This is a genomic window from Pseudomonas sp. RV120224-01b (assembly GCF_003208145.1).
In the GTDB taxonomy this organism is placed as follows: domain Bacteria; phylum Pseudomonadota; class Gammaproteobacteria; order Pseudomonadales; family Pseudomonadaceae; genus Aquipseudomonas; species Aquipseudomonas monteilii.
Map to the genome: position 1 here is coordinate 1 of NZ_QKMQ01000022.1, position 55,137 is coordinate 55,137.

At 62.7% G+C, this 55,137-nt stretch carries 55 protein-coding genes and 1 pseudogene (1 of these 56 only partly in view); 23 read left to right on the top strand and 33 right to left on the bottom strand.

The window, feature by feature from the left end; all coding sequences use genetic code 11:
* A pseudogene (locus tag N436_RS28830) lies at positions 1–288 on the top strand (AAA family ATPase); the annotation flags it as partial.
* 45 nt (positions 289–333) lie between these two features.
* Here N436_RS28830 and ttdB read toward each other — a convergent pair.
* From ttdB to N436_RS25505, 3 genes are read right to left on the bottom strand one after another with little or no spacing between them, the layout of a single operon-like run.
* Entirely contained in the window at positions 334–942 is a 609-nt protein-coding gene (gene ttdB, locus N436_RS25495) for a L(+)-tartrate dehydratase subunit beta (RefSeq protein ID WP_003259286.1), read from the bottom strand.
* Complete coding sequence (gene ttdA / locus N436_RS25500; RefSeq protein ID WP_105948311.1) at positions 939–1,838, bottom strand: L(+)-tartrate dehydratase subunit alpha; 900 nt, start codon at positions 1,836–1,838, stop codon at positions 939–941. The genes ttdB and ttdA overlap by 4 nt, the downstream gene beginning before the upstream one ends.
* Before the next feature lie 10 nt (positions 1,839–1,848).
* Positions 1,849–3,186 (bottom strand): dicarboxylate/amino acid:cation symporter, encoded by a 1,338-nt coding sequence (locus N436_RS25505; RefSeq protein WP_110742252.1) that lies wholly within the window; start codon positions 3,184–3,186, stop codon positions 1,849–1,851.
* Positions 3,187–3,380: 194 nt separating this feature from the next.
* Between N436_RS25505 and N436_RS25510 the strand changes: the two genes are divergently transcribed.
* Positions 3,381–4,292: a LysR substrate-binding domain-containing protein gene (locus N436_RS25510; RefSeq protein WP_110742253.1), complete on the top strand. Its 912-nt coding sequence runs from the start codon at positions 3,381–3,383 to the stop codon at positions 4,290–4,292.
* A 194-nt stretch (positions 4,293–4,486) separates the two neighbouring features.
* On the opposite strand, the gene N436_RS25520 is transcribed toward N436_RS25510, so the two are convergent.
* From N436_RS25520 to N436_RS25530, 3 genes are all read right to left on the bottom strand, one after another.
* Positions 4,487–6,877 (bottom strand): TonB-dependent siderophore receptor, encoded by a 2,391-nt coding sequence (locus tag N436_RS25520; RefSeq protein ID WP_110742254.1) that lies wholly within the window; start codon positions 6,875–6,877, stop codon positions 4,487–4,489.
* Positions 6,878–6,976: 99 nt separating this feature from the next.
* Complete coding sequence (locus N436_RS25525) at positions 6,977–7,948, bottom strand: FecR family protein (RefSeq protein WP_256590030.1); 972 nt, start codon at positions 7,946–7,948, stop codon at positions 6,977–6,979.
* Entirely contained in the window at positions 7,945–8,463 is a 519-nt protein-coding gene (locus N436_RS25530) for a sigma-70 family RNA polymerase sigma factor (RefSeq protein ID WP_110742255.1), read from the bottom strand. The genes N436_RS25525 and N436_RS25530 overlap by 4 nt, the downstream gene beginning before the upstream one ends.
* A 189-nt stretch (positions 8,464–8,652) precedes the next feature.
* Between N436_RS25530 and N436_RS25535 the strand changes: the two genes are divergently transcribed.
* The 5 genes from N436_RS25535 (at position 8,653) to N436_RS25555 (ending at position 15,188) form a co-directional block, all read left to right on the top strand.
* Positions 8,653–9,162: a sigma-70 family RNA polymerase sigma factor gene (locus N436_RS25535; RefSeq protein ID WP_110742256.1), complete on the top strand. Its 510-nt coding sequence runs from the start codon at positions 8,653–8,655 to the stop codon at positions 9,160–9,162.
* A gap of 3 nt (positions 9,163–9,165) precedes the next feature.
* Positions 9,166–10,113 (top strand): FecR domain-containing protein, encoded by a 948-nt coding sequence (locus N436_RS25540; protein WP_110742257.1) that lies wholly within the window; start codon positions 9,166–9,168, stop codon positions 10,111–10,113.
* A gap of 113 nt (positions 10,114–10,226) precedes the next feature.
* A complete protein-coding gene (locus tag N436_RS25545) occupies positions 10,227–12,713 on the top strand; it encodes a TonB-dependent siderophore receptor (RefSeq protein WP_110742258.1) in 2,487 nt (828 codons plus the stop codon).
* 59 nt (positions 12,714–12,772) lie between these two features.
* Positions 12,773–13,258: an isochorismatase family protein gene (locus tag N436_RS25550; RefSeq protein ID WP_016714645.1), complete on the top strand. Its 486-nt coding sequence runs from the start codon at positions 12,773–12,775 to the stop codon at positions 13,256–13,258.
* A 79-nt stretch (positions 13,259–13,337) separates the two neighbouring features.
* Positions 13,338–15,188, top strand: coding sequence for a DUF3857 and transglutaminase domain-containing protein (locus N436_RS25555; protein WP_110742259.1), 1,851 nt, complete (start codon positions 13,338–13,340; stop codon positions 15,186–15,188).
* 146 nt (positions 15,189–15,334) lie between these two features.
* Here N436_RS25555 and N436_RS25560 read toward each other — a convergent pair whose 3' ends face one another.
* A complete protein-coding gene (locus N436_RS25560) occupies positions 15,335–18,106 on the bottom strand; it encodes an amino acid adenylation domain-containing protein (RefSeq protein WP_110742260.1) in 2,772 nt (923 codons plus the stop codon).
* Between the two features lie 237 nt (positions 18,107–18,343).
* Here N436_RS25560 and N436_RS25565 point away from each other — a divergent pair, with 237 nt between their 5' ends.
* From N436_RS25565 to N436_RS25575, 3 genes are all read left to right on the top strand, one after another.
* Entirely contained in the window at positions 18,344–18,565 is a 222-nt protein-coding gene (locus N436_RS25565) for an MbtH family protein (protein ID WP_016711157.1), read from the top strand.
* Positions 18,562–19,281, top strand: a complete 720-nt coding sequence (locus tag N436_RS25570) for a thioesterase II family protein (protein WP_110742261.1) — start codon at positions 18,562–18,564, stop codon at positions 19,279–19,281. The genes N436_RS25565 and N436_RS25570 overlap by 4 nt, the downstream gene beginning before the upstream one ends.
* Positions 19,282–19,415: 134 nt before the next feature.
* Positions 19,416–20,468 (top strand): DUF1615 domain-containing protein, encoded by a 1,053-nt coding sequence (locus N436_RS25575; RefSeq protein ID WP_110742262.1) that lies wholly within the window; start codon positions 19,416–19,418, stop codon positions 20,466–20,468.
* Positions 20,469–20,640: 172 nt separating this feature from the next.
* On the opposite strand, the gene N436_RS25580 is transcribed toward N436_RS25575, so the two are convergent.
* From N436_RS25580 to N436_RS25620, 9 genes are all read right to left on the bottom strand, one after another.
* A complete protein-coding gene (locus tag N436_RS25580; protein ID WP_105948323.1) occupies positions 20,641–21,504 on the bottom strand; it encodes a metal ABC transporter solute-binding protein, Zn/Mn family in 864 nt (287 codons plus the stop codon).
* Positions 21,501–22,400 carry a metal ABC transporter permease gene (locus N436_RS25585; RefSeq protein WP_110742263.1) on the bottom strand — a complete coding sequence of 300 codons (900 nt, stop codon included), beginning with the start codon at positions 22,398–22,400 and terminating at the stop codon, positions 21,501–21,503. The genes N436_RS25580 and N436_RS25585 overlap by 4 nt, the downstream gene beginning before the upstream one ends.
* The gene (locus N436_RS25590; protein ID WP_016711152.1) at positions 22,397–23,146 is read right to left on the bottom strand and encodes a metal ABC transporter ATP-binding protein; all 750 of its coding nucleotides are present in this window, start codon (positions 23,144–23,146) and stop codon (positions 22,397–22,399) included. Before N436_RS25590 ends, N436_RS25585 begins: the two co-directional genes overlap by 4 nt.
* Positions 23,143–24,045 (bottom strand): metal ABC transporter substrate-binding protein, encoded by a 903-nt coding sequence (locus tag N436_RS25595; RefSeq protein WP_019099837.1) that lies wholly within the window; start codon positions 24,043–24,045, stop codon positions 23,143–23,145. Before N436_RS25595 ends, N436_RS25590 begins: the two co-directional genes overlap by 4 nt.
* Before the next feature lie 18 nt (positions 24,046–24,063).
* Positions 24,064–24,633 carry a DUF6162 family protein gene (locus N436_RS25600; RefSeq protein WP_110742264.1) on the bottom strand — a complete coding sequence of 190 codons (570 nt, stop codon included), beginning with the start codon at positions 24,631–24,633 and terminating at the stop codon, positions 24,064–24,066.
* Complete coding sequence (locus tag N436_RS25605) at positions 24,630–24,950, bottom strand: hypothetical protein (RefSeq protein WP_105948326.1); 321 nt, start codon at positions 24,948–24,950, stop codon at positions 24,630–24,632. The genes N436_RS25600 and N436_RS25605 overlap by 4 nt, the downstream gene beginning before the upstream one ends.
* Entirely contained in the window at positions 24,947–25,486 is a 540-nt protein-coding gene (locus N436_RS25610) for a thiamine pyrophosphate-binding protein (RefSeq protein ID WP_110742265.1), read from the bottom strand. The genes N436_RS25605 and N436_RS25610 overlap by 4 nt, the downstream gene beginning before the upstream one ends.
* Positions 25,483–26,676 carry a PepSY domain-containing protein gene (locus tag N436_RS25615; RefSeq protein ID WP_110742266.1) on the bottom strand — a complete coding sequence of 398 codons (1,194 nt, stop codon included), beginning with the start codon at positions 26,674–26,676 and terminating at the stop codon, positions 25,483–25,485. The genes N436_RS25610 and N436_RS25615 overlap by 4 nt, the downstream gene beginning before the upstream one ends.
* A 177-nt stretch (positions 26,677–26,853) precedes the next feature.
* Positions 26,854–28,188 carry a lysine N(6)-hydroxylase/L-ornithine N(5)-oxygenase family protein gene (locus tag N436_RS25620; RefSeq protein ID WP_105948329.1) on the bottom strand — a complete coding sequence of 445 codons (1,335 nt, stop codon included), beginning with the start codon at positions 28,186–28,188 and terminating at the stop codon, positions 26,854–26,856.
* A gap of 201 nt (positions 28,189–28,389) precedes the next feature.
* Here N436_RS25620 and N436_RS25625 point away from each other — a divergent pair, with 201 nt between their 5' ends.
* Entirely contained in the window at positions 28,390–28,824 is a 435-nt protein-coding gene (locus N436_RS25625) for a hypothetical protein (protein WP_105948330.1), read from the top strand.
* A 42-nt stretch (positions 28,825–28,866) separates the two neighbouring features.
* Here the strand turns inward: N436_RS25625 and pbpG are convergent, their stop codons facing one another.
* The 3 genes from pbpG to N436_RS25640 form a co-directional block, all read right to left on the bottom strand.
* The gene (gene pbpG, locus N436_RS25630) at positions 28,867–29,793 is read right to left on the bottom strand and encodes a D-alanyl-D-alanine endopeptidase (protein ID WP_223624865.1); all 927 of its coding nucleotides are present in this window, start codon (positions 29,791–29,793) and stop codon (positions 28,867–28,869) included.
* Positions 29,794–30,008: 215 nt separating this feature from the next.
* Positions 30,009–30,245 (bottom strand): Arm DNA-binding domain-containing protein, encoded by a 237-nt coding sequence (locus N436_RS25635; RefSeq protein ID WP_105948396.1) that lies wholly within the window; start codon positions 30,243–30,245, stop codon positions 30,009–30,011.
* 158 nt (positions 30,246–30,403) lie between these two features.
* Positions 30,404–31,078, bottom strand: a complete 675-nt coding sequence (locus tag N436_RS25640) for a polysaccharide lyase family 7 protein (protein WP_110742267.1) — start codon at positions 31,076–31,078, stop codon at positions 30,404–30,406.
* Positions 31,079–31,323: 245 nt separating this feature from the next.
* Between N436_RS25640 and N436_RS25645 the strand changes: the two genes are divergently transcribed.
* On the top strand, positions 31,324–31,644 hold the full coding sequence (locus N436_RS25645; protein ID WP_371920923.1) for a DUF1654 domain-containing protein: 321 nt from the start codon (positions 31,324–31,326) through the stop codon (positions 31,642–31,644).
* Between the two features lie 38 nt (positions 31,645–31,682).
* Here the strand turns inward: N436_RS25645 and N436_RS25650 are convergent, their stop codons facing one another.
* Entirely contained in the window at positions 31,683–32,507 is an 825-nt protein-coding gene (locus N436_RS25650) for a S24 family peptidase (protein WP_110742268.1), read from the bottom strand.
* 164 nt (positions 32,508–32,671) lie between these two features.
* Between N436_RS25650 and N436_RS25655 the strand changes: the two genes are divergently transcribed.
* Positions 32,672–32,986: a hypothetical protein gene (locus N436_RS25655; RefSeq protein WP_060499300.1), complete on the top strand. Its 315-nt coding sequence runs from the start codon at positions 32,672–32,674 to the stop codon at positions 32,984–32,986.
* A gap of 76 nt (positions 32,987–33,062) precedes the next feature.
* Here the strand turns inward: N436_RS25655 and N436_RS25660 are convergent, their stop codons facing one another.
* Both N436_RS25660 and N436_RS25665 read right to left on the bottom strand, forming a co-directional pair.
* Complete coding sequence (locus N436_RS25660) at positions 33,063–33,245, bottom strand: hypothetical protein (protein WP_016711139.1); 183 nt, start codon at positions 33,243–33,245, stop codon at positions 33,063–33,065.
* A 94-nt stretch (positions 33,246–33,339) separates the two neighbouring features.
* Positions 33,340–33,684: a hypothetical protein gene (locus tag N436_RS25665; RefSeq protein ID WP_025752674.1), complete on the bottom strand. Its 345-nt coding sequence runs from the start codon at positions 33,682–33,684 to the stop codon at positions 33,340–33,342.
* A 161-nt stretch (positions 33,685–33,845) separates the two neighbouring features.
* Between N436_RS25665 and N436_RS25670 the strand changes: the two genes are divergently transcribed.
* Positions 33,846–34,667: a shikimate 5-dehydrogenase gene (locus N436_RS25670; RefSeq protein ID WP_110742269.1), complete on the top strand. Its 822-nt coding sequence runs from the start codon at positions 33,846–33,848 to the stop codon at positions 34,665–34,667.
* Between the two features lie 126 nt (positions 34,668–34,793).
* Here N436_RS25670 and N436_RS25675 read toward each other — a convergent pair whose 3' ends face one another.
* The 3 genes from N436_RS25675 to N436_RS25685 all read right to left on the bottom strand — a co-directional run bounded on the left by N436_RS25675 (position 34,794) and on the right by N436_RS25685 (position 36,247).
* Positions 34,794–35,036, bottom strand: a complete 243-nt coding sequence (locus N436_RS25675; protein ID WP_019099472.1) for a hypothetical protein — start codon at positions 35,034–35,036, stop codon at positions 34,794–34,796.
* A 97-nt stretch (positions 35,037–35,133) separates the two neighbouring features.
* Positions 35,134–35,661: a lactoylglutathione lyase gene (gloA, locus tag N436_RS25680; protein WP_105948401.1), complete on the bottom strand. Its 528-nt coding sequence runs from the start codon at positions 35,659–35,661 to the stop codon at positions 35,134–35,136.
* Positions 35,662–35,887: 226 nt separating this feature from the next.
* A complete protein-coding gene (locus N436_RS25685) occupies positions 35,888–36,247 on the bottom strand; it encodes a histone-like nucleoid-structuring protein, MvaT/MvaU family (protein WP_016711134.1) in 360 nt (119 codons plus the stop codon).
* A gap of 361 nt (positions 36,248–36,608) precedes the next feature.
* Between N436_RS25685 and N436_RS25690 the strand changes: the two genes are divergently transcribed.
* Positions 36,609–37,898 (top strand): OprD family porin, encoded by a 1,290-nt coding sequence (locus N436_RS25690; RefSeq protein WP_105948402.1) that lies wholly within the window; start codon positions 36,609–36,611, stop codon positions 37,896–37,898.
* A 67-nt stretch (positions 37,899–37,965) separates the two neighbouring features.
* Positions 37,966–38,709 (top strand): precorrin-6A synthase (deacetylating), encoded by a 744-nt coding sequence (cobF, locus tag N436_RS25695; protein ID WP_110742270.1) that lies wholly within the window; start codon positions 37,966–37,968, stop codon positions 38,707–38,709.
* Between the two features lie 53 nt (positions 38,710–38,762).
* On the opposite strand, the gene N436_RS25700 is transcribed toward cobF, so the two are convergent.
* Positions 38,763–39,113, bottom strand: a complete 351-nt coding sequence (locus tag N436_RS25700) for a response regulator (protein ID WP_105948404.1) — start codon at positions 39,111–39,113, stop codon at positions 38,763–38,765.
* A gap of 247 nt (positions 39,114–39,360) precedes the next feature.
* On the opposite strand from N436_RS25700, the gene N436_RS25705 reads away from it, so the two are divergent.
* Genes N436_RS25705 through N436_RS25725 form a run of 5 tightly spaced genes read left to right on the top strand, consistent with a single transcriptional unit; the run spans position 39,361 to position 45,860 of the window.
* The gene (locus N436_RS25705; RefSeq protein WP_110742271.1) at positions 39,361–42,828 is read left to right on the top strand and encodes a response regulator; all 3,468 of its coding nucleotides are present in this window, start codon (positions 39,361–39,363) and stop codon (positions 42,826–42,828) included.
* Positions 42,825–43,646, top strand: a complete 822-nt coding sequence (locus tag N436_RS25710; RefSeq protein WP_019099468.1) for a protein-glutamate O-methyltransferase CheR — start codon at positions 42,825–42,827, stop codon at positions 43,644–43,646. Before N436_RS25705 ends, N436_RS25710 begins: the two co-directional genes overlap by 4 nt.
* Positions 43,643–44,218: a chemotaxis protein CheB gene (locus tag N436_RS25715; RefSeq protein WP_105948406.1), complete on the top strand. Its 576-nt coding sequence runs from the start codon at positions 43,643–43,645 to the stop codon at positions 44,216–44,218. Before N436_RS25710 ends, N436_RS25715 begins: the two co-directional genes overlap by 4 nt.
* Positions 44,212–45,438: a hybrid sensor histidine kinase/response regulator gene (locus N436_RS25720; RefSeq protein WP_105948407.1), complete on the top strand. Its 1,227-nt coding sequence runs from the start codon at positions 44,212–44,214 to the stop codon at positions 45,436–45,438. Before N436_RS25715 ends, N436_RS25720 begins: the two co-directional genes overlap by 7 nt.
* A gap of 44 nt (positions 45,439–45,482) precedes the next feature.
* A complete protein-coding gene (locus N436_RS25725) occupies positions 45,483–45,860 on the top strand; it encodes a response regulator (protein WP_016711125.1) in 378 nt (125 codons plus the stop codon).
* 110 nt (positions 45,861–45,970) lie between these two features.
* On the opposite strand, the gene N436_RS25735 is transcribed toward N436_RS25725, so the two are convergent.
* Genes N436_RS25735 through N436_RS25745 form a run of 3 tightly spaced genes read right to left on the bottom strand, consistent with a single transcriptional unit; the run spans position 45,971 to position 48,611 of the window.
* The gene (locus tag N436_RS25735; RefSeq protein ID WP_104835068.1) at positions 45,971–46,552 is read right to left on the bottom strand and encodes a TetR/AcrR family transcriptional regulator; all 582 of its coding nucleotides are present in this window, start codon (positions 46,550–46,552) and stop codon (positions 45,971–45,973) included.
* A gap of 12 nt (positions 46,553–46,564) precedes the next feature.
* The gene (locus N436_RS25740; RefSeq protein ID WP_105948408.1) at positions 46,565–47,413 is read right to left on the bottom strand and encodes a 3-hydroxybutyryl-CoA dehydrogenase; all 849 of its coding nucleotides are present in this window, start codon (positions 47,411–47,413) and stop codon (positions 46,565–46,567) included.
* 13 nt (positions 47,414–47,426) lie between these two features.
* The gene (locus tag N436_RS25745) at positions 47,427–48,611 is read right to left on the bottom strand and encodes an acetyl-CoA C-acyltransferase family protein (protein ID WP_105948409.1); all 1,185 of its coding nucleotides are present in this window, start codon (positions 48,609–48,611) and stop codon (positions 47,427–47,429) included.
* A gap of 168 nt (positions 48,612–48,779) precedes the next feature.
* Between N436_RS25745 and N436_RS25750 the strand changes: the two genes are divergently transcribed.
* The gene (locus N436_RS25750) at positions 48,780–49,790 is read left to right on the top strand and encodes an AraC family transcriptional regulator (protein ID WP_105948410.1); all 1,011 of its coding nucleotides are present in this window, start codon (positions 48,780–48,782) and stop codon (positions 49,788–49,790) included.
* Positions 49,791–49,919: 129 nt separating this feature from the next.
* Here the strand turns inward: N436_RS25750 and N436_RS25755 are convergent, their stop codons facing one another.
* Entirely contained in the window at positions 49,920–50,357 is a 438-nt protein-coding gene (locus tag N436_RS25755) for a carboxymuconolactone decarboxylase family protein (protein WP_105948411.1), read from the bottom strand.
* A gap of 201 nt (positions 50,358–50,558) precedes the next feature.
* On the opposite strand from N436_RS25755, the gene N436_RS25760 reads away from it, so the two are divergent.
* Positions 50,559–51,755, top strand: coding sequence for a cyanate transporter (locus tag N436_RS25760; RefSeq protein ID WP_110742273.1), 1,197 nt, complete (start codon positions 50,559–50,561; stop codon positions 51,753–51,755).
* Here N436_RS25760 and N436_RS25765 read toward each other — a convergent pair.
* The 3 genes from N436_RS25765 to N436_RS25775 form a co-directional block, all read right to left on the bottom strand.
* Entirely contained in the window at positions 51,748–53,181 is a 1,434-nt protein-coding gene (locus N436_RS25765; protein ID WP_110742274.1) for a PLP-dependent aminotransferase family protein, read from the bottom strand. The genes N436_RS25760 and N436_RS25765 overlap by 8 nt on opposite strands.
* 181 nt (positions 53,182–53,362) lie before the next feature.
* Positions 53,363–53,701 (bottom strand): hypothetical protein, encoded by a 339-nt coding sequence (locus tag N436_RS25770; protein WP_060499274.1) that lies wholly within the window; start codon positions 53,699–53,701, stop codon positions 53,363–53,365.
* Positions 53,702–53,901: 200 nt separating this feature from the next.
* Positions 53,902–55,137 carry the 3' portion of a malate synthase G gene (locus N436_RS25775; protein ID WP_110742275.1) on the bottom strand. Its footprint extends 933 nt past the window's final position, so 1,236 of the gene's 2,169 nt are visible here — the last part of the coding sequence; its start codon lies off the right edge, out of view; its stop codon occupies positions 53,902–53,904.

A 55,137-nucleotide genomic window follows, 5' to 3' on the forward strand; every position in this document is an offset into this window, starting at 1 on the left:
GGCTTGCCGGCGATGGGCCGCACAGCGGCCCCCAAGTGGGCCCGGTTACTTGATAAACCGCACCTGGCTGTTGATCTTCTCGATCACCGCCCCCTTGCGTTCATTGAAGCGCGCCTTGTTCTGCTCGAACAGGTTGTTGCCCTTGGTATCGATCGAGAGGAGACAGTGTTCAGGGCGGCGTACCGCTATTGCCACGGTAACCAGTTGCAGACGGGGCGGTTGCTGAACATCAGCCGCAATATCGTGCGGGCGCGGCTGGAGAAGATAGGCGAACTGTCGAAGGCGTGAGTTGCCTGTATCGGGGCTGCTCTGCAGCCCCCCAAGTGGGCCCGGTTACTTGATAAACCGCACCTGGCTGTTGATCTTCTCGATCACCGCCCCTTTGCGTTCATTGAAGCGCGCCTTGTTCTGTTCGAACAGGTTGTTGCCCTTGGTATCGATCGAGATGATCAGCGGCCCGAACTCACGCACGCGGTTCACCCACAGCGTTTCCGGCATGCCCAGGTCCTGCCATTCTGCCCGCTCGATCTCTTCCACCTGTGTGGCCGCCAGCACCGCGCAGCCCCCCGGGAACACCGCATGCACGGCCTTGTTTTCCAGGCAGCCAGTGGTGGTCTCCGGGCCCATGCCGCCCTTGCCGACAATGAGTTTGACGCCGGTTTGCTCGATGAACTGTTTCTCGAACTTTTCCATGCGCATGCTGGTGGTCGGCCCGATGGAAACCATCTCGAAGCTGCCGTCGTCTTTCTTCCTGACGATGGGGCCGGCGTGGAAGATCGCGCCACCACGCAGGTCTACCGGAAGTTCGCGACCCAGCTCGATGAGGCGCCGGTGTGCCACGTCGCGGCAGGTCACCAGTTGGCCGGTGAGGTAGACGACATCGCCCACGTTGAGGTTGGCCAGGTCTTCGTCGCTGATCGGGGTGCTGAGGATCTTTTTCACAGTACTACCCCTTCATGGGAGAGGATGTCGTAGGTCAGGTCGGCGTTGATGCGGATCTTGCCGCGGCGGTGGGCCCAGCAACCGGTGGACACTGCCACGCCGATGGTGGAGGGGTGGCGGGCCGAGGACTCGATGTTCACCCCCATCACGCTGCTGTTGCCGGTCAGGCCCTGCGGGCCGATGCCGATTTCGTTCAGGCCTTCCTCCAGCAGCTTTTCCATCATGGCCGCGCTTTCGTTGGGGTGGCTGGAGTCCACTTCACGCAGGATGGCCTTCTTCGACAAACGCGCCGCTGTTTCCACCGAGGTCGAAACCCCAACCCCTACCAGCAACGGTGGGCAGGCGTTGACCCCGCGCGAGGTAATTACATCGAAGACGAATTCGGTCACCCCTTCATAGCCTTGCCCCGGCATCAGCACCTTGGCCGAACCTGGCAAGGTGCAGCCGCCACCGGCCATGTACACATCGACAATGCAATGATCGGCATCGGGGATGATCTCCCAGTCCAGCCACGGGATTTTCGAGCCGGTGTTGGTGCCGGTGTTTTTCTCGATGAAGGTTTCCACTGCGTTGTGGCGCAACGGCCCCTGAATGGTGGCTTCCTTGGTGGCGTTTTCGAGGATGCCTTCCATCTCACCCAGCAGCGGGAAGCGTGCGCCGGCCGAGACGAAGTACTGGATCACCCCGGTGTCCTGGCAGCTGGGGCGGTTGAGCTTGTCGGCGTACTCCTGGTTGTCGGCCATCGAGTCGTACACGGCGATGGCCAGCGGGTTGGTTTCGGCTGCACGCAACTTGGCGGTCTTTTCCTTCACGTCACGGGGCAGGCGCTTGCCGATATAGGCGGTGAATTTGGCCATCACGTCGGTAAGCGATGACACGGCGGTTTCTTTGTCCATGATTATTTCCTCACTGCATCTCAAGGTGGGTTCTTTTTGCTGTTATGGAGAGGTCCGGGCGGGGCTCAGCGGCTTGTGGTTCTGCCGGCAGCTGGCCGTCCAGGGCCTGCGCCATGCGTTGCTTGTCCAGCGCACCCACCCAGTGGGCGATGGCCACGGTGCCGACGGCGTTGCCGATGGTGTTGGTGATGGCGCGGGCCTCGGACATGAAACGGTCCACGCCCAACAGCAGCACCATGCCGGCCACCGGGATGTTGTCCATGGTCGCCAGGGTCGCGGCCAGGGTGATGAAGCCCGAACCGGTCACACCAGCGGAGCCTTTGGAGGTGAGCAGCAGCACGCCGAGCACGATCAGTTGATCCATCAGGGTCAACGGCGTGTTGGTGGCCTGGGCGATGAAGATGGCGGCCATGGTGTAGTAGATGCACTGGCCGTCCGGGTTGAAGGTAAGGCCCGAGGGGATCACCAGGCCGACCACCGGCTTGGACACGCCCACTTTTTCCAGTTTGCCCATCAGTTGGGGCACTACCGACTCGGACGAGCTGGTGCCCAGTACCGTGAACAGTTCTTCCTTCAGGTACTTGAGGAACTTCCACAGGTTGAAGCCCGACAACCGGGCAATGGCGCCCAGCACGATCACCACGAACAGGAAGCAGGTCAGGTACATGGTCGCCATCAGCTTGCCCAGCGACACGATCGAGCCCAGGCCATATTTGCCCACGGTGAAGGCCATGGCGCCGCAGGCCGCCAGCGGGGCCACGCGCATGATCATGCCGACGATGAAGAACATGCCGTGGGAAAAGGCTTCCAGCACATCCACCATCGGTTTGCCGCGCGGGCCCAGGTGGGACAGGGCGATGCCGAACAGGGTGCTGAACAGCAGGATCGGCAGGATCTCGTTCTTGGCGAAGGCATCGGTCACGCTGCCGGGTATCACATGCAGCATGAAGTCGATGAAGCCGCCACTGTTGCCGACCGCAGCAGCGGTGTAGGTGGAGATGCTTTTGGCGTCGAGTGTGGCAGGGTCGACGTTCATGCCCTGGCCGGGCTGCACGATGTTGACCACCACCAGCCCAAGCACCAGGGCGAAGGTGGACAGCACTTCGAAGTAGATCAGTGCGCGTACACCGACGCGGCCGAGTTCCTTCATGTTCTCCATCTTGGCGATGCCCAGCACCACCGTGGCGAAGATGATCGGGGCGAAGACCATCTTGATCAGCTTGATGAAGGCGTCACCGACGGGCTTCAAGTCTGCGCCAACCTGTGGCCAGAACACCCCGATCAGCACCCCGAGGGTTACTCCGATCAATACCTGTACGTAAAGCTTGCCGAACAATCGCTTGGCCATTGCCGTCTCCGAATTATTGTTGTGAGTCGGATTTATCTGGCGGCCGGGCTGTTTGTGGGGTGCAGGTCACACCTGGCCTTGGCGGCCGAAGAGCCCAGCGTTTTTGTGGTTAATCACGCAGGGCAAAAGGTAATGGTTTTTCAAAAATGCTGTAATACAATGAAATTCAACTCATTGTTTCCTTCAGGTTAATTATGAATCCGGTATCGGAGCTGGCGTTTTTCACCCAACTGATCCGGGTGGGCAGCCTGGCGGGCACCGCGCGCGAACTGAACCTGACCCCGCCTGCCGTTTCAAAACGCCTGGCGCAGCTGGAACAGCGCCTGGGTGTGCGCTTGCTCAACCGCACCACGCGCAGCATCAGCCTCACCGCCGAAGGCGAGACCTACCTGGTGAATGCCCGCCGAATACTGGGTGAAATCGAAGAAATGGAGCGGCAGGTGTCCAGCAGCCGTGCCGAGCCGAAGGGCCTGTTGCGGGTCAATGCGCCGTTGGGGTTCGGGCGTACCCATGTAGGGCCGGCAGTTTCATCGTTTGCCAAACGCTTCCCGGAGGTGGAGGTGCAATTGCACCTGACCGACCGGCCTATCGCGTTGCCGAACGATGCCATCGATGTGGCCATCCGCTTTGGTGAACTGCCCGACTCGCGCCTGATCGCCCGCAAGATTGCCGCCAACCGCCGTCGGTTGTGTGCAGCGCCTGGCTATCTGGAGGCTCATGGCACTCCGCAAGCCCCCAAGGACCTGGCCAGCCACAACTGCATCGTGTTGCGCCAGAACGACGCCGCGTTTGGCATCTGGCGGCTCAGCCGCGGCAAGCTGAGCGAATCGGTGAAGGTGCATGGCAGCCTCAGCACCAACGACGGCGAAGTGGCCCTGAACTGGGCGCTGGACGGGCAGGGCATCTTGCTGCGGGCCGAGTGGAACCTGGCCGATCATCTGCGCAGCGGGCGTTTGGTGGAGGTGCTGGGCGACTACCACACGCCGCCTGCGGATATTTATGCGGTGTATCTGGAGCGTTTGAACCTGTCGGCGAAGGTGTCGTGTTTTGTCGAGCACTTACGGCAGTTCTTCCGACAGGGCGACAGCCAGGCGACGTGGCAGTAGCGCCGCTGCCGCCTTCTTTTTGGTGGCAACTGTCTTGCACAAAACCTGAAGCTGGCGCAATCACTGTGGGAGCGGGCAAGCCCGCGAAGCAGGCTGTGCGGAGGATGGCACGGGCTTCGCCCGTGTTCGCGGGCATGCCCGCTCCCACAGTGATTGCGCCAGCTTCAGGTAGGGTGAAAGACCGTCAGTTGCTACTACCAGCGATAGGTCAGGTCGGCGGTCACGGTACGCCCCGTTCCCAACAGGCAGGCCACCGTGGCGAAGCAGCCGGCCACGTAGTATTTGTCGGTCAGGTTCTTCACGTTGAGTTGCGCCGACAGCCCTTGCAGGCTGTTGTTGGCCTTGCCGAAGTCATAAGACAGCATGGCATCGACCAAGGTGTAGCCCGGCACTTCAAAGGTGTTCTGCGCATCGCCATAAGTGGCCCCGGTATAGCGCACGCCCAGGCCGCCGCCAAGCCCGGCCAGTGGCCCGCCTTGCAGGGTGTAGTCGACCCACAGCGAGGCCAGGTGGCGCGGCACACGGACCGGCGCATTGCCCTTGTTGCTGACACCCAGCGCGTTCGGGTTGTCCTTGGTTACCTCGACATCGTTGTAGGTGTACGCCGTGATCAAGTTAAGCCCCGGCAGCGGTTTGGCCACGCCTTCCACCTCGACCCCGCGTGAGGTCACTTCACCCTGCTGCACGCTGAAACCCGGGTGATCGACATCGGAGGTGGCCACGTTCTGCCGGCGCAGGTCGAAGGCCGCTACCGTGAGGTAGTTTTCGCTGCCGGGTGGCTGGTACTTGATGCCCACTTCATATTGCTTGGCGGTTTCCGGCTCGAACGGGGAGCCGTCGAAGCTGTTGCCGGCGGCCAGCTTGAACGACTCGCTGTAGCTCACATAGGGGAACAGGCCCATGTCGAAGCTGTAGCCGAACGAGGCGCGAGCGGTGGTGGCCTCGTCGGTGATCACCTGGTGGCTGCCGAGGATGCGGTTGGTGCTGTCCTGGCGTGCCCAGTCGTGGCGTACGCCAAGGGTGGCGACCCAGTTGTCGAGGTGCAGTTGGTCTTGCAGGTACAACCCGACCTGGCGGTCGTCGCGGGCGGTGGACAGCAGCGAGGTGTAGCGCGAAGTGTCGATGGTTACGCCGCGTGCCGGGTTGTAGATGTTGATCGACGGCGCGTCGCCGTGCTGCACGTCCTGGTTGCGGTGACCGCGCAGGTAGTCGGCCCCCAACAGCACGTCATGGCGTACAGGGCCGGTGCTGAAGTTGGCCAGCAGCTGGTTGTCCAGGGTGTAGTTGTCGCTTTCGTAGTCACGCAGCTCGTAATAACGGGCCAGGGTGTTGCCATTGATCACGCCACTGTTGCGGAACAACTGGTCCTGGTAACCGTGCATGTGGCTGTAACGGAAGTTCTGCCGGAAGCTGAAGGTGTCGTTGAAGCGGTGGCTCAGCTCGTAACCCAGGTTGTTCATTTCTGATTGCTCGCGGTCGAAGCCCGGCTCGTTCAGCGAGCGGTGGCGGGGTACCCGGCCGTTGGGGTTGGAACCGTCGAACAATGAGTAGGCCATGTTCGAGGTGAACAGGTTGGTGTTTTTCTGGTACGACGCCAGCAGGGTCAGGCTGGTGTCTTCGTTGGGCGCCCAGGTCAGGCTGGGCGCAACGTACTGGCGGTCGTCCTTGATGCCGTCGATTTCGTTGTCGGCATCGCGGCCGAGCATCACCAGGCGGTAGGCCAGGGTGCCCTGGCTGTCGAGCAGGTCGCCGACATCCAGGCTCAGTTGCTGGCGGTCGTGGTTGCCCAGTGACAGGCCCACTTCACGGTGGGCGGTGAACAGCGGTTTTTTCGAGACCAGGTTGACCATACCGCCAGGCTCACCCTGGCCGTAAATCACCGAGGCAGGCCCTTTGAGGACCTCGATGCGCTCCAGGCCAAAGGGCTCGGGGGCATAGTAGCCGGTGTTGTTGTTGCGCAGGCCGTCGGTGTAGGCATCGCTGTTGATCTGCTGGAAACCGCGCACCATCAAGGTGTTGTCGGTGGGGTTGTTGCCGGACACGTTGGTGTGCACGCCAGCGGTGTAGCTCAGGGCTTCGGTAATGGTCTGCGCACCCTGGGCCTTGATCCGGTCACGCGTTACCACCGACACGGACGCCGGGGTTTCCAGCAACGCGCTGTCGGTCTTGCTGGCGCTGCTGGCGCGGGTGGCCAGGTAACCGTCCACGGCGCCGTAGGCACTGTCGCGGCGGGCATCGACGCTGGTCGGCGCCAGTTGCAGGCCTGCGCCTTGTGCCGCAGGTTGCAGGCGGTACTGGCGTTCGCCTGTGGGTACGGCGACCAGGCCACTGCCTTGCAGCATGCGCTCAAGCGCCTGCTCAGGGGTGTAGTCACCTTGCAGCGGGTTGCTGGCCTTGCCTTGGCTGAGCGCGCCGTCGCCGACGATGTAGATGCCGGCCGCACTGGCCAGGCGGTTGAGCTGCTGGGTCAGCGGGCCAGAGGGCAGGTCGTAGCGGCGCGTGGTTTCGTCGGCCATCACGGTGGTGGCAGCGAGCAACGGCAGGGCCAGCAGCAGAGGGCGCAAGGTGAACGGGAGCAGGGGCATGGGTGTTCCTTGTGGGGGCAGATGAAGCTGGGTGTTCATCTGCTAATCCGAACGAGCGCGGCAAAACCGGAACACCCCCGTGCCAAAAAAAGCGCGCGTTCAGCGCGGCTCGATGCTGTACCACCAAGGCAAGGTCCTGTGCACCTTGATCGGCAATGCGCTTTCGAGCATGGCCAAGGTGCGTTCCGGGTCATCGGCCGGGAAGCTGCCCATCACCCGCAGCGCCCGCACTTGCGGGTCGACACCCAAATGACCGGGCAGGTAGGCACGCAGCTGTTCGACAAATTCGCCAAGGCTGATGTCGCTGGCCAACAGCCGACCCTCGCGCCAGGCCTGGCGTGATTCGTCTACCGCGCGCGGTGCTTGCACACCGTGACGGTCGAAGTCCGACTGCCAGCCGGCAGCCACTACCAGGCTGTCGGTGCCCTCTGCGGGGTGCAGGCGCACCGCACCGTCGAATACGCTCAGGCGTGCGGACTGGTCGCGCTGCCACACGCTGAAACGGGTGCCCAGTGCTTGCAGGCGGCCTTGGCGAGTGTCGATCACGAAGGGACGGCTGTCGTGGGCGGTTTCTATCAGCACTTCGCCTGCCAGCAGCTCCAGGCGGCGCAGGCTGGGGCGGTAGTCGATGTTCAAGGCGGTCGAGCCGTTCAGCCACACCAGGCCGCCGTCCGGCAGGCGCAGGCTTCGTATTTCACCCGTGGCGGTGCGCTGGTCGGCGCTGAGCGCCAGCAGCTGTTGCCGGGCAGCAGGTACACGCCAACCGGCCAGGGCCAGCAGGCCGCCACCGCAGAGCAAGCCGAGCAGGCCAACGGCTCGTCGGCGGTCGAGGTCGGTACGGCGCACGCTGCCCAATGCCTGTAGCGAGGCATCGGCTTGCAGCTTCAGCGGGGTAAAGCGCTGGCTGATGCGTTCCACATGGGCCCACGCCACCTGGTTTGCGCTTGCGGCGCCCAGCCATTGTTGCCAGCGCCGCTGCAATTGCTGGTCTTGCGGGGCGGCGAGCAACTGCGCATACCAGTTCGCGGCGGCCTGCAAGGTGGCGTGGTCCGGGCGCTCACTGGCAATCATGGCAGGTCCAGTTCCAGCAACAGGCACTGGTACATCGCCTGGGCCATGTACTTGGTCACGCTGCGCTCGGACACCTTCAGTTGCCGGGCGATCTCCCGGTAGCCCAGCCCCTGGACCTGAGCCAGCAGAAAGGCCTGGCAGACCTTTTCCGGCAAGCGTGCAAGCATCCCCTGTACCTGCTCCAGTGCTTCGAACACCAGCGCGCGCTCTTCTTCGCTCGGCGCCAGTGGTTCAGGCAGGGCCGCCAGGGCATCAAGCCAGGCCTGCTGCAAGTGCTGGCGGCGCCAGAAGTCGATGCACAGGTGACGGGTGACGGTGCTCAGGTACGCCCGCGCATGTTGTTCGGTCTGAAACTGCTGCGGCTTGCTCAGCAGGCGCACGAACACATCATGGGCCAGGTCGGCGGCATCGCTGGCGTTGCCCAGGCGCTTGTGCAGCCAACCGCGAATCCAGCCGTGGTGGGCGGTGTAGTAGGTGTGGACTTGCTGGCTGTAGGCGGGGTCGAGGCGCGACATCGGGGCATCCTTTCGCTGTGCGACAAGGTCTCATATGAGAATTTTTCGCAATAGTAGGGCAGGGATTATGGTTACAGCAACAGGAGGTCGGGCTTTCTCGCACGCAGCTTGCGCAAAGCAATTGCGAAGTCAGACAGTAGTCAGGTTAAATGAGAGTCATTATTAAAGACGCTCTTATCGGTCCAACCCATGTCCAGCGCTGACCCTTCCCTGCAAAAAGCGGTGCATACGCTTTACGAGGACCATCATTCCTGGTTGTGCGGCTGGCTGCACAGCAAGCTCGGCTGCATGGACCATGCGGCGGACCTGGCCCAGGACACTTTCATTCGGGTGCTGACCCTGCGCAAGGCGGCGGAACTGCGCCAGCCACGGGCCTATTTGAGCAGTGTGGCCCGCAGCCTGATGATCGACATGTTTCGCCGTCGCGCCCTGGAGCAGGCCTACCTGGAAACCCTCGCGGCCCGGCCCGAGCATGTGGAGGTTTCGCCCGAGGCGCGCCTGTTGATCATCGAGACCCTGCTGGAAATTGATCGGCTACTCGATGGCCTGGGCACGCGTACCCGCGAAATCTTCCTGATGGCCCAGCTCGATGGTTTGAGTTATGTCGAAATCGCTCAGCGCCTCGATGTTTCGCTGACCACGGTCAAGAAGCATGCAGTGCGTGCCCTGACCCATTGCCTGATGCTGGCCGAGGCGTAAACGGTGGCGGGTACAGAACCGCTGGACCGCAACACGCTGGAGGCTGCCGCGCACTGGTACGTCGAGTTGCGCTGCGAGCCCGATGAAGCCACGCAAGCTGCGCATCAGCGCTGGTTGCTGAGTGACCCGCGACACGTGCAGGCCTGGGAACGCCTGGCTCGCCTACAGGGCAAGCTGGCGCAGGTGACGCCCGGTATCGCACGGCCGACGTTAAGCAGTGCCAGGGCCAAACGACGCGAAGTGCTAAAGGTGCTGTCGGTACTGTTGGTGGCGGGCGCGGCAGGTGGGGCGGTGTTGCGTGATGGTGGCGTTGCACGGCTGATGGCCGACGTGCGCACGGGCGTTGGCGAGCAACGCGCGTTGCGGCTGGACGATGGCAGCCAATTGCAATTGAACACCGACACGGCTGTTGATATTCACTACGGCGCCGAGTGGCGCGCGCTTGAGTTGTTGCGGGGGGAAATTCTGGTACAGACCGCATCGGATGCACTTTCCCGCCCATTCATCGTACACACCGGGCAGGGCAGTATTCGCGCGTTGGGAACGCGATTCACCGTGCGTTGCGACAACGATTTCACGCGGGTTTGCGTGCTGGAACATGCGGTGGAAGTACGCAGCGCACAGGCCATCGCAGCTGTGCGGGTGGATGTTGGGCAACAGCTTGAATTCAGTGCCGGGAAGATGGGCAACGTGACACCGCTGGCGGCGATGGCAGACGCATGGGCACGCGAGATGCTGATCGTGGATGACTGGCGCCTCGCCGATGTCGTGAGCGAGCTGCAGCGGTATCGGCCCGGGTACCTGGGTTGTGATGAGGCCGTGAGCGGGTTGCGACTGTCCGGGGCGTTTCACCTGGGCGATATCGATATTGTCCTGGAAAACCTCACCACCACGCTGCCTGTGCGCATTCGTCGTTTCAGCCGGTACTGGACGCGTGTAGAAGCGGCCTGAAGCCCGCCGTGATTTTTTTACCAGGGGGTTATCGATTTTCGCGCTCGTTCGACTTGTAGGTAGACGCGCACCAAGCGCAATGAAAAAACTGCCGCAGGGCGAAAGGAAACCGCATGCTCGCTGTCAACGATTGCAACCGCATCCTATTGATCAACTCGACCAAAACCAGACTGGCGCGAGCAGTGAATCACGCATTGTTCAGCGTGGCACTGGCCACGCCACTCGCCACTGTCATGGCGGTCAGCCCTGCCATGGCGCAAAGCCAGGCTGAAGCTTCGTTCGACATTGCCGCCGGCCCAATGGCCTCGGCGCTCACGCAGTTTGCTTCGGCAGCGGGGGTGACGGTGTCATTCGAGCCGTCATCGGTGCAGGCGTTGCAATCGCCAGGGCTGCATGGGCGCTACAGCGCCGATGCCGGCCTGCGCCAGTTACTGGCAGGTAACCGGTTGCAGGTGGTCAAGCAGGCCAATGGCAGCTACTCGCTGCTGCCAATGGTCGGTGACGACTCGACCTTGCAGCTTGATACCACCAGCGTAACCGGCGCGGCCGTGGAGTCTGCCTATGGGCCGGTGAATGGCTACGTGGCCAGCCGCAGTGCCACCGGGACCAAGACGGATACGCCCATCCTGGAGATTCCCCAGGCCATCAACGTGGTCACCGCCGACCAGGTGCAAGCTCAGGGCGCGCGCAACCTGACCCAGGCACTGCGCTACACCCCGGGCCTGTCTACCGGCGGCTTTACCGACCGCAACAGCATCGCCGACGAAATCACCAGCCGTGGTTTTGCCCCGACCCCGCTGTACCTGGACGGTGCTTACATTCCATACGCCGGTAGCCTGGGCGGCGCGCCGCAGATCGACCCCTACACGCTGGAACGCATCGAAGTGCTCAAAGGCCCCTCGTCGGTGCTGTACGGGCAAAACCAGCCCGGTGGGCTGATCAACATGGTTTCCAAGCGCCCGACCCGTGAGCAACGTAGCCAGGTCAAGCTTGGCGCCGGTAGCTATAACCGGGTCAACGGTGCCTTCGACACCAGCGGGCCACTGGATGAGCAGAAGGTGTTCACCTATCGCCTGGTTGGCGTTGCCGACAAAGGCAACGAAATGGTCGCTCACACGCACAGCGAACGCTTGTTGCTGGCGCCTAGCCTGACCTGGGCGCCGAACGAGGACACCTCCCTGACGTTGCTGGCGCAAGTGCAGCGCGATGATGGCCTTGCCGACTATCAATCGCTGCCGATGATCGGCTCGCTCAAGCGTGGTCCGACTGGCCAGAGGATCGACCGCGACTTCTTCTCGGGCGATTCCCACTACAACGATTACAAGCGCGACCAGTACGTTCTGGGTTACGACTTCAGCCACCGTTTCAACGATGACCTGGCCTGGCGCTCAACGGCGCGATACACCGATGTACGTGACCGCTACAAGGGTTTTTACCTGCGCAGCTTCGTGACCGAGGGCGATGTGGTCGACTACACCCGCGCCAACCGGGTCAAGCTCGATTGGCGCCAGCACAATATCGCGTACACCATCGATAACAACCTGGAATACAAGTTCAACACCGGGGCGCTGCAACACACCTTGCTGACGGGCGTGGACTACCGCCATTTCTCGCGCAAGTACGATGGCTACAACGCCTACAACGTGCTGCCGGTCGACCTCTATGGCAAGAACAACTACCCCACCGGCAACGTGACCCCGGTGCTGGATACCCGTTGGGACAACACCGTGCGCCAGACCGGTGTCTACTTGCAGGACCAGATCAAGCTGGACAACTGGATCCTGACGGTAGGCGGGCGCCAGGACTGGGCTGAAATCGACAACAAGGACCTGCTGGCGCACAGCATTGCCTCTCAGCGCGACAACAAGTTCACAGGGCGCATCGGCCTGACCTATGTCACCGAGTTCGGCCTGGCGCCGTATGTCAGCTACTCCCAGTCGTTCTTGCCCACCTTGGGCACTGCAGCGCCCGAGCGTGGCGGCAAGGCGTTCGAGCCTACCGAAGGCGAGCAATACGAAGTGGGGCTGAAGTATCAGCCATTCGATGGCACCTTGTTCACCGCTTCGGTATTCCAGGTGAAGCAGAAGAACGTGCTGACCGGTGATACCGAGTACCCGCAGTACGAATCGCAAAATGGCGAGGTGCGTTCGCGTGGGGTGGAGCTGGAGCTCAAGTCCAGCATCGAGAACGTCGATGTACTGGCCGCTGCCACCTACATCGACTCGTTCTACACCAAGAGCACCTACGGCGACCAGGGCAACCGCAACGAGTCGCAGGCCCCTGTGTCGGCCACCTTGTGGGTGGATTACCACTTCACCCAGGCCGTGCTCAACGGCCTGTCCTTCGGCGCGGGTGCCCGGTACACCGGCCGCAAGCCGGGTAACTCGGCCAACACGTTCGATGTACCGGCCTTTGCCGTGTACGACGCTACCGTCAGCTACGACCTGGGCAAGCTCGACCCCAGCCTGCGCGGCCTGCAGGCCAGTGTGAATGTGCAGAACATCTTCGACCGCGAGTATGTATCGGACTGCAACTACGCGTTTGGCTGCTATTACGGGCAGGAGCGGGTGGCGTCGGTGGAGATGACGTACGACTGGTGATCAAGCCCCCACGCCACGCGTTATACTCCGCGCCATTTTGCCAATGGCCGGAGTACGCTATGCGCCAGGTTTTGCTCATCGTCGATGTCCAGTCCACCTTCAGCCCGCCCGAGTGGCTGGTCGATGGTTTGCGGCGGTTGTCAGCGAATATCCCTACCATTGCCTCGGTCGAGTTGCATGACGAACAGGTCACACCGTTCGAGCGGCAACTCGGCTGGCACCCGGCGGCTGAGGACGAGAGCCTGGTCGAAGCCGACCAGGTCTTTATCAAGCATGGCTACGGGCAGAGCGCCGAAGCTATCGAGTACATTCGGCAGCTGGGTGTAGAGCGGGTGCTGGTGTGCGGGCTGCAGACCGAAACCTGCGTGCTGGCCGCTGGCTTTGCCCTGTTCGATGCGGGGCTGACGCCTACCCTGGTGACGGACATGACCGTAGGCTCTTCGCTGGACCGTTCGGGCAAGCTGGGCATCGCGTTGTGGCAGCATCACTTCCGTCAAGTCACTACCTCGGTAGAGGTACTGGCCGAACTGGCCGGACAGGCCTGACGCATGTAATCACTTTGCCATCAGCGGGCGCCAATGAGTATCATTGTCGATTGTTGTCCGCTGATCGAGAAGGATCTCCATGCTGAAAAAGCCTTACCTGGCAGCTGTCCTGCTGCCTGTTGCAATGCTCTGGGGCAACTTTGCCCACGCCTTTACCGATGGTACTGACCGTTCTGTCACCCTGGAAAAGACCGCGCAGACCTTCGTGGTGCAGAAGGACGGTAGCTACCGTGTGGATGTAGACAGCGTCATGCTGATCAACGAAGAGCGCGCCATCAAGGCCAATGCCGAACAGCCGTTAAGCTACAACCGTTCGTTAGAAACGCTGGAGGTGCTGGAGGCGTACACGCAAAAGCCCGACGGCCGCAAGGTGCAGGTGGATGCCGCGCACATCAAGGAGCAGCAGGAGCGCGCCTCTGCGCAGGCGCCGATGTTCCAGGACTCGGTCAACAAGGTGGTCATCTTCCCCGAGGTGGCGGTGGGCGACCGGCTGGTACTGCGTTATCAACGTAACCGCACGACACCGCTGTTCCCAGGGCACTTCGAAGACATTACCGCGCCGCAGTTTCACCCGGTCGGGCAGTTTTCGCTGACCTATGACTTGCCGCAGGATATGCCGCTGCAGGCCGATGCCCGCGGTTTCAAGGCATCGTCACCTGCCACCGGGCAAGGGCGCACAGTGTATCGCTGGGACTACGTGCCGGCGGCGCGGGTGCGCATCGAGACCGGGGCGGTGTCGTACCTGGACTACGGCCACTACCTGGCGGTGTCGACCTTCTCCGGCTTCAAGGATTTCGCCCAGGCGTATCAGGCCAGGGCTACGGTCGAGGTCACGCCACAGATCAGCGACCTGGCGAAGCGCCTGACAGCGGGTTTGCCCACTGCGCGGGAAAAGGCGCTTGTCCTCAGTGACTGGGTGCGCGAGAACATCCGCTACGTGGCGGTGTATGTCGGTGCTGGCGGGGTAGTGCCGCATGCCGCGCAAACCGTGCTGGACAACCGCTACGGTGACTGCAAGGACCATGTCGCGTTGCTGGAAGCGCTGTTGAGCGCGGCGGGTATCAAGAGCACACCCGCGCTGGTGAACCAGGGCAATGCCTATGTGTTCCCCAAAGTGCCGACCTTGGGTGTACTGAACCATGTGATCACCTATGTGCCAAGCCTGGACCTGTACCTGGACTCGACCGACCCGTCGATAGCAGCGGGTTACCTGCCGCTGACCGTGCTGAACAAGCGTGTGCTGCTGACGGCCACCGGCGAGTTTGGCAAAACCCCGGCCATGCAACTGAACCAGGTTTCCAGTGACTTGTTGTTCAAGGTAAAGGCCGATGGCGCCGCCGACTTCACCCACGTGTCGACGGTGAAGGGTTGGGCCAGCGAGATGAGCCGCTTTGGCGTGAAACTGATGAAGCCGGCAGACCGCGACATGCTGGTGGAAAGAGTACTGGCTGCTTATGGCCAGCGTGGCAGCGGTTCGTTCAAGGTTGCACCGCCTGCTGCCAACGGCGACTTTGTCAGCACCGTAGACGGGCACACGGAAAACCTGGTCAACCTGCCAGGGCCAGTGGGCGTGGCGACCCTGACCAGCCTGGCGGGCGGTATTTCGCAGAGCGTGTACAGCTTCACGCTGGAGAAGGAACGCAGCCAGCGCTTCGTGTGCATTTCCAACGATGTGGTGGAAACTTCGCGCTTCGAGTTCCCGGCCCAGGTCAATGTGCTGGCGATTCCCAAACCTGTGAAGTTGCAGGATGGCAACGTCGATTACAGCGCCCGCTACACCCAGGAGGGCAATGCGGTGGTGGTGGAGCGGCGTTTCAGGTTCAGCCGGCCGGACGTGGTATGTACGCCTGAGGACTTCACGGCCATGAAACCGGCGCTGGAGGCGATGGTCCGCGACCTGCAGAGCCAGATCATCGTGCAGGCGGGGTAGGCCGTTTGAGAAACTGGGGCCGCTTTGCGGCCCATCGCCGGCAAGCCAGCTCCCACAAGTACTGCACAATTCTTCAGCATTGCGCGGTCCCTGTGGGAGCTGGCTTGCCGGCGATGAGCTGCGCAGCAGCCCCCAGGTACGTCAGCTCAAGCGGAGGTGGCGCGCTCGGCTGCATCTGCCCCGCGCGCCGGGTTCTGCTTGTTCCTGCGGGTGAGTAGAAGGCGCAACAGGCTATTCCAGCAGTAGGCCACCAGCACCCCGCCGGCCAGTGCCAGGGTTACCTCGAACAGCGGGTGATTGAAAATACGGTCTGCCAGCGACTGGAACTGGAAATGCGTCAGGTAGATATACAAGGTTGACGAGGCAATCACCGCACCTGCCCGTGCCACCAGGGCAGGCACTGGCACCGAGCGCACCCAGATCAGGGCCAGCATCGCCGGCAGGGCGATATCGATATAGCGCGAGAACGCCTGCCAGCCCACGCCAGCAATTGCCATCAGGTCCAGCTCGCCGACCACCAGCACCGCCACCGCGCTGGCCACCCATTTACGCGCGGTAGTGTCGGCATGGTGCACCGCCATGCCCAACACCATGACGGCCAGGAAGTGCTGTGGTACCCGGTTGAACAGCGCACCGGCGTCGAACACGAAGCGGCTGACCAGCACATCCACTGCCACCAGCGCACAGGTCGCAATGATCAGGCAGCGGAACGGGTCGGCAAGGACCACCTGGCGCACACGTCGGATCGACAACACCAGGCCGATGATCAGGATCATCTGTACCAGCACTTCGATGTACCAGTAATTGAACACACTGACCTCGCTGGCCGGGAACCAGTTGGAAACCAACAGCAGCGATTGCCAGTGCAGCTGGTCGAACACCAGCTGGATCAGCGCGGTGTACAGCACCGTTGGCACCACGATGGCTGCCAGCGACCTGAGCAGTGTGCGCGCATCGCCACGTTCTTCGATGGCCTTGAGCTGGAACCGCGCCAGGCTGATGCCGGAAACCAGGAACAGCACCGACGTTTCGCCCACGATCAGCCAGTGGTCGAACTCGCTCAGGTGGCCGACCACGATCAGGATGATGGCGAGCATGCGCACGAACACCGGCATTTCCATCACCCGCCAAGGGCCATTGGGCGGTGCGCTCAGCTCGGCCAGCTGGCACACCGGCAGGGTTTCCCAACGTTCAGGGAGGTGACCGATCAGCTCCTCCAGCACGCGTGAGGCCTGCACGAACGACAGCGAGTCGCCGCCCAGTTCGACGAAACTCAACCTGGCGTCCAGGCGTGGCACCTGGAGGATGCGCGCCCAGGCGGTGCTCAGCTTTTCCGCCAGTGGAGACAGGAGCACGTTGGCCGTGTCGTCAAAGGGCGCAGGCAGGGCGCGTTTGTCGAGCTTGCCGTTTGGGGTGAGCGGCAGGGCATCGAGGTACACGAAAAGCGCCGGCACCATGTAGTCCGGCAGTTGGCCGCTGAGCGCCTGGCGCAGTTCATCGGCGGTGGTGGGCTTGCGGCTGACGCAATAGGCAACCAGCCGGATCGAGGCGCTGTCGTGGTTGGCCACGACCACGCATTGCCCGATGTGTGGGTGGCGGGTGATGGCGTTTTCGATTTCCGCCAGCTCGATGCGATGGCCACGGATTTTCACCTGGCTGTCGCCGCGTCCCAGAAAACGGGCGCTGCCATCGGCCAGGTAAGTGCCCAGGTCACCCGTGCGGTAGCAGCGGTCGCTTGGGTCGCCGGTGAACGGGTTGGCGACGAACTTGGCCTCGGTCAGTGCCGGGTCGCCCCAATAGCCCTGGGACAGGTACGGGCTGCGTATCAGGATTTCGCCCGTTTCCCCTTCGCTGACCAACTGGTTGGCCGGGTTGACCACCAGCAACTGTGCATTGGCGATGCCCTTGCCCAACGGGACACGCGCATTGTCGGCGCGCGGGTCAAGCGTATGGAAGGCCATTGCTTGTGGTGTTTCGGTGGTGCCGTAGAAGTTCACGTTGACGGCGTTGGGCGCAATGGCGCGGATCTGTTGGTACAGCGCCGGGCTGAGCGCATCGCCGCCCCAGAACAGGTAGCGTAGCCGGTCGAGTACCTGGCCATTCAGGTGTGCGCCGGTTTCGATCAGCTTGCCCAGTGGCGGGGTGAGGTGGATCACGCTCACGTTGTGCTGGTGAATCCAGTTGGCCAGCCGGGACGGGTCGGTCAGGGTTGACTGGGCAGGGCAGGCGATGGTCGCGCCAATCGACAGAGGCGTGAACACGTCGCGGTACACCGGGTCGTGGCCCAGGCCGGAAAGCAGGGAGAAGGTGTCGGCCTGGGTGAAGCCATGCTGGCGTACATGCCAGTCGATGAAGTGCACCAGCGGCGCGTGATGGGTGACGATGCCCTTGGGTTCGCCGGTGCTGCCCGAGGTGAAGGTGATGTAGGCGGGGTGTTCGGGGTTTACGACGGGCAGCGCCACAGGCAGGTTGGGGAAGGCTTGCAGTGCGTCTGCGGGGGCTTGCGGCACCGTAACGACAAGAGGGCCGTCGGTATCGACGGTTGCCTCGCCACAGCGCAGGACCACGGCCGGCCCCAATGTGCGGACGATCTGTGCAATGCGCGCAGGAGGGTAGGCGGCGTCGGCCACGGTAAAGGCCAGGCCAGCCCGCAGGCAGCCGAGCATGGCGTATACCAGGGCGGCGCTGCGGCTGGCGACGATGACCACACGATCGGTGCCGCTGGCAGCGTTTTCTACCAGATAGGCGGCAACGCCCTGGCTGATCTGCGCGAGTTGTGCATAGCTGCAGGTGGTGTGCTGGGCGATGATGGCGGTGGCATCCGGGCAGCGACCGGCCTGATCGAGGAACGCGTGGTGAATAGGCTGCTCGGCACGGTACTCCAGGCACAGCGTCGGGTTCGGGCGCAGGTCCTGCATGATGGGTAAGGGCTCCGCATGAACGTTGGGGCTGGCTGGTAGCACAACGCTAGTGCAGGGTGGCTGATGGCGCCAATGTCGCGCGATAGCCGGGCGCGTGTCCTGCGCAAAACCTGAAAGGTTGCGCGATCATTTCTCTGCATTGGACGCACTAATTTTCCCGCAGCGCCCTACGTCTACTTGAAAGCCCCCCTGCACCACGTGCACAGCGGCATCCATCATTCAAGGAGACAGGCAATGACTTCCGTTTTCGACCGCGACGATATCCAGTTTCAGGTAGTGGTCAACCACGAAGAGCAATACTCGATCTGGCCCGACTACAAGGCCATCCCCAACGGCTGGCGTGCCGTGGGCAAGAGCGGCCTGAAGAAGGAATGCCTGGCCTACATCGATGAGGTCTGGACCGACATGCGCCCACTGAGCCTGCGCCAGAAAATGGCCGAAGCCGCCGCCCAGTGACCGCACTGAACCTGCTGTGCCTGCCGTATTCCGGGGCCAGCGCCATGGTTTACAGCCGCTGGCGGCGCAAGCTGCCGGCGTGGCTGCAGGTGCGCCCGGTGGAGCTGCCCGGGCGTGGCGCACGCATGGCCGAGCCGTTGCACACCGACATGCAGGCGCTGGCCCGGCAACTGGCCGCCGAGCAGCGCCTGGCGGCCAATGGGCCCTATGCGTTGCTCGGCCATAGCCTGGGGGCGTTGCTGGCCTTCGAGCTGGCTCATGAACTGCAAGCGCTGGGCTGTCCGTCGCCACTGGCATTGTTTGCCTGCGGTACCGCAGCCCCGACCCGGCGCGAGGATTACGATGGCAAGGACTGGCGCGAGCCCAAGAGCGACGCCGAGCTGATCAGCGAGTTGCGCGAGCTTCAGGGTACGCCCGAGGAAGTGCTGGCCAACGCCGAGCTGATGAGCCTGACCTTGCCGACCTTGCGCGCGGATTTTCTGCTCTGTGGCACTTACGCCTACCGTCAGCGGCCGGCCCTGCAGTGCCCGCTGCACGTGCTGGGCGGCGCGGACGACCGGGCCAGCGAAGAGCAGTTGCAGGCCTGGCGCAAGGAATCCCATGGTGACTTCTCGCTGCAGATGTTCCCGGGTGGCCACTTCTTCATCCATGAGCACGAAGACCCCGTGCTCGACGCGTTGACCGCATCACTGCAGCCGCTTCGGCTGTCCGCCTGATTGACGTTGCCGCTTGCCTGGGGGAGGCTAGGCCTTTTTCCAGGCAAGGGGCAGACAATGCTGATCGATCCACACAAGGCCGCACTGCTGGTCGGTGAACAGCCCTGAACGGCCGGTTACTGGCCGCCGGGTTGATGGCCCTGGCGCTGCTGCAAGGCTGCGTCGGGCACCGTGAGGAAGCGCCCGAGGCGGACCCGGCCAAGGTCCGTGCGCAACTGTTGCGGCTATTGCCGGCCCAGACCAGGGACCGCGAGGGCTGGGCCAGGGACATTCAGGTGGCGTTCGAAACCCAGCGCATTACCCCGAGCAAAAGCAACCTGTGTGCGGTGCTGGCCGTGACTGAACAGGAATCCACTTTCAGCGCCGACCCGCAGGTACCCAACCTGGGGCGTATCGCCCGCGAGGAAATCGACCGCCGCGCCGCGCGCCTGCATATCCCCAAATTGTTGGTCGACGGTGCGCTGAAAACACCCTCGGGCAACGGCCAAAGCTACCAGCAGCGCTTGCAGGCAGTGCGCAGCGAGAAGCAGTTGAGCGAGCTGTACGACGAGGTGATAGCCCGTGTGCCGTTGGGCAAGACCTTGCTGGACGGGCTCAACCCGGTGCACACCGGCGGGCCGATGCAGGTCAGCATCGACTTTGCCGAAAAGCACGCGCAGGGCTACCCCTACAGCCACGATGGCAGCATTCGCCAGGAGGTATTCAGCCGGCGTGGCGGCATGTACTTCGGTATTGCCCACCTGTTGGGCTACCCGGTCAACTACGAGCGCCAGCTTTACCGTTTTGCCGACTTCAACGCCGGTTGGTACGCCAGCCGTAACGCGGCCTTCCAGGCGGCACTGAGCAAGGCGACTGGCGTGACGCTGGCCTTGGATGGCGACCTTGTTGCGCCGGGGGCGATCATGCCAGGGAGCACTGAACTGGCTGCGCGCAAGCTGGGGGTGAAGCTGGGGCTGCGTAATCCGCAGATTCGCAGCCAGCTCGAAGAGGGCGACAGTTTGGCGTTCGAGGACAGCAAGCTGTACATCGGGGTGTTTGCCTTGGCAGATGCCAAGGCTGGCAAGCCGGTGCCACGGGCGGTGTTGCCGGGGATCGAGCTGAAGAGCCCGAAGATCACCCGCAAGCTGACCACGGCGTGGTTTGCCGGGCGAGTGGATGAGCGCTATCAGAGGTGCATGAAGCGGTAGCATTGTGTTGTCTGTACCGGCCTCTTCGCGGGCAAGCCCGCTCCCACAGGAATGCCGCTGGGACTGAGAGCGGTAATAGGCTCAAGGCCCTCACAATGCAACCAGTGAACCCAGGGGCTGCGCGGTCCCTGTGGGAGCGGGCTTGCCCGCGAAGAGGCCAGCACAGGCGGCATCAGCTCTCGCCCAGTGCCCCAACCACCTGGTCTACACTGGCTTTCAACCCGGCAAACGCATCCTCAGGGTCACTCTCCACCACCACCAGCTTCGCCCCGGCAGCCTTGATCACCTCGGCCACCGCCGCGTCCGGTTGCCGATGGTCCAGCACCAGTGCCACATCCTGCGCTTTCAGGTTCTCCCCCAGCGCCTGGAGCGCGGCAGCGTCCCATTCGGTCGGCAGCGGCTGCTCCACCACATCCAGGTTCAAGCCGCTGGCCAGGTAACCCAACCGCTCGGACAAGCTCACCACCGTCAGGTTGTCGACCTTGGCCAGGCGTGTCTGGCTGCTGGCCGATAGCTCAAGCAACTGGCGCTTGAGCCCTGCCAGGTTGCCCTGGATCTTCGCCTTGTCGTCCGGTGCCAGCCGTTCCAGGTCATTGGCTACCACATCGGCCATGCGCCCGAGGTTGGTCGGGTTGAGCCAGGGGTAGGTGCCGTAGGCATCATCACCTGTGACCGCAATGCCGGGCAGCGCGCCATCTACCGGGCGTGCGGCATCGATTTCGACGATGCGGATGTTGCTGCGCCGGGCCATCGGGTACAGCGGGTCGTCACGCCAGATCGAGCGTACACCGATCACCGCGTCGGCCTGCTGTGCGGCTTTCTCCAGGCTGGGGCCACCGCGTGAGCTGAAATACGACGGCTGGCGGCTGGCCGGCAGGTTGGCCGGTGCCGCCCGTTTGAGTTGCACCGCCGTGCCGTCAAGCAGGGCGCTGGCCAGGCTGTGGGTGATGGGCAGGGTGGTCAGCACTTGCGTGGCAAAAGACAGCGACGGCAGGCCGGCCAAGGCCAGCGCCAGGGTCAGGCGTTTCAGGTTCATGCCGGGTTTCCTTGCAGGCGTGGGACGAGGGCGCGGGCCAGGGCGGCCAGGGCAAAGCAGATGCCGGCGACCAGGATGATCGCGGCACCCGACGGCACGGGCAGGTCGAAGATGATCGGCAGCAGGATGCCGAGCAGGGTGCTCAAGGTGGCGATCAGTACCGAGACGAAGAAAAACCCCTTGAGCGACTGGCTGACCAGGCGTGCAGCCGCAGCGGGGATGACCAGCAGTGCACCGACCAGAATGGCCCCGATCACCTTCACTGCGGCCACGGTCACCAGGGTCACCAGCACCACGAACAGGTAATCCAGGGTTTTCACTGCCACCCCGCGCACGGCCGCCAGTTGCGGGTTGAAACTGGCCAGCATGATGCGGTTGTACAGCGGCACGGCCAGAGCCAGCACCAGTACTGCGACGATACCCAGCACCACCAGGTCCTGGCCGCTGACGGTCAGCACCGAGCCGAACAGCACGTTTTCGAGGATGTGCACGTTGATCTTGCCGGCCAGCATCAGCAGCAGGCTGGCGCCCAGCGCCAGCGACACCGACAGGAACACGCCGATCAGCGTGTCGGGTGAAAGACCGGTGCGGTTGCGCAGGAAGTTGAGCAAGATGCCGAACAGCAGGCAGTAGCCGAACAGGCTGCCATAAGGGCCGGTGTAGGGCTCACCGAGCAGGATGCCGATGGCTACCCCGGTCAGTGCAGCATGGCCCACGGCTTCGGAAAAGAACGCAAAGCGCTTGACCACCACCAGGGTGCCCAGGCCGCCCAGTACCGGGCCAATCATCAGGCCAGCCAGCAAGGCATTGACCACGAAGCCGTAGGCCAGAGCCTCAGGCAAGTAACCAGCCGTGGCCCAGTCCTGGACCAGTTGGCGAAATGCTTCAAAACTCATGAGGCAAGGCTCTCGCTACGCGGGTGAACAGAGAACAGGCCAAGCAGGCGCTCTGGTGTGAGGGCCTGGGCCGGCGGGGCATCGAACAACACCTGGCGGCTCAGGCCAGTGACCCGGTCGGCCAGGCGCAGCACGGCCTCCAGGTCGTGTTCTATCCACAGCACTGTGGTGCCGGCCTGGCGCCAGCCCTGCAGTAACTGCTCGAACACCTGGATACCGGCTTCATCGAGGGCCGACATGGGCTCGTCCAGTACCAGCAACTGCGGCTCGGGGATCAGGCCTTGGGCCAACAGCACACGCTGGCGTTCGCCGCCAGACAATGCGCCCATGCGCCGTTTGCGCTTGTCGAGCATGCCGACCCGCGCCAAGGCCGCATCGATGGCCGGCTGCACGCGGCGCGACAAGCCAAGAAAAGCCGGGCGCCGCTGGCACATGGCAGCCATGAAGTCATCTACGGTCATTGGCAGGCCACGGTCGAACTCCAGCGCTTGTGGCACATAACCGATCACCTCGCGCTCACCCGGCCAATGCAGGGTCAGTTGGCCCTGGTGTGGCATTTGCCCGAGCAGGGTCTTGATCAGTGAACTCTTGCCGCCGCCGTTGGGGCCGACGATGGCATGCACGCTCCCGGCAGCAACGCCGAAGCTGACGTGTTCAAGGATGCGTGTACGGCCCAGGGTGAGGTCGACGTCGGCGAACTCGATGCGTGGCCCACAGGCCTTCACCAGGTTGGCGGCGGCGGTCATGCGCGGTTCTCCTGGATGGCGCGCACCACGGTGTCGAGGTTGCGCTTCATCTCCACTTCGTACTTCTCTTTGGTGTATTCACCGTAGGAAATGTGCGTCAGCGGGTACAGGCGTACGCCGGATTCACGCTGGATGGTTTCGACATAGGCGGACGGGAAGTCCATTTCCGAGAAGATCACCTTCACATCCAGGGCTTTGAGCTGGTCGATGGTCTTTTTCAGCTGGGCCGGGCTGGGCTCGATGCCGTGGGCCGGTTCGACCACGGCGGTCACCTCCAGGCCGAAGTCGCGCACCAGGTAGTCGTAGGCGGCATGGATGGTGGCAACCCGGAAGGTGGCGCTGGGCGCTTCGGTTACCTTGGCCAGCGCCTCGGCACGCAGGGCGCGCAGGCGTTTGGCATAGGCGCGGGCGTTTTGCGTGTACAGCTTGGCGTTGTCCGGGTCGAGCTTGCCCAGTTCGCGGGCGATGTTGTTGACCTGGGCGATGGTGGTGCTGATGGACAGGAAGGTGTGTGGGTTGACCACCTTGCCGGCGCCGCGCGCTGCAATGCCCGTGGCTGCCAGCAACGGTACATTCTGGTTGGCTTCGATGGTCGCGATGCCGGGTTTTTCGCTGGCGGCGATCATGCGGTCGGCGAAGTCGTCATGGCCGACACCGTTGAGCACCACCACGTCCAGCGTGCCGATGCGCTTGATGTCCTCGGCCCGTGGCTCGTAGGCATGCGGGTTGAAGCCCGCCGGAATCAGCGGCACCACTTCGGCCTTGTCGCCGACGATGTTGGTCACATAGCTGTAGTAGGGGTGCAGGGTGATGCCAATACGCAGGGGCTTGCCGTTATCGGCCAGGGCCAGTGCCGGCAGGGCAAAGGCCAGGAGCAGGGCGAGGGCGGAGCGGAACATGGGTGGGAGTCCTTGGGTTCAGTGACGGTGTTCGCGGGTAACCCCGGCGTCGTAGTGGCTGACCACTTGCTGCCAACCTGCAGCGATCAAGGCCGCCTGGCCGAGATCGTCCGGGATGACAGCAGCGCTGTCGCGGCGCAACCAGACATCGGCCTGGCCTGTGCTGTCCGCCGGCAGGATCAGCAGCAGGCTGCCGGCGACTTCAGGGGCCTGACTGCGGCCCAGGTAAGCGCCGGATTCCAGCCACGACCACTGATGATTGCCACGGCTCTGGCTCCCGGCATCCACCACGAATGGCGGCAGGCCTTCTTCGGCCAGTGCCTGCACGCTCGGCACGGCGGCGTTTTCTTCACGCAGCAGCTGGATCTCGTCGAAGGCCACCCGCAGGTCGGTGTACAGGCCTTGTTCGGCGGCGGTGAGGTCGCGGCGGGCGTCGATCTGGTGGCTGGCGATGGCCTGTTCGTCTTCGCGTTCGCCACGCAACAGCACCACACTGGCGGCGAGCACCACGATCAGCAGACTGGCCAGCAGCACGTACAGGGTTTCGTGCCCGGCGCCGGCCGGGCGAATCACTTGGGCGCGGCTCATGGCTGGGCGATATCGGCGTAGTCGACTTCCACCACGTGCCCGGGGCCGGCGTCGAACAGCACGTAGAATTCGCCTTCCGGGCGCTTGAAGGTGAGCGTGGAGTCGCCGCCCAGCTTGCCGCCGACCAGTATTTGCTCGTCATAGCCGATCACGTCCAGGGTTACCCCGGCGGCACCGCTGCCGTCCGAGAAGCCACCGGTGCATTTGACCTGGCCGCTGGCCAGTTCTTCGCATTCGCACATCGGGTTGTGTGCCAGGGCAGGGCCCGCGGCCAGTACCAGTAAGGGCAGGGCGAGGGTGCGCATCAGGTGTTTCATTTCTTGCCTCCTTGTTTCTCGAGCCAGGCCACGGTGGCAGGCGATGCCTTGGACAGGGGGACGGATGCCTGGTGCATGCTGCCGTCCCAACCCTCCAGGGTGATCCAGATTTGCGCGTCGGGTTTGGTACGCGGCGGGATGGGCAGGTTGGTGCCCATGCGGTAGGGGGCGCCAAAGAAGATGGTGCCGGCAGCGCGCAGGCTGCGCGGTTTGCCGATGCGCAGGTAAACAGCCTTGACGTCTTTCATGCAGGCTTTGCACAAGGACGCGCTGAAGGACTTGAAGTGACCGGCGGGGCCGTCTTCGCGTGGTGCTTCGTCACGCAATTCAGCCAAGTCCAGCGTGTAAGGGCCGGCCTGGATGCCACTGATCACGTTCGCCCCCAAGCCTGCGTCGCCACGAAACAGCTTGGCGTCGCTGAAATACTTGGGCATGAAGCCCAGCGGGACGAGGATCAGCAGGATGTTCAGATGAAAGCGCCACTTCAGCCACCATTGCTTCAGCGGGCTGGCGGGCACGGCCTGGGCGTGGCTCATGGTTGGGTCTCCAGTGTGGTCTGGCTGCGTGCGGCACGGGGCGCACGGTCACTGCGCTTGAGGGCGGCTGCGGTGGCCTGGGCGGTACGCTTGGTCCAGATCAGCAAGCCGCTGAGCACCATCAAGGTGAGTACCAGGCCGAAGAAGAACCAGATCAGCTTGATGGGCAAACCGCCAAAGTCACCGGTGTGCAAGGGGCGCATGGACTCGGTGACGAATTCCAGCGTGGAGCGGTCGCTGAGCAGGAACTGGCTGTCGACGTTGCTGGTGTAAGGGTTGACCGCTGCACTCTGGAACATCAGCGGATACCAGCCGCGCCCGCCCATGGAAACGTGGCTGTAGGCGGTCGCCGGCAACGAAATGAAGGTAATGTCCAGGCCTGGAATCGCCAGGCCGGCAATACGTGCCGCCTCATCGAGGTCAATGCGCGGGGCCGGCGTGCCATCCGGCGTTTGCGGCACATCTTCACGGGCGATCACCGGCACGATAGGCCGGCTGGAAATGGTGATGTGGTTGTCCGAAAGCAGCGCCTGGATCAGGAACCAGGTGCCGGTGATGGAAATGACCGCGATGAACCAGATCGACCACACCCCGGCCAGGCGATGCAGGTCGCCCCAGAAAATACGTGAGCCGTGCCCGGTGCGCACCGGTTTGAAGAAGCCTTTCCAGAACTTCTTGTACACCACCAGCCCGGTGACCAGAGAGGCCAGCATGGGCAGGCCGAGAAGCGAAACCAGGTACCAGCCCCAGCTGAAACCATTGGTGAACGGCACCAGCCACCAGCCGTGCAATGCACGGGTAAAGGCTTCGAAGTTGAAGTCAGGGGACTTGCCCTGGATGACGCCGGTGTAGGGGTTGACGTACAGCGTCGGGCTGGTGCCATCGGGGTACGTGACATCGGCCAGCAGGGCAAAGTGCGAGCCGTCGGGCTGCCTGAGCGACTCCACGAACATGTCTGGCTCGGCTTTGCGCATGGCGTCCAGTACCTGCTGGAAGCTCAGGCGCTCGGCATCACCGTCGGGCTTGCTCGCGCGTACATCCGGGTTGGCCAGCCAGACGATTTCCTGGCTGACCACGGCGAGCATGCCGGTGAAGCACACGATCAGCACAAAGAACCAGATCGGCAAGGCGAGCCAGCTGTGGACCAGGAACCACAGCCTGGATTTGGATTTTTTCGGTGATTTGGCCATCAGACGGTCTTCTGCAATGGGTGGTCGAGCGTGTGCCCAACCAAAGAGGGCTGTACTGATAAGGACGAATGAGAATTGAAAACCTGCCGATTTAAATGCAAGCAAATGTTTCAGAGGGCACAAAGCCGGCCTGCGCGCGAGGCGACAGGCCGGCCTTGAGGGTGCGTAGCACAGGGGTCAGGCGCGGGTCAGGGCCGCAGCGGGTTGCGCTTTGCCGTGCAATTGCGCCAGGTCCTGATACAGGGCGCGGCCGATTTCTGCGGCACGGGCCGGCAGTACCGAGAGCAGGGTGTCACTCAGGCCGTGGCTGTTTTCGCAGAAGCCCTGCAAGTACACCGAGGCCTGCAGGTCGGGGCTGGCCAGCACGCGGTAGTTGCGGTCGACGCTGAAATCGTCCAGGTAACCGGCCAATGGCGCCAGCAGGTCACGGTGCGAGCGGCGCTCGTAGCCGGTGGCAAGGATCACGGCGTCGTAGCGGTGGGTTTGCTGCTGGCCGGTAGCGAGGTCGCGCAGGGTCAGCTCCAGGCCTTCGCGAGTGGCCACCACGGCTTCCACCTGGCGCCGGCACAGCACGTTGTGGCGGTGCTGGTGGGCGACTTTCTGCCGGTAGAGGATGCCGTAGATGCGTTCGATCAGGTTGAGGTCGACCACTGAATAGTTGGTGTTGTGGTACTCGCCCAGCAGCTTGCTGCGCTGGTCGGCGGGTTCGTTGTAGACCAGGTCGGTGTAGTCCGGCGAGAAAATCTCGTTTACGAACGGGCTGTCGTCGGCCGGTTTGAGGGCCGAACCGCGCAGGACCATGTCGACCTTGACGGTCGGGTAGCTGTCGTTCAGGTCGATAAACGCCTCGGCGGCGCTCTGGCCCGAGCCGATCACAGCGATGCGCATCGGTTTGCCGTCGGCGCACGGCAGCTTGTTCAGGCTGCTCAGGTATTGGGAGTGGTGGAACACCCGTGGGTCGTCCTTGAAGGCGCCGAACTTTTCCGGGATTTTCGGCGTTCCGCCGCTGCCGACCACCACCGAGCGGGTGCGGCGGCTGTATTCGCGGCCCTGTGCATCGCGTGCGATCACACGCAGGTGTTCTACCCGGCCATCCTGCAGTTCCGGTTCGATACGCAGCACTTCCTGGCCATACACGGCTTGGGTGGCGAAGTGTTCGGCGGCCCAGCGCAGGTAGTCGTTGTACTCCAGGCGGCAGGGGTAGAAGGTGCCGAGGTTGATGAAGTCGGCCAGGCGCTGCTTCTGGTGCAGGTAGTTGACGAAACTGTAGGGGCTGGTGGGGTTGCGCAGCGACACCAGGTCTTTCAGGAACGAGATCTGCAGCTCACTCTGGGTGGCCAGGGTTTCGCCGTGCCAGCGGTAGTCCTGTTGCTTGTCGATGAACTGCGCATCGAGGGCATGGCCCTGGGACTCGGCGAGTTCTTCCAGGGCGATGGCCAGGGCCAGGTTGGAAGGGCCGAAGCCCACGCCGATCAGGTCCTTGATAGTTTCCGGGTTTGCAGACTGGCTCATGGCTGCGGTTCCATAATGGTCGGATGTGGACGCCGCCGGGAGGGGCCGGCGCTTGCGTGTGTACATTGGGTGGAACGAGCCAAACGATGGGGAATTTACTGGCGGGCGGCCGACCCACTGCTACACGGGCTAAAGACCTGCGCGCTGCGGCCGATAGGCAAAACAATGCAAGGACCCATTTTGCAACGCAGGGAGACAGACATGACAGGAATTGCAGCAGTCAGCATCAGCACCACGGCCCAGGCGTTGAGCACGACTCAGACCGCCGACAGCCAGGACGCGCAAAAGGCTGAAGAGGGTGGAACAGTCGCTCAGACCGACGCCTCCAGGGCGAACGGTGGCGGCCAGGCCCAAGGGGCTCAGGGCAGCAGTGAAAGCTCGGAGCCTGCGCACATCAAGCAATTGCGCGAGATGATCAAGAAGCTGCAGAAGCAATTGGCCGACGAACAGAAACAACTGGCCCAGTTGATGGCGCAGAAGATGGAAGAAACCGCCAAGATGGCAGCTGTGAGTGCCAAGCAGGCGAGCATCGCGACCATCAATGGGGAAATCCTGCAGGCAACTGCGCAGTTGCTCGAAGCGCTGCAGACGTCAGGTGGCAGCAGTGCAGGGGGGATGGTCAATACGCAGGCATGATACGACTGGGGCCTGCAAAGGCCCCAGCCAGACCGTTTGGGTTTACTCGGAAACCAGGCGTCCCTTGTTCTGCCGGTCTGCCTTGTACTGCATGGCCACTGCCGGCGCCGGTTTGGCGGCACCGGTTTCCAGCCACTGACGCATGCGGCTGGCATCGGCGAAGTGGGTGTACTTGCCGAACGCATCCAGGATGACCATGGCCACCGGGCGGTTGTCCATGCGGGTCAGCAGCACCAGGCAGTGCCCGGCTTCGTTGGTGAAGCCGGTCTTGGTCAGCTTGATGTCCCAGTTGTTCTTGTTCACCAGGTGGTCGGTGTTACGGAAGCCCAACGTGTAGTTGGGCTTGCGGAAGGCCACGGTTTTTTCGCGTGTGGTCGACAGCTCGCTCAGCATCGGGTACTTGCGCGAGGCCATCAGCAGCTTGGCCAGGTCACGGGCGGTGGATACGTTCTGTGTCGACAGGCCAGTCGGCTCGACATACCGGGTATGTGCCATGCCCAGGCTGCGAGCCTTGGCATTCATCGCCTTGATGAACGCCGGGTAGCCACCTGGGTAGGCGTTGGCCAGGGAGTTGGCGGCACGGTTTTCCGACGACATCAGGGTAATCAGCAGCGTTTCGCGGCGGTCAAGCTGGCTGCCCAGGCGCACGCGCGAATACACGCCTTTCATTTCCGGGTTGTTGGCAATGGTCATGGTGAGCATCTCATCCATGGGCAGTTTGGCATCCAGCACCACCATCGCTGTCATCAGTTTGGTCACCGAGGCAATCGGCACCACGCGGTCGGCATGGCTGGCGTACAGTTCCTGGTTGGTGTTCAGGTCGATCAGCAAGGCGCTGCCTGAAGCCAGGTGCAGCTTGGACGGGTCGCGTTGAACCTGGGCCGGGGGTTGTGCAGCAGCGGTCGACGGAAGGGTCGCGGTTCCTGTGAGCAACAGCAGCAGGCTGAGGATAGACAGGGATGTTTTCACGTTGAGGCTCACTAAAAGTTGGTATGTCGTTGGCTGTGCAAGGGTTTTCCCCCTAAACCGCTGCATTGTGGAGTATGGCCCAAACGCTGTCGAATGCCTTATGACTAAAGGGCGCAAGGTGAAGGAAATTTAATCCTGTAGCGGAGCAGTGCCTGATTTCAGGCGCACGGCCGCGCTGGCCGCTCGGCGCGGCCATGGTCAGGTCTGATAGCAAATCAGTCTGTACGCAGGATGGGAAACAGTTCTTTTGGGTTGCGTGATTCGGCGTTCATCAACGTGCACGCTGCCGCCGCTTCGGACTTGTTGATATAGCCCCGCTTGAGCCGCTGTTTTTCCTGGTTGTCGTAGATATCAAAGCCGCCCGAAGTGGTAGCGGCATAGAACCGGTTACCGATGCGGAAAGAATCACCTTCCACTGGCACGGCAGGGACAATAACGAATCTTGATTGCATGTTTCGCGCCTCCCCAGGCAGACAGTTAATTATTAGTCTGGGAGCGGGAAGGCAACAATATGACTCATCGAGACTAATCACTGGCGTGGCGTGTCACGGCGATCCCGGCGCAACCCGTGATGGGCAGGGCACCGGGATGCCTTTAGGGCTTGCATCGATCAGCGGTGGATCAGTGACAGTTCGCTGATGATGCAGATCGAGCCGTCATCGGCCGGTGTTGCATCGGTGTAGTCAACCTGGTTGTAGATGCCGCCGTGAAATTCGAACAAGCGTGGCGCCCAGGTACTGTCGAGTTGCAAATTGCCTGACGAGCCGGAAACACCGTTGTATTTGGCCGTTACGTTGACCATGCCAGCAGACGTGGTGTGGATGCTGACGATGAACCTGCCCCCCAGCGGCACGCCTTTCAGCACTGTCGAGTTCACCGGGTCGGCCTGGTTGTAGGTGCGCCGAAACCCCAGCGTGATGTTGCCCTTGTTCCAGAACACCTTCACCGGCGGGCTATCGTCCCCACGTACGTGCATCTGGGCGATGACCACCTTCTGTGCAGCGTTGACCTTGGTCAGCGTCATGGTTTGGTAGTTCCAGTGATCCTGGGCGCTGGCCAGTGTCCAATCCTCAGTTTCCGTCCACTCGCAGCGGGTCCTGTGGGTGCTTTTGCTTGAGGCGCCTTTGGTGGGGGCTGAGAACTGGATCGAACCATCGCTGAGCACCTTCACGATGCTCGGGTAGCTGGCAATTGCTTCGGCACCGCTGATTTCGAGTGCAACGGGGTTGGTCGAGGATACGGCTACCGGCGTAGCGATGATGAGGTTGCTGATGTCTACGGTCATGAGAACTCCTGACGCAAAGCTAGGATTGGCTGGGGGTTCTGGCGGCCGCGTTTGCGGCTGCGGGATAAAAATTAGCGTCAGGCTAAATTCTAGTCAATAGCTTTAGGCTAAATAAATTTCGCTTTGCGCAAAATTACCCAATGGCGAAAATTTTCAGCGGTGGGGGTTTACGCTGGATTTGGCGGTGAGATAAGCTTTCCTTAAATACTGTACAAATATACAGCTTTCAGGATGAGAATATCTCTATGCACATGCAGTCAACTTCCCAGCAGCGTCAGGCAATGACCGGAATCGAGCGTCTTAGCCTGCGGGTGTCGTCGATGATCAACCACCCGGTCGCGCAGACCCAGCGCTGGGTTGTGGTGCATCGCCTGGATACCGACGGTGATGCGGAGTGGGAAGAGGTGATGGGCCTGTTGTCCGAAACGTCCGAGTTGGACCTTACGTTCAACGATGACGAGAGCGTTACCGTACGTTGGGCGCGCAGCAGCGTGGAGGAGCGCGACGACTTCATCGTTGAGCAGGACAGCAAGGCGGAGGAGGTGGAAGCGCAGGCGCCATTCTGAGCATCATGAAAAGCCCGCCTGGGTGGCGGGCTTCGGCGTTAAACCAGGTGTGCATTCCACACCAGCAGCACCCGGGCCTGGATGTAGGTTTCTTCGCGGCGAATCATGCGGTCCTTGTGCCGTGAGTTGTCGGAGATCATCTCGAAGTGGTCCTCATCCGCGATTTGCAGCCGCTTGATGTAGATGTGATCGCCCCAGGAAAAGAAATAGATCCCGTCGCCCACGAAATCCCGGATGCTCACATCCACGATCAGTGGGTCACGGTGCCTGATGGTCGGCTCCATTGACTGGCCCCAGCCGGTCACCATCTTGAGGTGGTGGTGTTCAGTGAATTCCACGCCCAGCTCGCGAAGATGGCTGGGACTGACGCGAACGTCCTTGAACATTTCCGGGTAATCGTGGGGGATCTGGCCACCGCCCATGGCAGCCCGCACGTCGTAGTGGGCAATCCATACTTCATCACCCACCAGGCCAGGGCGGACAAGCTCAGCCTTCACCTGGGTGGCGTCCAGCGGCGCTTCAGCTGCGGCCAGCAACCGCTGCCGGGTTTCTTCGGGGATGCCTTTGCCACTTCTGGCAAGCATCTGCTTGACCAGGTCGGCCGCAGAAAGTTTGCCGTCACCCGTTTCGACCGGCAGCTGCACCGGGTCACCTGTCGACAGTGCGTCGAACCACCCGCGTGGCAGGCCTTCGATGCCCTCGATTCGGCGGGCTACGTCATCGCCCAGGTTTTTTGCGGTCTTGTCAGAAAGGATCTGGCTCAGGTGTGCAGGCGCCATCCCCCAGCGCTCTGCGCAGGATCCCTTCCTCTGACTGCCGATCAATTTGACCAGGTTGTGCTTGCGAATGTCGTAGATGTCCATAGGGCAAAGCATGCCAGTGTTTAGCTTGCTGCTAAATGTGCGCATGGCTAAATTGGCTCTTGTGGTTAAATTAGCTGTAGGCTAAATTAAAGCGACGAACAAGGAAAGCCATCGAGACACTTTTCTCCAGGGCTCATCACATCATCATTGGTAATGAGGTTCACATGGATCCGACCGACCTCGGCCCGGGCACAGTCACTTGGCTGAGCGGTACGGGCACTGTGTTGCTAGGTGCGTTTCTGTGGCTGCGCAAGTGGTTGTCCAGGGATGCGGCCGAACGTGCGATGGACAGCGCGGATGTTGCAGTTATCCGCCGCCTGACCGAGCTGCTGGACATCGAGCGGGATGCCCGCCGAGAGGCAGAAACCAAAGCGGACCAGCTGGCCAGGGAGCGCAACGAGCTGGTGCTGACCGTAGGGCGGCTTCAGGGCAAGATCATGGTGCTGAGCAGCCAGCTGAGCCGTAGCTCGCAACGCTGAGGCGGCCCAGGCAAAAAAAAGCCCACCATCTTGGTGGGCCATAAGGGCGTAGGGAGCAACGCACAACAAATTCGGGTCAGGCAACCAGGGTGCCGGGTTGCAACTGTTCAACCAGTGCCTGGGCCGAGGCCAGTGTCGGCATCGGGCCGCTCACGGCTTCACCGTTGCGTACCAGGTACCAGCATGCCAGCAGGCCCTGCTCACGCAGTGAGGCGGGGACGGCGCTGCCGACGACGGACATGATATGGATCGTGGCCATGGGGACCTCCTGCAAGACATGGCCCTACCATACGCAGCAGCCGGGGCGGTTTGAAATCAACGTGCTCAATAGTGGTCATTAGTTCTATCAACCCTTACCAGCGCGGCGGGCCGTAATACACCGGCGGCGGGCCGTAGTAGGTGCGGTAGCCCGGGGGCGGTGGTGCGGGTGCGTAGTACGGCTGGTAATACACCGGCTGCGGTGGTGGTTGCACATAGACTGGCGGCGGCCCGTAATAGACCGGCTGGCGTTCGACATACACGGTACGGTCACGTCCGCCATACACCGTTGCCCCGACCACCGCGCCGACCACCGCCGCGCCCAACAGCGGGCCCGGCCCATACCAACCGCCGCCGCCATGGCCGCCATGCGCAGCAGCAGGCCCGCTGACGGCCAAGGCACCGATCAGCAAGGCAATTCCGGGAATGAGACGGTTCATAACGCAACCTCGCAGAGAAACCCCTCGTTCGGGGCCTTACTACTATGACTCCGGTCTCCGTCAGCTGAGCACAGGGAAACGGTAAAGGTTATGTAAGGGACGACCAGTGGTTGCCTCTGGTACGCTGCACAAACGTTTCAGTTATGACAAAGGAGCAGGTTATGTCGACAACTCCCAGCAGGGACACTGTACTGTGCATCTCCCTGGCCGGGCGCCCCGGCACCTTCGGCGTGCGTTTTCACAACCACCTGTACCAGCAGTTGGGCCTGGACTTCTATTACAAGGCCATGCGCACGGATGACCTGCCAGCAGCCGTGGCAGGTATCCGCGCATTGGGGATCCGCGGGTGTGGCGTGTCGATGCCGTACAAGGAGGCCTGCATGGCCCTGGTCGACGAAATCGACCCGTCGGCTGCCGCCATTGAATCGGTGAATACCCTGGTCAACACCGAGGGGCACCTGAAGGCCTACAACACCGACTACCTGGCTGTTCGCCAGTTGCTGGCACAGCATAAGGTCGACCCGGGCACTGCCTTTGCCCTGCGCGGCAGTGGTGGCATGGCCAAGGCCGTGGCCAGTGCCTTGCGCGATGCCGGCTTTGCCGAGGGCATGATCGTTGCGCGCAACGAGCAAGCCGGGCGCCAGCTGGCGGATGCTTGTGGCTATCGCTGGGTGCCGGACCTGGGAGACATCTGCCCGCCGATGCTGGTGAACGTGACGCCGATCGGGATGGCGGGTGGACCGGAGGCCGAAGAACTGGCGTTTTCCGAGCTTGCCATTGCAGCGGCGGAGCGGGTGTTCGATGTGGTGGCGATGCCGGCGCAAACGCCGCTGATCCGCCGGGCGCAGGCGTTGGGTAAACCGGTCATCACGGGGCTTGAGGTGATTGCGTTGCAGGCGCTGGAGCAGTTTGTGCTGTACACCGGGGTCAGGCCGACGCGGGCGCAGGTGGATGCGGCAGTGGCGTACGCCCGGGATATCTAGTTACTCCTGTACTGGCCTCTTCGCGGGCTTGCCCGCTCCCACAGGGAAATCACACAACCTGAAATCTGTGCAGTACCTGTGGGAGCGGGCAAGCCCGCGAAGAGGCCAGTACAGGCAATCGAGGTATCAGAACACCTTGTGCCCCTCATCCAGCTGCTGGTCGACAAGGGCCCGGCCGTGGGCCAGTGACACATGCTGCGCATTCTCAAGGTCCGAGAAAAACTTCATTGGCATCGACATGCGCCTGCTGGTATGCCCGTCAGGGGCGGTGATCAGGCAGCCGGCGGCATAGGGCAGGGGAGAGTCGGGGTGGGGCATCACGCTGGCGGTGATGGTGTGCTTGCGGTATTCACAGTGAAGAGATTGCATCGTCCTTACCTCGCTGTGGCATGTGAAGCAGTTACCTTCATATACCACAGCAAGGGGCCGGGAGTTCCCGGCCCGACGAGCGCACGGCGATGAACGCTTAGCCTTTGAGCTCGGTTGGCTGGATCACTTCCACCCAGTAACCGTCCGGGTCCTTGACGAAGGCCAGGTGGTTCATGCGCCCGTCCTGCAGGCGTTTCTGGAACGGTACGTCCAGCGCTTCGAAGCGTGCACAGGCGGCGCGCACGTCCGGCACCGAAATGCAGATGTGGCCAAACCCGCGCGGGTCGGTGTTGCCGTTGTGGTAGGCAAACCCGGCATCGATTTCGGTGCCGTGGTTGTGGGTCAGCTCCAGTACGCCAGGGATCGACTTCATCCACTGGTGGCGTGCGGCGTCATCGGCAGGGATCTGCGCCGGGTCGACCAGGGCCAGGAAATACAGGCTGAAAGCGGCTTCGGGGAAGTCGCGCTTGTCCACCAGGCGAAAGCCCAGCACGCGGGTGTAGAAGTCCAGCGATTTCTCGATGTCCTTGACCCGCAGCATGGTGTGGTTGAAGACGAACTGGGCGGTGGCGGTGTCTGGCTGGGCGGTGACGCCAGGCAGGGTTTGCAGATCGTGCAGGCTCATGGGAACTCCTGAGACGGGGCCGGGCGCAAGGGTACCGGCAAAACGGACAGGCTGGCCATGATACGGCAGTGCGCCGATAGCGCAAATGAAAGCGCCCTGCACAAGGCAGGGCGCTGGAATTAGAGGCCCGCATGTGCGGGCGCGTGATGGGGTCGCTAGTCCTTTAGCTGTCTCGATACTGAGCCAGTCCTTGTGAAAAAAGTGTGAAGTGCGCGTGGACGTTTCATCAGCGTACCCAGCTTTCTACCGTCGCGGCGCCGTACTGTTCTTTCCAGGCCTTGAGCCCGCGGTGGTTGCCGCCTTTGGTCTCGATTCGCTCGCCGGTGTGCGGGTTTTGATACACCTTCACCACGCGTGGGCGGCGCTGTTGCTTGGGCGCGGCGCCGGATACCCGGGTCACGGCTTTCGGGTCGAGGATGGCGATGATATCGCGCAGGTTCTTGTCATAGCTTTTCATCAGGCCGACTAGTTTCTGCTCGAATTCGATTTCGCGTTTTAGGCCGGCATCCTTTTTCAACGCTTCCAGTTGCGCCATCTGTTCCTGGAGCGCTTTTTCGGCAGCACGAAACTCTGCAAGTCTGGACACTGTAATCACTCCTGTACGTCGGTCGTGGCAGGGCGTGACGAACATTGAAGAAGAATGAAAACGCCGGCCACGCGGGTGGGTTCTGCTGTTCGCTGATATCGAGTGTAGTCATTCATGGGTACTGGGTAAACTGCTAACTTTTTGTAAGTAAGTTGGGAACTTTCCTAGTTTTGCGTGCGTTATTTCGCCGGTTTTCTGCGGTGACCTGCCGGGGCGCTTAGACCATGGTCCAATGGCCCGTGCCAGAGCCTTTGCGCGATCATTTCAGATGATGGCCGGCTATTGTTCTGGCCTGTCGCAGTACCGTGGCCAACGCGTGCCACAGGTTGTTAACCCGTTTTTATTCTGGATGTTTCCTCGCATGTTTGCCCCTTTCCCCCTCGCCCCCGGGCGCCGTGTTGCCGGCCTGTTCCTGTTGTGTGCCGGCGTCAATGCCCAGGCCGCCGGTTTTCTGGAAGACAGCAGTGCCAAGCTTGAAGCACGCAATGTCTATTTCAACCGGGATTTTCGTGACGGCCACAGCAGTTCCAGCCAAGGTGCGTCCAAGCGCGAAGAGTGGGCACAAGGCTTCATCCTCAATGTGCAGTCGGGTTATACCCAAGGCCCGGTAGGTTTTGGTGTGGATGCTCTGGGCATGTTCGGCTTCAAACTGGATTCCAGCCCGGCCGACAGTAACAGTGGTTTGCTGCCGTCTTCCGGCCACGACCCACGGCACTCGGCCGACCAGTACGCGAAGATGGGCCTGGCGGCAAAGGTCAAGGTCTCCAACACCGTGCTCAAGTACGGTTCGATGATGCCGGATGTGCCGTTGCTCAAGTACAACGATGGTCGCCTGCTGCCGACCATGTTCCATGGCGCCATGCTCACCTCTGAAGAACTGCACGACCTGAAGTTCACCCTGGCTCGCCTGGACAAATACACCGCCCGGGATTCCACCGACCGCCAGGACATTCGCGTGCACTGCAAGAACAAGCGCTATGCCTGCGATATCGAGGCCGACCACTTCGACCTGGCCGGTGTCGATTATCGTTTCAACGAGCGCTTCAGCGCCCAGTACCAGGTGGCCAAGCTGGAGAATATCTACCGCCAGCACTTCCTCGGTCTGGTGGCCAGCCAGCCGCTGGCAGCAGGCAGCCTGTCGGCCGACCTGCGCCTGATCAAGAGCGACGACATCGGCAATGCCCGCGCCGGGGCAATCGACCACCGCGCCTTCAGCGGTATGCTCGGCTACAGCCTGGGAGGCCACAAGCTCAGCGCCGGCTGGCAGCGCATGTATGGCGACAGCGCCATGCCGTACCTGGATGGCAGCAACCCGTACCTGGTCAACTATGCCCAGGTCAACGACTTCGCTGCCGCCCAGGAGCGTTCCTGGCAAGTGCGCTATGACTATGACTTCAAGGCGCTGGGTGTGCCCGGCCTGACCTTCTTCACCCGTTACATCAACGGCGACAACATCAAGGTGCCGGGCAGCACGGCCGAAGGCAAGGAATGGGAGCGCGACACCGAGTTCAAGTACCAGGTGCAAAGTGGCACGTTCAAGGATGTCAGTGTACGCCTGCGTAATTCCACTTACCGCAGTAATTACGAGAAGTGGGCGCGTGACATGGACGAAACACGGGTAATTGTCAGCTATAACTTCTCGATCTTCTAAGCGACCGCTTTGCCAAATACCAGCAGCCAACTGACAATGGCGGCTGGTTCCCGCAAAGGGCAGGGCAATGAAAAACCTGTTGTTGATCGGCATCGGCCCGGGTGACCCGCGCCAGGTTACCTATGAGGCAGTCGATGCGTTGCGAAAAGCCAGTGTGTTCTTCGTGCTCGAAAAAGGTAGCGACAAGGATGAACTGGTGCGTCTGCGCAAGGGCATTCTGCAACGCTACCGGCCTGAGGGCGGCTATCGCCTGCTACAAGTAGCCGACCCTTTGCGCGATGGCCGGGCGGACGATTACCTGGCTGCGGTGCAGGGCTGGCACCGGCAGCGGGCTGCGCTGTATGCGCAGTTGATCGAACAGGAAATTGACGACGGCGAAACCGGCGCTTTTTTGCTGTGGGGCGAGCCGACCCTGTACGACAGCACCTTGCGCGTACTCGATCTGGTCCGCGAACGTGGCCTGGCGCTACGCCTGCAGATAGTCCCTGGCATCAGCAGTGTGCAGGCGCTGGCTGCACGTCATCAGGTGCCACTCAACCGCATTGGCGAGCCGCTGACCGTGCTACCAGGGCGGCGCCTGACCGGGCAGGGGCCAATCGACAACGTGGTGGTGATGCTCGACGGGCAGTGCGCGTTTGCCCAGCTGGATGACCCGGCGTTGGTCATCTACTGGGGCGCTTACCTGGGGACCGAGGATGAAGTGCTGATTGCCGGGCCGTTACAGGCGGTGAAGGCGCAGATTCTGGAAGTGCGTGAGCGGGAACGGCGGCGCAAGGGGTGGATCATGGATACCTACCTGTTGCGCAGGTAGTTGTGAGGTGTATTGCCTGTGCCCGCGAAGAAGCCGGTACAGGCAACCCCATCTCAAACCGGGCCGAGGATGGCCACCACCTTGTCCCGCAACTGGTCGATACTGAACGGCTTGCCGATCATGTGCATGCCCTCGGGCACATTGAGGCTGTCTGCATAACCGCTGGCGAACAGCACAGGCAGTAGAGGGCGCAATTCGCGCGCCTTGCCGGCGAGCACTTCGCCACGCATGTCCGGCAAACCCACATCGGTCATCATCAGTGCCAGCGCCTGGCTCGGGTCTTCGAGCACCCGCAGGGCGGCTGCGGCGTCTTCTGCCTCGATCACTTCGTAGCCCAACTCATCGAGCACTTCGACCATCAGCATACGAACGATGTCGTCGTCTTCGACTACCAGAAGGTGCATGGTTCGGGTCCTGTGCAATGAATGTCTTTAATCTGTGCACCGGGCGGCACCAGAAGTTCCCGAGGATACCGATCCATGCAATCAGATGGAACGATTGGCGCACGCCACCTTCAAATACTGGCTAAATGCCCTGCCAGACCCGCCAAAGCTGGTTAGACTCGCTTAACAGGACGGTGCAGTGGCAGACAACGACAACGATTGATCAGCCACGCTTTTCAATGGACTTTTCTTGCTCGGGCCCTTTCACATGATGCAATCAGCCTTGATGGACCAACGAAGCTTTCGCAAGCTGTTGAGCCGCAACATCGGTCTTCCGCTGGGGGTGGGCCTGCTGGGTGCCGTGGCCTTTGTCGCGGTGATCAACTATCTGCTGTCGGCCATGCAGTGGGTTGAGCATACCGACCGGGTGATCGGTAATGCCAACGAAACGGTCAAGCTGTCGATCGACATGGAAACCGGCATGCGCGGCTTCCTGCTTACCGGCGACGAGCGTTTCCTCGACCCCTATGAGGTGGCCAAACCGCGTATTCTCAGCAGCCTGCAGGGCCTGCGCAGTATGGTCGAAGACAACCCGCAGCAGGTCGACCGCATCGACCGGTTGATTGCCCTGCAGCAAGCCTGGAACAACTTCGGCAGCGAGATGATCGCCCTGCGCCGTAGCCAGGGCGATTACCAGGCGTCGATCGGCAATGGCCGGGGCAAGCGCCTGACCGACGAAATCCGCAAGGAATTCGACGGCCTGATCGGCACCGAACAGCAACTGCGCATGGCCCGCAACGAGAAAGTCAGCAGCGTTACCGTCACTGCCATTTCGGTGTTCGTGCTGTTCATCGTCGGCCTCAGCGCCATGTTGGCCTATCTGGGCCGGCGTGACCTGCTGGCGTTGTCGGGCAGTTACGAAGAAAACTTCAAGGCCCAGCAGCGTGCGGCCGAGCGCCTGGAACACCAGGCCTGGCTGCGCAATGGCCAGACCCGACTGGCCGAGCAGGTGCTGGGGCAACTGACGCTGTCCATGTTGGGTGACAACATCCTGCGCTTCTTTGCCGACTACCTGGGAAGTGTGGTGGGGGCGGTGTATGTGCGCGATGAGCATGGCCGCCTGGTGCGCGTGGCCACCTATGGCCTGAGTGCTGAAGAGCAAGCCCGGGAGCAGGTAAAGGGCGATCATGACGGCCTGCTGGCTCAGGCCGTACGTGAAGGGCGCCTGCTGCATCTGGAAGACCTGCCGGAAGGGTATTACCAGCTGAGTTCCGGCCTGGGCAGTGGCCTGCCACGCAGTGCCGTGTTGCTGCCAGCCAGCAACGACGGGCAGATCAATGGCGTGCTGGAACTGGGCTTCCTGCGCCCATTGGACGACCGCGACGCCGAAATGCTGGAACGCATCGCCGGCAACCTTGGCATTTCCATCGAAAGTGCCCGCTACCGCCAACGCCTGCAGGAAGTGCTGGCCGAAACCCAACAGCTGAACGAAGAGCTGCAGGTGCAGCAGGAAGAGCTGAAAACCGCCAACGAAGAGCTGGAAGAACAATCCCGCGTGCTCAAGGAGTCTCAGGCCCACCTTGAAACCCAGCAGGCGGAGCTGGAGCAGACCAACGAGCAGTTGTCCGAACGCACAGAGGCGCTGGACCTGAAGAACGACGAGCTGATGCAGGCTCAGGACGAACTGCAGGCGCGCGCCGACGAGCTGCAGCGCTCGAGCAAGTACAAGTCCGAGTTCCTGGCCAATATGTCCCACGAGCTGCGCACGCCGCTGAACAGTTCGCTGATCCTGGCCAAACTGCTGTCGGAAAACGCCGAAGGCAACCTGAGCGATGAACAGGTCAAGTTCGCAGATTCGATCTACTCGGCCGGCAATGACCTGCTCAACCTGATCAACGACATTCTCGACATTGCCAAGGTCGAGGCCGGCAAGCTCGAGGTGCGCCCTGAAAGCACCCAGGTGGAGCGCCTGGTCGAGGGCCTGCGCGGCATGTTCGAACCGCTGGCCGGGCACAAGGGGCTGGCCTTCGAGGTAAACGCTGAACCGAATGTACCCGCCACCCTGTTCACCGACCGCCAGCGCCTGGAGCAGATCCTCAAGAACCTGCTGTCCAATGCCATCAAGTTCACCGAGCGTGGCCAGGTGAGCCTGAACATCGGTTACCAGGCTGGCACTGGCATTGTCTTCGCTGTGCGCGATACCGGCATTGGCATTGCCGCCGACCAGCAGCAGGCCATTTTCGGTGCCTTCCATCAGGTCGACGGTACCAGCAACCGCCGTTACGGCGGCACCGGGCTGGGCCTGTCGATCTCGCGCGACCTGGCGCATTTGCTGGGCGGGCAGATCAGCGTTGACAGCAGCCCTGGCAAAGGCAGTGTATTCAGCCTGATCCTGCCAGAGCACTACGAAAGTGTGGGGCACAGTGTGGAGCCCCTCAGCCTGCGCCCGGCGGTCGACACCCTGCCGCCTGCCCCCCAGGTGCCGGTGGCGGCTGCGCCAAAACGCCCGCTGCCGGCGTTTGACGACGACCGTGAGCGCGCACCGTTCGGCAACCGCTGCATCCTGGTGATCGAAGACGAACCCAACTTCGCCCGCATCCTCTTCGACCTGGCCCATGAACTGGGTTACAGCTGCCTGGTGGCGCAGGGCGCCGACGAAGGGTTTGAGCTGGCCGCCCAGTACATCCCCGATGCGATCCTGCTGGACATGCGCCTGCCCGACCATTCGGGCCTGACGGTATTGCAGCGCCTGAAGGAGCAGGCCAGCACCCGGCACATCCCGGTGCATATCATTTCTGTCGAAGACCGGGTCGAGGCCGCCATGCACATGGGCGCTGTCGGCTACGCGGTCAAGCCCACCAGCCGCGACGAGCTGAAAGAAGTGTTCGCCCGCCTGGAGGCCAAGCTGACCCAGAAGCTCAAGCACATCCTGCTGGTGGAAGACGACGACCTGCAGCGCGAAAGCATTGCCCGCCTGATTGGCGACGACGACGTGGAAATCACGGCCGTGGCCATGGCCCAGGACGCCCTGGAACTGCTGCGCGAGAACATCTACGACTGCATGATCATCGACCTCAAGTTGCCCGACATGCTCGGTAACGAGCTGCTCAAGCGCATGACCGCCGAGGATATCCGCTCCTTCCCGCCGGTGATCGTGTATACCGGTCGCAACCTGACCCGCGAAGAAGAAGCCGACCTGCTCAAGTATTCGCGTTCGATCATCATCAAGGGTGCACGCTCGCCGGAGCGCCTGCTGGACGAAGTCACGCTGTTCCTGCACAAGGTCGAGTCGCAGTTGTCCAATGAACGCCAGCGCATGCTCAAGACTGCACGCAGCCGCGACAAGGTGTTCGAAGGCCGCAAGGTACTGCTGGTGGACGATGATGTGCGTAACATTTTTGCCCTCACCAGTGCCTTGGAGCACAAGGGCGCGATTGTGGAAATCGGCCGCAACGGGCGTGAAGCCATCGAGCGCCTGGAGCAGCATGACGACATCGACCTGGTGCTGATGGACGTGATGATGCCGGAAATGGACGGCTTCGAAGCCACCCGCCTGATCCGCCAGCAACCGCGCTGGCGCAAGCTGCCGATCATCGCCGTGACCGCCAAGGCCATGAAGGATGACCAGCAGCGTTGCCTGCAGGCCGGGGCCAATGATTACCTGGCCAAACCGATCGACCTGGACCGCCTGTTCTCGCTGATCCGTGTATGGCTGCCGCAACTGGAGCGAATTTGACTAGCGAACGTAACACCGACATCGAGATCCGCTTGCTGATCGAGGCCATCTACCTCAAGTACAGCTACGATTTCCGCAACTATTCCGGCGCTTCGATCAAGCGCCGGATCCTGCACGCGCTGCGCCAGTTCGACTGCCTGACGGTGTCGGCGCTGCAGGAGCGCGTGCTGCACGACCCGGGCATGTTCATGCAGTTGCTGCAGTACCTGACGATCCCGGTCAGCGAAATGTTCCGCGACCCGGGGCACTTCCTGGCGCTGCGCAATGAAGTGGTGCCGCTGCTGCGCACCTGGCCTTCGATCAAGGTGTGGATTGCAGGCTGCAGCACGGGGGAGGAGGTGTACTCCATGGCCATCCTGCTGCGCGAGGAAGGCCTGTTGGAGCGCACCATCATCTACGCCACCGACATCAACCCGCATTCGCTGGACAAGGCCAAGCAGGGTATCTACTCGATGCAGAGCATGCGCGAGTACGCCGAAAACTACCGCATCGCGGGTGGGCGCAGGGACTTTTCCGAATACTACACGTCGGCCTACGGCAACGCCATCATGGACAGCACCCTGCGTGACAACGTGACCTTCGCCGACCATAGCCTGGCCACCGACAGCGTGTTTTCCGAAACCCAGCTGGTGTCATGCCGCAACGTGCTCATCTATTTCAACAAGGAACTGCAAGACCGCGCCCTGGGCCTGTTCCATGAATCCCTGTGCCACCGAGGCTTCCTGGTGCTGGGCAGCAAGGAGTCGGTGGACTTTTCGGCCTACAGCGACCGGTTCGAGCCGCTGGTCAAGCCTGAACGGATCTACCGCAAATCATGAACGGCGTACGCGCGGTGGTGATCGGCGCCTCGGCGGGCGGCGTGACGGCGTTGTTCACCGTGCTCGGCGCGTTGCCCGCCGGCTACGGCATCCCGGTGGTGTGCGTGCTGCACCTGCCGGATGACCGCCACAGCCAGTTGGCCGAGGTGCTGCAACGGCGTTTGCAGCGCCCGGTGTGCGAGGCTCGCGACAAGCAACCGCTGAAGCCCGGGCAGGTGTATGTGGCCGGACCTGGCTACCACTTGTCGGTGGAGCGCGACTTCACCCTGTCGCTGAGCCAGGAGCCACCGCGGCATTTTTCCCGGCCATCGATCGATTTCCTGTTCATGTCGGCGGCTGACGCCTACGGTGACGGCCTGCTTGGCGTGCTGCTTACCGGTGCCAATGAAGATGGCGCCGAAGGGCTTGCCTACATCAAGAACAGCGGGGGCCGGACCATCGTCCAGGACCCCCGTGACGCACAGGTTGCGCTGATGCCTGAGGCCGCCCTGGCCCTGCACCAGCCTGACCATATACTTTCTCTGAGTGGCATCGAGCAGTTGCTCGCCGCCCTGGAACCCAGCGCATGCTAAGCCACACCATCGCCAAACTGTTGATCGTCGACGACCTGCCGGAGAACCTGCTGGCCCTCGACGCCCTGATTCAGGGCGAAGACCGCGAGGTGCATCAGGCCCAGTCTGCAGAGGCCGCGTTGTCGCTGCTGCTCGAACACGAGTTCGCCCTGGCCATCCTCGATGTGCAAATGCCAGGCATGAACGGCTTCGAGCTGGCTGAGCTGATGCGTGGCACGGAAAAGACCCGCAACATTCCCATCGTCTTCGTCACCGCGGCCGGGCGTGAGATGAACTATGCCTTCAAGGGCTACGAAAGCGGGGCGGTGGACTTCCTGCACAAGCCGCTCGACACCCTGGCGGTGAAGAGCAAGGTGTCGGTGTTCGTCGACGTGTACCGCCAGCGCAAGGTGCTCGACCGCCAGTTGCAGGCGTTGGAGCGCAGCCGCCAGGAGCAGGAACTGTTGTTGGCCCAGTTGCAGACGGCGCGAGGCGAGCTGGAGCATGCCGTGCGAATGCGTGATGACTTCATGTCGATCGTCGCCCACGAGGTTCGCACGCCGCTCAATGGGTTGATCCTGGAAACCCAGCTGCGCAAGATGCACCTGGCACGCGGCAACCTTGCAGCGTTCAGTGGCGAGAAGCTGCAGGCAATGGTCGAGCGCGATGAACGGCAGATCAACAGCCTGATTCGCCTGATCGAAGACATGCTCGATGTGTCGCGTATCCGCACCGGCAAGCTGTCGCTACGGCCCAAGTCCTTCGACTTGAGCCAACTGGTAAGTGGCCTGGTGGAGAATTTCGCTGCCCAGGCCACTGCGTTGGACACGCGTATCGAGCTACAACGTTGCGAACCGCTGCACGGTGAGTGGGACGAATTTCGCATTGAACAAGTGGTGGTCAACCTGTTGTCCAATGCCTTGCGATATGGTGAGCGCAAGCCGGTGCTGGTACGGGTGTTCGAACAGGACGGCCTGGCGTGCGTGCAAGTGCAGGACCAGGGTATCGGCATTGGTGCGGCCAACCAGCAGCGCATTTTCCAGCAGTTCGAGCGGGTGGCCACCCAGCAAGCCAGCGGCGGGTTGGGCTTGGGGTTGTATATATCGGAACAGATCGTGCAGGCCCATGGCGGGTGCATCCGGGTCGACAGTGAAGAGGGCAAGGGTGCCACTTTTACCTTGCAACTGCCGCTGGCAACCTACGAACAACAAAACGACCAGGCGCGGGCAACCTCTGCATGAGCCTGGGGTCTGATGGCCAACTGTAAGCATTTCAAGGCGTTAACATGAGTGAAGATGCACAAGATGTGGTGCTGATCGTCGAGGATGAACCGGCGATTCGCATGATTCTGCGTGACTACCTGGCGGGCGAGGGGTATCACGTGCTGGTGGCCGAAGATGGCGAGCAGGCGTTTGCCATCCTGGCCAGCAAACCGCACCTGGACCTGATGGTGACGGATTTCCGCCTGCCGGGTGGTATCTCCGGGGTGGAGATTGCGGAGCCTGCGGTGAAGTTGCGGCCGGACCTGAAGGTGATCTTCATCAGTGGCTACCCGGCGGAGATTCTGGAATCGGGCAGCCCGATCACTCGCAAGGCACCGATCTTGGCCAAGCCGTTTGACCTGGATACCTTGCACGAGCAGATCCAGAGTCTGCTGCGTTAACCTGCGCCGGCCTCCTCGCGGGCAAGCCCGCTCCCACAGGTACTGCACAGGCATCCGACCCGGTGCGGTCCCTGTGGGAGCGGGCTTGCCCGCGAAGAGGCCGGTACAGGCTACCGCAGGGTTCGCTCAATACCCCCTACCAACATACTCTCCATCAACCCCAGCCCCTGCTCCTCAGGCAGCGCCTTCAACATCCCCGGCAACTGGTTGAGCAGCGTCGCCACCACATGCGCCGTCGCCACCAGGGCTTCCCCTTGCAGCTTCGCCTGCGGCGCGATCAGCCTCAGCAGCCCCGCCTCATAACGCGAACGCAACAACGCCAGACGCGCCCGCTGCTCGTCACTCAGGCAGCACAAATCCCGCTCGGCCAGCCGAAACTGCATGGGCCGCTCGGCATGCAACTGCCAGTGCGCCGCAATCAGGCAGCTCAACGCCGAGGCCCCGCGCGCCATGGCCCGGCGGCCTTGGTCCAGGGTGGCCTGCAGTTCCTCGTACAACTCCTCGATCAGGTCGTACAGCAAGTCCTGCTTGCTCGGGAAGTGATGGTACAGCGAGCCTGCGGTCAGCCCCACATGGGCCGCCAGCTCGCGCATGCTGACCTGGCCAAAGCCCTTTTCGGCAAACAGCGCCATGGCCCGGTCACGTCGCTCTTCAAAATTGGCACAGCGCATTGCGGCATTGACCGGGGGCATGGTGCAGGGTCCTCAATAGGTGAAGAAGCCGCGACCGCTCTTGCGCCCCAGCCAACCGGCCGCGACCATTTCCTTGAGCAGCGGGGCAGGGCGGTACTTGCTGTCGTTGAAGCCCTCATGGAAGGCCTCCATGATCGCCAGCAGCGTGTCCAGGCCAATCAGGTCGGCCAGGGCCAGTGGGCCGATGGGCTGGTTGCAGCCCAGGCGCATGCCGGTGTCGATGTCCTCGGCGCTGGCCAGGCCCTCCTGGCGCACGAAGATCGCTTCGTTGATCATCGGCACCAGGATGCGGTTGACCACGAAGCCCGGGCGGTTGCCGGCGGTGATCGGTGTCTTGCCGACCTTTTCGGTCACCACCAGCGCCTGGGCATAGGTGTTGTCGCTGGTCTGCAGGCCGCGAATGATCTCCACCAGCGCCATCATCGGCACCGGGTTGAAGAAATGCACACCAATGAAACGCTCGGGGTGCTCGATGCTGGCAGCCAGCTGGGTGACCGACAGCGACGAGGTGTTGGTGGCAATCAGGCAGTCGGCAGTGACGTTGGCCGCCACCTGCTGCAGGATGCGTTGCTTGAGCTGCAGGTTCTCGGTCGCGGCCTCGATCACCAGCTGTGTACCGTTGAGCTGGCTATAGTCGGTGCTGGTGCGAATGCGGGTCTTGGCGGCTGCGGCCTTGTCCGCATCCAGGGTGCCTTTGCTGACCTGGCGCTCGAGGTTTTTGCTCAAGGTGGCCACGCCGCGCTCCAGTGCTGCGTCGGACACGTCCACCAGCAGCACTTGGTAGCCGGCCACTGCGCACACCTGGGCAATGCCGTTGCCCATGGTGCCGGCGCCGATCACGGCGATTTGTTCAATGCTCATGTGTCAGCCTCTCTCAGACGCGTTCGAAGACCACGGCAATGCCCTGGCCGCCACCGATGCACATGGTGGCCAGCGCGTAGCGGCCCTGGATGCGCTGCAGTTCATGGATGGCTTTGGTGGCGATGATCGCGCCCGTGGCGCCCACCGGGTGGCCCAGGGAAATGCCCGAACCGTTGGGGTTGACCTTTTCCGGGTCGAAGCCCAGCTCGCGGGCCACGGCGCAGGCCTGGGCGGCGAACGCTTCGTTGGACTCGATCACGTCCAGGTCCTGCACCTTCAGGCCGGTCTTTTCCAGCACCTTGCGGGTGGCCGGGATCGGGCCCAGGCCCATCAGTTCAGGCTCGACACCGGCGTGGGCGTAACCCACCAGGCGGGCCAGCGGCTTCAGGCCCAGGCGGCGTACGGCGTCGCCCGTCGCCAGCACCAGGCCGGCGGCGCCGTCGTTGATGCCGCTGGCGTTGCCGGCGGTGACGGTGCCGTCTTTCTTGAACACCGGCTTCATGCCGGCCAGTTGTTCAGCGGTCACTTCGCCACGCACATGCTCGTCGACACTGAACTGCACGCTGCCTTTACGGGTTTTCAGTTCCAGCGGCACGATCTGGCTGTCGAAGCGGCCTTCGGCAATGGCGCGGGCGGCGCGGCGCTGGCTGGTCAGGGCCAGTTCGTCCTGCATTTCGCGGGTGATGCCGTGTTTGGCCGAGACGTTTTCGGCGGTGATGCCCATGTGGAAGTGCTGGAACGGGTCCTGCAGCACGCCAACGGTGTAGTCGATGCCTTGCAGGTCACCCATGCGCGCGCCCCAGCGTGCCTGTGGCAGCAGGTATGGGCCACGGCTCATGGATTCGGCACCGGCTGCAACGGCCACGTCGGTGTCTCCCAGCAACAGCCCCTGGGCTGCCGAAACGATGGCCTGCAGGCCCGAGCCGCACAGGCGGTTGACGTTGAACGCCGGGGTTTCCTTGGGGATGCCGGCGTTCATCGCTGCCACACGGGCCAGGTAGGCGTCACGCGGCTCAGTAGGGATTACCGTGCCCATCACCAGATGGCCAACTTGATCGGCGGCCAGGCCCGAACGCTCGATGGCAGCACGGGTAATGGTGCTGGCCAGGTCGGCCAGCGGCAGGTCCTTCAGGGACCCACCAAAGCCACCAATGGCTGAACGGACGGCACTGACGACGTAGATTTCTGCGTTGCTCATAGGGGCTCCGATTGCGAAGGCATGGCGGGACCGGGCCAGGCTCTGCGAGAATGGCCGGCGGTCCCGGAGTGGGATCGAGTCTAGGCAAAGGCTCTGTTGCAGCCTATGCCGGAACTGTTCAAACAACCTGGCACTTTTTGCCACTCAGCATAGACAGCGAAAACCGCCATGCGCGATAGCGATTCGGTCGCCGTGTACTTTCTCAACGCCATGCTCCATGCCCTGCGCGACAGCCCCGCCGAGCGTGATGCACAGCTGCGTGCCGTGGGCATCGACCCACAGCTGCTGGAACAGCCCCAGGCCCGCGTGCCGGCCAAGGCCTTCGCCCAGCTTTGGCTGGCGATGATTCAACGGCTGGACGACGAGTTTTTCTGCCTCGACAGCCATGGCATGCCGCTGGGCAGCTTCGCCCTGATCTGCCGGGGCTTGATACTTGAACCGAACCTGGAAAAGGCCTTGCGCCAATGCATGGGCGGCTTCGGCCTGTTCCTGCGCGACCTGCGTGGCAGCCTGACGGTCCGTGGCGGGCGGGCGCTGATCAGCGTGCAGTCGAACATTGCCGACCCGCTGACCCGGGTGTATGCCGAGGAAACCTATTTGGTGCTGATGATCGGCATGCTGTGCTGGCTGGCCGGGCGGCGCATTGCCATCGACCGTACCGAGCTGGCGGTGTCGCGCCCGGCCCAGGAAGACGACCTGCTGCTGTGGGGGCCAGACCTGCGCCTGGGCAGCGGCCGCACCGAGGTGGAATTCGACAGCGCCTACCTGCGGTTGCCGGTGGTACAGGATTTGCCAGCCTTGAAAACCTTTCTGCGCACTGCGCCACAGGGGCTGGTGATTCGCTTTCGTAACCAGAACGGGCTGGTGGCCGAGGTGTACCGGCGCTTGCGCGCACTGCGTTATGGCCAGTGGCCGACATTGGCGGCGCTGGCGCAGCAGCAGGGGGTTAGCGCCAGTACCTTTCGCAGGCAGTTGGACCGGGAGGGGCGTTCGTATCAGCAGATCAAAGACGAAGTACGCCGGGCGATGGCCTTCGAGCGCTTGCGTGAAGGGGTGTTGAGCATTGCCGAAATCGCCGAGCAGGCGGGGTTCCAGGAGCCCAGTGCGTTCCACCGGGCGTTCAAGAAGTGGACTGGACAGAGTCCCGGCAGCTATCGAGCTCGGTTGGCTGGGCGTTAGTTGTTACCTGTACTGGCCCTATCGCCGGCAAGCCAGCTCTCACAGGACACCACAAGGCTCGAAAACTGTGGGGAGCTTGTGGGAGCTGGCTTGCCGGCGATAGGGCCGGTACAGGCTACCGGTTAATGATCAGGCCGGCACCATCGCAAACCCGACACCAAACCGGTTCCAGGCATTGATGGTGGCAATCGCCAAGGTCAGGTTGGCCACCTCGGCCGGCTCGAAATGTGCCTGCAAGGCTTCATATTCCCCCTGCGGTGCCCCACGCTCAGGCAAGCGGGTCAGGCTCTCGACCCAGGCCAGTGCCGCACGTTCACGCGGGGTGAAGTAGGCGGTCTCACGCCATACGCTCAACGTCTGCAAGCGCGCCTCGGTCTCGCCGGCCTTGCGCGCATCGTTGGCATGCAGGTTCACGCAGTAGGCGCAGCCGTTGATCTGCGATGCCCGCAGGCGCACCAGCTCCAGCAGGGAACTCTCCAGGCCGCTCTTGGCCAGGGCCTGTTCCAGGCCGACCATGGCTTTGTAGGCTTCGGGGGCGTGCTTGGCCCATTCGATACGGTTGTGCATGGCTGTCTCCAAAGGGTGTGGGGTGGGAATGGCACTACTGTAGCGCCGCCCTTTGGCCACCCCGATAGCCAATCCCGCGCATATGCAGGAGGCCAATCGACCATTCAGGTGGTCACTGACAGGCATCCAATCTCTTCATTTCTGCCAGGCTGGCCGAGCCGGGATAATGGCCGGGTCTTGCTACAAGAGAACTGATTCACAATGAGAGCTGCGTTGAACCTGTTGCTGGTGATTCTGCTGGCGCTGAACTTGCGGCCGATCCTGACCAGTATCGGCCCGTTACTCGAACCTATGCGTGCCAGCACTGGCCTGGGCTACCAGCAGGCCGCCTTGCTGACGGCGTTGCCGGTGCTGTGCATGGGGCTGGTACCGTTGCTGCAACCCTGGCTGCGGCGCTGGATCAGCGAGCATGGCGGCATGCTCGGTGGCCTGGCTGCGATTGCCCTGGCCTGCCTGTGGCGCCTGCAACTGGACAGCGTCTGGGCGTTGATTGCCAGTGCAGTGGTCGCGGGCCTGGGCGTGGCGGTGGTGCAAGGCATGATGCCAGGGTTGGTCAATCGATGGTTCCCCGGGCGGCTGGCCGGGGCGATGGGCCTGTATTCGGCGGCACTGATGACGGGCGGCGGCCTGGCGGCCGTGCTTGGGCCACATATCAGCGGCCACTTCGGCCACTGGCAGGCCGGCCTGGGCTTGTGGGCAGCACCGGCAGTGCTGGCGGTGCTGGCCTGGGCCGTGCTGCGGCCACGTCAGGAAGCACCGAAGCTGGCGGGCGCTGCGGGTGGACACTGGTTCGGCACCCGCCGGGCGTGGTTGCTGGCCTTGTACTTCGGCCTGATCAATGGCGGTTACACCAGCATGGTGGCCTGGTTGCCGGCCTACCATATCGAGCACGGCGGCAGTGCCCAAGGTGGCGCCGACCTGGTGGGCCTGATGACCATTTTCCAGGTGGCCGGCGCGCTCGGCCTGCCACTGCTGCTGCGGCGCTGGGCAGACCGGCGCCCAGGCCTTTGGCTGGCGCTGGCGATTCAGCTGGCGGGCTTCCTCGGCCTGCTGCTGGCCCCCACGGTGGCTGCAGGACTGTGGGTCGCCATGATCGGCTTTGGTCTGGGCGCCTGTTTCAGCCAGAGCCTGACGCTGACCCTGGAACACCTCAAGACGCCTGCCGAGGCCGGCAGCCTGGCGGCATTCGTACAGGGGATCGGCTTTATCATCACCGGTATCGTGCCGTACATCACCGGCTGGTTGCGTGACGTGAGTGGCGACTTCCAGGCATCGTGGATGCTGCTGACCGTGACCGTGATGGCGATGCTGCTGGTAACCGCCTGTTTCAACCCGCGTGGCTATGCTGCGGCCATCGCGCGCCCGCCCGCGACGGGCAGGGCCGCGCCGGTCAGCTAAGGCGTTGCAGGGTATCGCGCACCCGGTCCAGTGCCGGGTCGATGTCCAGCAGCTCGATAGCGCCAAAGCCCAGCAACAGCCCCGGGCGTACCGGTGCTTCGCTGAAGAACGGCGCCAGCGAATACAGGCCCACCTCCACCTTGCGTGCGAGGTTGGCCAGCAACTCGACATCGACCCCGGGCTTGGCCAGCGCGCTGAGGTGGAAGCCCGCGCTGGCGGGGATGGCGCTGAACCACGGTGACAGGTCGCCGCCCAGGCGCGCCAGGATACGTTCGCGGCGGGCGCTGTAAACCTCGTGGCAGCGGCGGATGTGCTTGTTCAGGTGGCCTTCGCCCAAGAAGCGCGCCAGCGCCCACTGCAGCAAGGTAGGGCTGTGCCAGTCACTGAGGTGCTTGGCCACGCAGGCCGCCTGCAGCACGGCAGGCGGCAACACGGCATAGCCCAGCCGCAGCTCGGGCAGCAATGTCTTGGAAAAGGTCCCCACATAGGCCACCAGGCCATGGCGGTCGAGGCGCTGCAGTGCGTCCGCTGCCGGCCCGTGGTAACGGAACTCGCAATCGTAGTCGTCTTCGATGATCAACGCGCCCAGCTCAGCCGCCCGGGCCAGCAGGGCGTGCCGACGTGGCTCGCTCATGGGCATGCCCAGCGGGAACTGGTGCGACGGCGTTACATAGATCAACCGGGTGCCATCGGCGATGTGCTCGACGCGCAGGCCTTCATCATCCACCGGAACGGACTGCACGCGCGCGCCAAGGGCCAGGAACAGTTGCCGGGCAGGTGGGTAGCCGGGGTCTTCCATGGCCACTTGGCAACCGGGTTCCACCAATACCCGGGCGATCAGGTCCAGCGCTTGCTGGGCGCCGTTGCACACCAGCAGGTCGGCTGCGCTGCAGTGCACGCCGCGGGCGTAGGCGATGTGGTGGGCAATGGCCTCGCGCAGCTCCTGCAAGCCCTGGGCCGGAAACTGCCGCTCGGGGTGGCGCTGGCTGCGGCGCAGGGCATAGTTCAGGCAGCTGCGCCACTGGTCGAAGGGGAACTGCGCCTTGCTTGAAGCACCACCGATAAAGTCATAGCGGGAGGGCGCTTGCAACTGGCGTTGGCCGAGCACGGTGGCGCGCTGCTGCCAGCGCTCGAGGGACGCGGCGCCGGCCAGGGGGATGGTGGTGGATTCATGGCTACGCAGCGGTTGGCGCGGCGTGATGAAGGTGCCACGGCCGACCACACCGCTGAGCAGGTTGTCGTAGGTGAGCCGCGAATAGGCCTCGGCCACCGTCTTGCGCGACACGCCCAGTTGCTCGGCCAGCAGGCGGGTGGGTGGCAACTGGGTGCCGGCGGCCAGGTGGCCACTGTCGATACCGGCGCGCAGTTGCTGATAGAGCTGGTCGGCCAGGCCTTTGCGGCCCTCCAGGCGAATGTGCAGTTCCATGGGGCGGTCCGGAGCGGGGGAGTGCTCAGGATAGCGGATTGGCCAGACAAGGGCATGGGGCCGCTTTGCGGCCCATCGCCGGCAAGCCAGCTCCCACGGGGATAGTGAAGAGTCCGAATACTGCGCGGTCCCTGTGGGAGCTGGCTTGCCGGCGATGGGCTGCAAAGCAGCCCCCATAATCTCAGAGCCGGGCTGTACTCACCGTGATATAGCCCTTGTCCGCTACCGCGATGCGTATCACCGTTTCATCCGCTGGCGCCTTGCGGTTGCGCTTGATGCGCACGCCATCGACTGCGGCCGCTTTCAGGTGTTCCGCGATGGCCCGCCCGTTAGGGTCGAAGAACACTTCGCTGGCCAGCAACTCGATACGCTCGATCAGTTGCCGGGAGTGTTCGTCGGTGGCGCAGAAGAACATCACCCCCGACAGGTGCGGATCCTCTTCGGGGTTGCGGATGTCATGGGCCAGCATTTCGCACAAGCTGCTGCGCAGTTCGGCAATGGAGCGGGCGTAAAGGTGCATACGGAGCCTCCTCTGGATCGCGACCTTGCGTTTTCCAGTGCCGATCTTGTTTTTTGCGTGCAGAGGCAGCAAGCAGGACGCTTCCGAAAGCGTTGTGGGAAATTTCTGAAGACGCCGGAATGCCACCCCTGACTGGCCGGTGGCAGATGTTTGCTGCCGGCGCGACACAAGGCCGCGCCAGCAACACCGCGCAGCTTGGGCTAGCGTTGAACCTGCTGCTTGAACCGCAACCGCCAGCCATGCAGTAACGGCTCGGTATAGCCACTGGGCTGCTCGCGCCCCTTGAACACCAGCTCTCGGGCGGCGCGAAACGCATGCGATGCCTCGAAGTTGGCCGCCATTGGCCGGTACGCCGGGTCCCCGGCATTCTGTTGGTCTACCACCTTGGCCATGCGTTGCAGCGTCGCCTCGACCTGCTCGGCACCCACCACGCCATGGTGCAGCCAGTTGGCGATGTGCTGCGCTGAAATGCGCAGGGTGGCGCGGTCCTCCATCAGGCCCACATCGTGGATGTCCGGTACCTTGGAGCAGCCGACTCCTTGTTCGACCCAGCGCACCATGTAACCGAGGATGCCTTGGCAGTTGTTGTCCAGTTCAGCCTGGATATCGTCGGCACTCCAGGGCCGCTCGGGGCTGACCGGTACGCTGAGCAGGTCGTTCAGCAATGCGTCGCGCTGGGCGTTCAGGTCGACTGCTTCCAGCGCCTGCTGTACCCCTGCCACGTCTACCTGGTGGTAATGCAGCGCGTGCAGCGTTGCGGCCGTCGGCGAGGGCACCCAGGCGGTGTTGGCACCGGCCTTGGGCTGGGCAATCTTCTGTTCGAGCATGGCCGCCATCAGGTCGGGCATGGCCCACATGCCCTTACCGATCTGCGCCTTGCCGCGTAAGCCGCAGGCCAGCCCCACCAGCACGTTGCTGCGTTCGTAGGCCTGGATCCAGGCGCTGCCTTTCATGTCGCCCTTGCGCAGCATGGCACCGGCTTCCATGGCGCTGTGCATCTCGTCCCCGGTGCGGTCGAGGAAGCCGGTGTTGATGAACACCACCCGTGATGCCGCACTGGCGATGCAGGCTTTGAGGTTGACGCTGGTACGCCGCTCTTCGTCCATGATGCCCATCTTCAGGGTATTCGCGGGCAGGCCCAACAGGGCTTCGACGCGACCGAACAGCTGGTCGGCAAAGGCCACTTCGGCCGGCCCGTGCATTTTCGGCTTGACGATGTACAGGCTGCCTTCGCGCGAGTTGCCTCGGCGCTTGAGGTCGTGCAGGCCAATCAGGCTGGTGACCACGGCATCGAGGATGCCTTCCGGAATTTCCTGGCCATCGCGGTCGTGGATCCCCGGGTTGGTCATCAGGTGGCCGACGTTGCGGATGAACAGCAGCGAACGGCCCGGCAAAGTCAGCGGCTGGCCGTTTGCACCGTGATACTGGCGGTCGGC

Excerpts from the sequence above, each read along its gene's own strand:
- N436_RS25560 (WP_110742260.1), bottom strand. The coding sequence starts at position 18,106 with ATGCAGGACCTGCGCCCGAACCCGACGCTGTGCCTGGAGTACCGTGCC.
- N436_RS25595 (WP_019099837.1), bottom strand. The coding sequence starts at position 24,045 with ATGTTCCGCTCCGCCCTCGCCCTGCTCCTGGCCTTTGCCCTGCCGGCA.
- N436_RS25740 (WP_105948408.1), bottom strand. The coding sequence starts at position 47,413 with ATGAGCATTGAACAAATCGCCGTGATCGGCGCCGGCACCATGGGCAAC.
- N436_RS25725 (WP_016711125.1), top strand. The coding sequence starts at position 45,483 with ATGAGTGAAGATGCACAAGATGTGGTGCTGATCGTCGAGGATGAACCG.
- N436_RS25650 (WP_110742268.1), bottom strand. The coding sequence starts at position 32,507 with ATGGACATCTACGACATTCGCAAGCACAACCTGGTCAAATTGATCGGC.
- N436_RS25690 (WP_105948402.1), top strand. The coding sequence starts at position 36,609 with ATGTTTGCCCCTTTCCCCCTCGCCCCCGGGCGCCGTGTTGCCGGCCTG.
- N436_RS25735 (WP_104835068.1), bottom strand. The coding sequence starts at position 46,552 with ATGCCCCCGGTCAATGCCGCAATGCGCTGTGCCAATTTTGAAGAGCGA.
- N436_RS25705 (WP_110742271.1), top strand. The coding sequence starts at position 39,361 with ATGATGCAATCAGCCTTGATGGACCAACGAAGCTTTCGCAAGCTGTTG.
- N436_RS25555 (WP_110742259.1), top strand. The coding sequence starts at position 13,338 with ATGCTGAAAAAGCCTTACCTGGCAGCTGTCCTGCTGCCTGTTGCAATG.
- N436_RS25655 (WP_060499300.1), top strand. The coding sequence starts at position 32,672 with ATGGATCCGACCGACCTCGGCCCGGGCACAGTCACTTGGCTGAGCGGT.
- N436_RS25765 (WP_110742274.1), bottom strand. The coding sequence starts at position 53,181 with ATGGAACTGCACATTCGCCTGGAGGGCCGCAAAGGCCTGGCCGACCAG.
- N436_RS25700 (WP_105948404.1), bottom strand. The coding sequence starts at position 39,113 with ATGCACCTTCTGGTAGTCGAAGACGACGACATCGTTCGTATGCTGATG.
- N436_RS25750 (WP_105948410.1), top strand. The coding sequence starts at position 48,780 with ATGCGCGATAGCGATTCGGTCGCCGTGTACTTTCTCAACGCCATGCTC.
- N436_RS25550 (WP_016714645.1), top strand. The coding sequence starts at position 12,773 with ATGCGCCAGGTTTTGCTCATCGTCGATGTCCAGTCCACCTTCAGCCCG.
- N436_RS25635 (WP_105948396.1), bottom strand. The coding sequence starts at position 30,245 with ATGCAATCAAGATTCGTTATTGTCCCTGCCGTGCCAGTGGAAGGTGAT.
- N436_RS25605 (WP_105948326.1), bottom strand. The coding sequence starts at position 24,950 with ATGAAACACCTGATGCGCACCCTCGCCCTGCCCTTACTGGTACTGGCC.
- N436_RS25615 (WP_110742266.1), bottom strand. The coding sequence starts at position 26,676 with ATGGCCAAATCACCGAAAAAATCCAAATCCAGGCTGTGGTTCCTGGTC.
- N436_RS25745 (WP_105948409.1), bottom strand. The coding sequence starts at position 48,611 with ATGAGCAACGCAGAAATCTACGTCGTCAGTGCCGTCCGTTCAGCCATT.
- cobF (WP_110742270.1), top strand. The coding sequence starts at position 37,966 with ATGAAAAACCTGTTGTTGATCGGCATCGGCCCGGGTGACCCGCGCCAG.
- N436_RS25600 (WP_110742264.1), bottom strand. The coding sequence starts at position 24,633 with ATGAGCCGCGCCCAAGTGATTCGCCCGGCCGGCGCCGGGCACGAAACC.
- gloA (WP_105948401.1), bottom strand. The coding sequence starts at position 35,661 with ATGAGCCTGCACGATCTGCAAACCCTGCCTGGCGTCACCGCCCAGCCA.
- N436_RS25580 (WP_105948323.1), bottom strand. The coding sequence starts at position 21,504 with ATGAACCTGAAACGCCTGACCCTGGCGCTGGCCTTGGCCGGCCTGCCG.
- N436_RS25760 (WP_110742273.1), top strand. The coding sequence starts at position 50,559 with ATGAGAGCTGCGTTGAACCTGTTGCTGGTGATTCTGCTGGCGCTGAAC.
- N436_RS25755 (WP_105948411.1), bottom strand. The coding sequence starts at position 50,357 with ATGCACAACCGTATCGAATGGGCCAAGCACGCCCCCGAAGCCTACAAA.
- N436_RS25535 (WP_110742256.1), top strand. The coding sequence starts at position 8,653 with ATGTCCAGCGCTGACCCTTCCCTGCAAAAAGCGGTGCATACGCTTTAC.
- N436_RS25525 (WP_256590030.1), bottom strand. The coding sequence starts at position 7,948 with ATGATTGCCAGTGAGCGCCCGGACCACGCCACCTTGCAGGCCGCCGCG.
- N436_RS25505 (WP_110742252.1), bottom strand. The coding sequence starts at position 3,186 with ATGGCCAAGCGATTGTTCGGCAAGCTTTACGTACAGGTATTGATCGGA.
- N436_RS25645 (WP_371920923.1), top strand. The coding sequence starts at position 31,324 with ATGCACATGCAGTCAACTTCCCAGCAGCGTCAGGCAATGACCGGAATC.
- N436_RS25530 (WP_110742255.1), bottom strand. The coding sequence starts at position 8,463 with ATGTCGCGCCTCGACCCCGCCTACAGCCAGCAAGTCCACACCTACTAC.
- N436_RS25665 (WP_025752674.1), bottom strand. The coding sequence starts at position 33,684 with ATGAACCGTCTCATTCCCGGAATTGCCTTGCTGATCGGTGCCTTGGCC.
- N436_RS25585 (WP_110742263.1), bottom strand. The coding sequence starts at position 22,400 with ATGAGTTTTGAAGCATTTCGCCAACTGGTCCAGGACTGGGCCACGGCT.
- N436_RS25610 (WP_110742265.1), bottom strand. The coding sequence starts at position 25,486 with ATGAGCCACGCCCAGGCCGTGCCCGCCAGCCCGCTGAAGCAATGGTGG.
- N436_RS25575 (WP_110742262.1), top strand. The coding sequence starts at position 19,416 with ATGGCCCTGGCGCTGCTGCAAGGCTGCGTCGGGCACCGTGAGGAAGCG.
- N436_RS25520 (WP_110742254.1), bottom strand. The coding sequence starts at position 6,877 with ATGCCCCTGCTCCCGTTCACCTTGCGCCCTCTGCTGCTGGCCCTGCCG.
- N436_RS25720 (WP_105948407.1), top strand. The coding sequence starts at position 44,212 with ATGCTAAGCCACACCATCGCCAAACTGTTGATCGTCGACGACCTGCCG.
- N436_RS25625 (WP_105948330.1), top strand. The coding sequence starts at position 28,390 with ATGACAGGAATTGCAGCAGTCAGCATCAGCACCACGGCCCAGGCGTTG.
- ttdA (WP_105948311.1), bottom strand. The coding sequence starts at position 1,838 with ATGGACAAAGAAACCGCCGTGTCATCGCTTACCGACGTGATGGCCAAA.
- N436_RS25660 (WP_016711139.1), bottom strand. The coding sequence starts at position 33,245 with ATGGCCACGATCCATATCATGTCCGTCGTCGGCAGCGCCGTCCCCGCC.
- N436_RS25715 (WP_105948406.1), top strand. The coding sequence starts at position 43,643 with ATGAACGGCGTACGCGCGGTGGTGATCGGCGCCTCGGCGGGCGGCGTG.
- N436_RS25565 (WP_016711157.1), top strand. The coding sequence starts at position 18,344 with ATGACTTCCGTTTTCGACCGCGACGATATCCAGTTTCAGGTAGTGGTC.
- N436_RS25545 (WP_110742258.1), top strand. The coding sequence starts at position 10,227 with ATGCTCGCTGTCAACGATTGCAACCGCATCCTATTGATCAACTCGACC.
- N436_RS25590 (WP_016711152.1), bottom strand. The coding sequence starts at position 23,146 with ATGACCGCCGCCGCCAACCTGGTGAAGGCCTGTGGGCCACGCATCGAG.
- N436_RS25675 (WP_019099472.1), bottom strand. The coding sequence starts at position 35,036 with ATGCAATCTCTTCACTGTGAATACCGCAAGCACACCATCACCGCCAGC.
- N436_RS25670 (WP_110742269.1), top strand. The coding sequence starts at position 33,846 with ATGTCGACAACTCCCAGCAGGGACACTGTACTGTGCATCTCCCTGGCC.
- N436_RS25640 (WP_110742267.1), bottom strand. The coding sequence starts at position 31,078 with ATGACCGTAGACATCAGCAACCTCATCATCGCTACGCCGGTAGCCGTA.
- N436_RS25510 (WP_110742253.1), top strand. The coding sequence starts at position 3,381 with ATGAATCCGGTATCGGAGCTGGCGTTTTTCACCCAACTGATCCGGGTG.
- N436_RS25770 (WP_060499274.1), bottom strand. The coding sequence starts at position 53,701 with ATGCACCTTTACGCCCGCTCCATTGCCGAACTGCGCAGCAGCTTGTGC.
- N436_RS25620 (WP_105948329.1), bottom strand. The coding sequence starts at position 28,188 with ATGAGCCAGTCTGCAAACCCGGAAACTATCAAGGACCTGATCGGCGTG.